This window comes from Burkholderia sp. JP2-270 (assembly GCF_003233675.1).
In the GTDB taxonomy this organism is placed as follows: Bacteria; Pseudomonadota; Gammaproteobacteria; order Burkholderiales; family Burkholderiaceae; genus Burkholderia; species Burkholderia pyrrocinia_C.
In genome coordinates, this window is record NZ_CP029825.1 from 2,977,752 (window position 1) to 3,034,118 (window position 56,367).

At 67.1% G+C, this 56,367-nt stretch carries 54 protein-coding genes and 1 pseudogene (1 of these 55 cut by a window edge); 22 read left to right on the forward strand and 33 right to left on the reverse strand.

The window, feature by feature from the left end; translation table 11 throughout:
* The first annotated feature begins 183 nt into the window (after nt 1–183).
* A complete protein-coding gene (locus DM992_RS31620; protein WP_111020045.1) occupies nt 184–1,338 on the forward strand; it encodes a porin in 1,155 nt (384 codons plus the stop codon).
* A 43-nt stretch (nt 1,339–1,381) separates the two neighbouring features.
* Here DM992_RS31620 and DM992_RS31625 read toward each other — a convergent pair whose 3' ends face one another.
* Nucleotides 1,382–2,293: a LysR family transcriptional regulator gene (locus DM992_RS31625; RefSeq protein ID WP_111020046.1), complete on the reverse strand. Its 912-nt coding sequence runs from the start codon at nt 2,291–2,293 to the stop codon at nt 1,382–1,384.
* A 133-nt stretch (nt 2,294–2,426) separates the two neighbouring features.
* Between DM992_RS31625 and DM992_RS31630 the strand changes: the two are divergent.
* Together DM992_RS31630 and DM992_RS31635 are read left to right on the forward strand one after the other, a co-directional pair.
* Nucleotides 2,427–2,662, forward strand: a pseudogene (locus DM992_RS31630) (aldo/keto reductase); the annotation flags it as partial.
* Nucleotides 2,663–2,800: 138 nt separating this feature from the next.
* Entirely contained in the window at nt 2,801–3,541 is a 741-nt protein-coding gene (locus DM992_RS31635; RefSeq protein ID WP_111020047.1) for a sulfite exporter TauE/SafE family protein, read from the forward strand.
* A 102-nt stretch (nt 3,542–3,643) separates the two neighbouring features.
* Here the strand turns inward: DM992_RS31635 and DM992_RS31640 are convergent, their stop codons facing one another.
* The 3 genes from DM992_RS31640 to DM992_RS31650 form a co-directional block, all read right to left on the reverse strand.
* A complete protein-coding gene (locus DM992_RS31640) occupies nt 3,644–5,806 on the reverse strand; it encodes a hypothetical protein (protein ID WP_111020048.1) in 2,163 nt (720 codons plus the stop codon).
* Nucleotides 5,807–6,303: 497 nt separating this feature from the next.
* Nucleotides 6,304–6,690 carry an ester cyclase gene (locus tag DM992_RS31645; RefSeq protein ID WP_111020049.1) on the reverse strand — a complete coding sequence of 129 codons (387 nt, stop codon included), beginning with the start codon at nt 6,688–6,690 and terminating at the stop codon, nt 6,304–6,306.
* A 43-nt stretch (nt 6,691–6,733) separates the two neighbouring features.
* Nucleotides 6,734–7,630 (reverse strand): LysR family transcriptional regulator, encoded by an 897-nt coding sequence (locus DM992_RS31650; RefSeq protein ID WP_111020050.1) that lies wholly within the window; start codon nt 7,628–7,630, stop codon nt 6,734–6,736.
* Nucleotides 7,631–8,134: 504 nt separating this feature from the next.
* Between DM992_RS31650 and DM992_RS31655 the strand changes: the two genes are divergently transcribed.
* The 3 genes from DM992_RS31655 (at nt 8,135) to DM992_RS31665 (ending at nt 11,073) form a co-directional block, all read left to right on the forward strand.
* Nucleotides 8,135–8,992 carry a peptidoglycan DD-metalloendopeptidase family protein gene (locus DM992_RS31655; protein ID WP_111020051.1) on the forward strand — a complete coding sequence of 286 codons (858 nt, stop codon included), beginning with the start codon at nt 8,135–8,137 and terminating at the stop codon, nt 8,990–8,992.
* A gap of 211 nt (nt 8,993–9,203) precedes the next feature.
* On the forward strand, nt 9,204–10,103 hold the full coding sequence (gene bla, locus DM992_RS31660) for a class A beta-lactamase (RefSeq protein ID WP_111020052.1): 900 nt from the start codon (nt 9,204–9,206) through the stop codon (nt 10,101–10,103).
* Between the two features lie 97 nt (nt 10,104–10,200).
* Nucleotides 10,201–11,073 (forward strand): LysR substrate-binding domain-containing protein, encoded by an 873-nt coding sequence (locus DM992_RS31665; RefSeq protein ID WP_111020053.1) that lies wholly within the window; start codon nt 10,201–10,203, stop codon nt 11,071–11,073.
* 45 nt (nt 11,074–11,118) lie between these two features.
* Here DM992_RS31665 and DM992_RS31670 read toward each other — a convergent pair whose 3' ends face one another.
* The 9 genes from DM992_RS31670 to DM992_RS31710 all read right to left on the reverse strand — a co-directional run bounded on the left by DM992_RS31670 (nt 11,119) and on the right by DM992_RS31710 (nt 19,096).
* Nucleotides 11,119–11,454, reverse strand: a complete 336-nt coding sequence (locus DM992_RS31670) for a type 1 fimbrial protein (RefSeq protein ID WP_111020054.1) — start codon at nt 11,452–11,454, stop codon at nt 11,119–11,121.
* 365 nt (nt 11,455–11,819) lie between these two features.
* The gene (locus DM992_RS31675; RefSeq protein WP_034180284.1) at nt 11,820–12,074 is read right to left on the reverse strand and encodes a GlsB/YeaQ/YmgE family stress response membrane protein; all 255 of its coding nucleotides are present in this window, start codon (nt 12,072–12,074) and stop codon (nt 11,820–11,822) included.
* Nucleotides 12,075–12,203: 129 nt separating this feature from the next.
* Nucleotides 12,204–12,980 carry an ABC transporter ATP-binding protein gene (locus tag DM992_RS31680; RefSeq protein ID WP_111020055.1) on the reverse strand — a complete coding sequence of 259 codons (777 nt, stop codon included), beginning with the start codon at nt 12,978–12,980 and terminating at the stop codon, nt 12,204–12,206.
* Nucleotides 12,977–13,891, reverse strand: a complete 915-nt coding sequence (locus DM992_RS31685; protein WP_111020056.1) for an ABC transporter ATP-binding protein — start codon at nt 13,889–13,891, stop codon at nt 12,977–12,979. Before DM992_RS31685 ends, DM992_RS31680 begins: the two co-directional genes overlap by 4 nt.
* Nucleotide 13,892: 1 nt before the next feature.
* On the reverse strand, nt 13,893–14,807 hold the full coding sequence (gene nikC / locus DM992_RS31690; RefSeq protein WP_111020057.1) for a nickel transporter permease: 915 nt from the start codon (nt 14,805–14,807) through the stop codon (nt 13,893–13,895).
* 66 nt (nt 14,808–14,873) lie between these two features.
* Complete coding sequence (locus DM992_RS31695) at nt 14,874–15,944, reverse strand: ABC transporter permease (protein WP_111020058.1); 1,071 nt, start codon at nt 15,942–15,944, stop codon at nt 14,874–14,876.
* A 10-nt stretch (nt 15,945–15,954) separates the two neighbouring features.
* Nucleotides 15,955–17,556 carry an ABC transporter substrate-binding protein gene (locus tag DM992_RS31700; RefSeq protein ID WP_111020059.1) on the reverse strand — a complete coding sequence of 534 codons (1,602 nt, stop codon included), beginning with the start codon at nt 17,554–17,556 and terminating at the stop codon, nt 15,955–15,957.
* A 61-nt stretch (nt 17,557–17,617) separates the two neighbouring features.
* A complete protein-coding gene (gene ddpX, locus DM992_RS31705; protein ID WP_111020060.1) occupies nt 17,618–18,181 on the reverse strand; it encodes a D-alanyl-D-alanine dipeptidase in 564 nt (187 codons plus the stop codon).
* Nucleotides 18,182–18,208: 27 nt separating this feature from the next.
* On the reverse strand, nt 18,209–19,096 hold the full coding sequence (locus DM992_RS31710) for a MurR/RpiR family transcriptional regulator (RefSeq protein WP_111020061.1): 888 nt from the start codon (nt 19,094–19,096) through the stop codon (nt 18,209–18,211).
* 255 nt (nt 19,097–19,351) lie between these two features.
* Between DM992_RS31710 and DM992_RS31715 the strand changes: the two genes are divergently transcribed.
* From DM992_RS31715 to DM992_RS31730, 5 genes are all read left to right on the forward strand, one after another.
* Nucleotides 19,352–19,600, forward strand: coding sequence for a helix-turn-helix transcriptional regulator (locus tag DM992_RS31715; protein ID WP_111020062.1), 249 nt, complete (start codon nt 19,352–19,354; stop codon nt 19,598–19,600).
* Between the two features lie 3 nt (nt 19,601–19,603).
* Nucleotides 19,604–20,938, forward strand: a complete 1,335-nt coding sequence (locus DM992_RS31720; protein ID WP_111020063.1) for a type II toxin-antitoxin system HipA family toxin — start codon at nt 19,604–19,606, stop codon at nt 20,936–20,938.
* A 29-nt stretch (nt 20,939–20,967) separates the two neighbouring features.
* A complete protein-coding gene (locus DM992_RS41940) occupies nt 20,968–21,222 on the forward strand; it encodes a hypothetical protein (RefSeq protein ID WP_162631774.1) in 255 nt (84 codons plus the stop codon).
* Between the two features lie 139 nt (nt 21,223–21,361).
* A complete protein-coding gene (locus DM992_RS31725; protein ID WP_111020064.1) occupies nt 21,362–22,618 on the forward strand; it encodes an oxalate decarboxylase family bicupin in 1,257 nt (418 codons plus the stop codon).
* Nucleotides 22,619–22,714: 96 nt separating this feature from the next.
* A complete protein-coding gene (locus DM992_RS31730; RefSeq protein ID WP_111020065.1) occupies nt 22,715–24,022 on the forward strand; it encodes an Nramp family divalent metal transporter in 1,308 nt (435 codons plus the stop codon).
* On the opposite strand, the gene DM992_RS31735 is transcribed toward DM992_RS31730, so the two are convergent.
* The 6 genes from DM992_RS31735 to DM992_RS31760 form a co-directional block, all read right to left on the reverse strand.
* Nucleotides 23,926–24,222: a hypothetical protein gene (locus tag DM992_RS31735; protein WP_111020066.1), complete on the reverse strand. Its 297-nt coding sequence runs from the start codon at nt 24,220–24,222 to the stop codon at nt 23,926–23,928. The two genes, DM992_RS31730 and DM992_RS31735, sit on opposite strands and share 97 nt — an antisense overlap.
* An 18-nt stretch (nt 24,223–24,240) precedes the next feature.
* Nucleotides 24,241–25,830 (reverse strand): ABC transporter substrate-binding protein, encoded by a 1,590-nt coding sequence (locus DM992_RS31740; RefSeq protein ID WP_111020067.1) that lies wholly within the window; start codon nt 25,828–25,830, stop codon nt 24,241–24,243.
* Nucleotides 25,831–25,960: 130 nt separating this feature from the next.
* Nucleotides 25,961–26,293, reverse strand: a complete 333-nt coding sequence (locus DM992_RS31745) for a sugar ABC transporter ATPase (RefSeq protein WP_111020068.1) — start codon at nt 26,291–26,293, stop codon at nt 25,961–25,963.
* 247 nt (nt 26,294–26,540) lie between these two features.
* Nucleotides 26,541–26,870: a hypothetical protein gene (locus tag DM992_RS31750; RefSeq protein WP_111020069.1), complete on the reverse strand. Its 330-nt coding sequence runs from the start codon at nt 26,868–26,870 to the stop codon at nt 26,541–26,543.
* A gap of 130 nt (nt 26,871–27,000) precedes the next feature.
* On the reverse strand, nt 27,001–27,921 hold the full coding sequence (locus DM992_RS31755; protein ID WP_111020070.1) for a bestrophin family ion channel: 921 nt from the start codon (nt 27,919–27,921) through the stop codon (nt 27,001–27,003).
* Between the two features lie 12 nt (nt 27,922–27,933).
* Nucleotides 27,934–30,258, reverse strand: a complete 2,325-nt coding sequence (locus DM992_RS31760) for an FdhF/YdeP family oxidoreductase (protein WP_111020071.1) — start codon at nt 30,256–30,258, stop codon at nt 27,934–27,936.
* 155 nt (nt 30,259–30,413) lie between these two features.
* Between DM992_RS31760 and DM992_RS31770 the strand changes: the two genes are divergently transcribed.
* Nucleotides 30,414–31,835: a PLP-dependent aminotransferase family protein gene (locus tag DM992_RS31770; RefSeq protein WP_111020511.1), complete on the forward strand. Its 1,422-nt coding sequence runs from the start codon at nt 30,414–30,416 to the stop codon at nt 31,833–31,835.
* Between the two features lie 55 nt (nt 31,836–31,890).
* Here DM992_RS31770 and DM992_RS31775 read toward each other — a convergent pair whose 3' ends face one another.
* Both DM992_RS31775 and DM992_RS31780 read right to left on the reverse strand, forming a co-directional pair.
* Complete coding sequence (locus DM992_RS31775; RefSeq protein WP_111020073.1) at nt 31,891–33,132, reverse strand: mechanosensitive ion channel family protein; 1,242 nt, start codon at nt 33,130–33,132, stop codon at nt 31,891–31,893.
* A gap of 208 nt (nt 33,133–33,340) precedes the next feature.
* The gene (locus DM992_RS31780) at nt 33,341–33,514 is read right to left on the reverse strand and encodes a hypothetical protein (RefSeq protein WP_162631775.1); all 174 of its coding nucleotides are present in this window, start codon (nt 33,512–33,514) and stop codon (nt 33,341–33,343) included.
* Between the two features lie 105 nt (nt 33,515–33,619).
* On the opposite strand from DM992_RS31780, the gene DM992_RS31785 reads away from it, so the two are divergent.
* Nucleotides 33,620–35,338, forward strand: a complete 1,719-nt coding sequence (locus tag DM992_RS31785) for a SulP family inorganic anion transporter (RefSeq protein ID WP_111020075.1) — start codon at nt 33,620–33,622, stop codon at nt 35,336–35,338.
* Between the two features lie 11 nt (nt 35,339–35,349).
* On the opposite strand, the gene DM992_RS31790 is transcribed toward DM992_RS31785, so the two are convergent.
* Nucleotides 35,350–36,225: a LysR substrate-binding domain-containing protein gene (locus DM992_RS31790; protein ID WP_111020076.1), complete on the reverse strand. Its 876-nt coding sequence runs from the start codon at nt 36,223–36,225 to the stop codon at nt 35,350–35,352.
* A gap of 42 nt (nt 36,226–36,267) precedes the next feature.
* Here DM992_RS31790 and DM992_RS31795 point away from each other — a divergent pair, with 42 nt between their 5' ends.
* Nucleotides 36,268–36,921, forward strand: a complete 654-nt coding sequence (locus DM992_RS31795) for a LysE family transporter (RefSeq protein WP_111020077.1) — start codon at nt 36,268–36,270, stop codon at nt 36,919–36,921.
* 36 nt (nt 36,922–36,957) lie between these two features.
* On the opposite strand, the gene DM992_RS31800 is transcribed toward DM992_RS31795, so the two are convergent.
* From DM992_RS31800 to DM992_RS31820, 5 genes are all read right to left on the reverse strand, one after another.
* The gene (locus tag DM992_RS31800; RefSeq protein ID WP_111020078.1) at nt 36,958–38,412 is read right to left on the reverse strand and encodes a DHA2 family efflux MFS transporter permease subunit; all 1,455 of its coding nucleotides are present in this window, start codon (nt 38,410–38,412) and stop codon (nt 36,958–36,960) included.
* Nucleotides 38,409–38,972, reverse strand: coding sequence for an isochorismatase family protein (locus DM992_RS31805; protein WP_111020079.1), 564 nt, complete (start codon nt 38,970–38,972; stop codon nt 38,409–38,411). The genes DM992_RS31800 and DM992_RS31805 overlap by 4 nt, the downstream gene beginning before the upstream one ends.
* Nucleotides 38,973–39,039: 67 nt before the next feature.
* Nucleotides 39,040–39,495 carry a MarR family transcriptional regulator gene (locus DM992_RS31810; RefSeq protein ID WP_111020080.1) on the reverse strand — a complete coding sequence of 152 codons (456 nt, stop codon included), beginning with the start codon at nt 39,493–39,495 and terminating at the stop codon, nt 39,040–39,042.
* Between the two features lie 73 nt (nt 39,496–39,568).
* Nucleotides 39,569–39,805: a hypothetical protein gene (locus DM992_RS31815; RefSeq protein ID WP_111020081.1), complete on the reverse strand. Its 237-nt coding sequence runs from the start codon at nt 39,803–39,805 to the stop codon at nt 39,569–39,571.
* A gap of 44 nt (nt 39,806–39,849) precedes the next feature.
* Entirely contained in the window at nt 39,850–40,932 is a 1,083-nt protein-coding gene (locus DM992_RS31820) for a serine hydrolase (protein ID WP_111020082.1), read from the reverse strand.
* 305 nt (nt 40,933–41,237) lie between these two features.
* Between DM992_RS31820 and DM992_RS31825 the strand changes: the two genes are divergently transcribed.
* A complete protein-coding gene (locus tag DM992_RS31825) occupies nt 41,238–42,152 on the forward strand; it encodes a hypothetical protein (protein ID WP_162631776.1) in 915 nt (304 codons plus the stop codon).
* Here DM992_RS31825 and DM992_RS31830 read toward each other — a convergent pair.
* Nucleotides 42,149–42,427, reverse strand: coding sequence for a hypothetical protein (locus DM992_RS31830; protein WP_111020084.1), 279 nt, complete (start codon nt 42,425–42,427; stop codon nt 42,149–42,151). The genes DM992_RS31825 and DM992_RS31830 overlap by 4 nt on opposite strands.
* A 51-nt stretch (nt 42,428–42,478) precedes the next feature.
* On the opposite strand from DM992_RS31830, the gene DM992_RS31835 reads away from it, so the two are divergent.
* Complete coding sequence (locus DM992_RS31835; RefSeq protein ID WP_111020085.1) at nt 42,479–43,354, forward strand: LysR substrate-binding domain-containing protein; 876 nt, start codon at nt 42,479–42,481, stop codon at nt 43,352–43,354.
* Between the two features lie 38 nt (nt 43,355–43,392).
* The gene (locus DM992_RS31840; RefSeq protein WP_343212457.1) at nt 43,393–43,716 is read left to right on the forward strand and encodes a DNA-binding protein; all 324 of its coding nucleotides are present in this window, start codon (nt 43,393–43,395) and stop codon (nt 43,714–43,716) included.
* 73 nt (nt 43,717–43,789) lie between these two features.
* Here DM992_RS31840 and DM992_RS31845 read toward each other — a convergent pair whose 3' ends face one another.
* The 4 genes from DM992_RS31845 to DM992_RS31865 form a co-directional block, all read right to left on the reverse strand.
* Complete coding sequence (locus tag DM992_RS31845) at nt 43,790–44,533, reverse strand: transporter (RefSeq protein ID WP_111020086.1); 744 nt, start codon at nt 44,531–44,533, stop codon at nt 43,790–43,792.
* Nucleotides 44,534–44,609: 76 nt separating this feature from the next.
* Complete coding sequence (gene mgtA / locus DM992_RS31850) at nt 44,610–47,372, reverse strand: magnesium-translocating P-type ATPase (protein WP_111020087.1); 2,763 nt, start codon at nt 47,370–47,372, stop codon at nt 44,610–44,612.
* Between the two features lie 47 nt (nt 47,373–47,419).
* Nucleotides 47,420–47,578 (reverse strand): hypothetical protein, encoded by a 159-nt coding sequence (locus tag DM992_RS42445; RefSeq protein ID WP_204356149.1) that lies wholly within the window; start codon nt 47,576–47,578, stop codon nt 47,420–47,422.
* A gap of 506 nt (nt 47,579–48,084) precedes the next feature.
* On the reverse strand, nt 48,085–49,737 hold the full coding sequence (locus DM992_RS31865; protein WP_111020090.1) for a S8 family peptidase: 1,653 nt from the start codon (nt 49,735–49,737) through the stop codon (nt 48,085–48,087).
* A 422-nt stretch (nt 49,738–50,159) separates the two neighbouring features.
* On the opposite strand from DM992_RS31865, the gene DM992_RS31870 reads away from it, so the two are divergent.
* From DM992_RS31870 to DM992_RS31890, 5 genes are all read left to right on the forward strand, one after another.
* The gene (locus DM992_RS31870) at nt 50,160–51,056 is read left to right on the forward strand and encodes a glutamate/aspartate ABC transporter substrate-binding protein (protein ID WP_111020091.1); all 897 of its coding nucleotides are present in this window, start codon (nt 50,160–50,162) and stop codon (nt 51,054–51,056) included.
* A gap of 428 nt (nt 51,057–51,484) precedes the next feature.
* The gene (locus DM992_RS31875; RefSeq protein WP_111020513.1) at nt 51,485–52,327 is read left to right on the forward strand and encodes an ABC transporter substrate-binding protein; all 843 of its coding nucleotides are present in this window, start codon (nt 51,485–51,487) and stop codon (nt 52,325–52,327) included.
* A gap of 102 nt (nt 52,328–52,429) precedes the next feature.
* Nucleotides 52,430–53,932 (forward strand): amino acid ABC transporter permease/ATP-binding protein, encoded by a 1,503-nt coding sequence (locus DM992_RS31880; protein WP_111020092.1) that lies wholly within the window; start codon nt 52,430–52,432, stop codon nt 53,930–53,932.
* Between the two features lie 30 nt (nt 53,933–53,962).
* On the forward strand, nt 53,963–55,303 hold the full coding sequence (locus tag DM992_RS31885; protein ID WP_111020093.1) for an amidase family protein: 1,341 nt from the start codon (nt 53,963–53,965) through the stop codon (nt 55,301–55,303).
* 61 nt (nt 55,304–55,364) lie between these two features.
* Nucleotides 55,365–55,763 (forward strand): ectoine synthase, encoded by a 399-nt coding sequence (locus DM992_RS31890; protein WP_111020094.1) that lies wholly within the window; start codon nt 55,365–55,367, stop codon nt 55,761–55,763.
* Nucleotides 55,764–55,830: 67 nt separating this feature from the next.
* Here the strand turns inward: DM992_RS31890 and DM992_RS31895 are convergent, their stop codons facing one another.
* A protein-coding gene (locus DM992_RS31895) for a GntR family transcriptional regulator (RefSeq protein ID WP_111020095.1) crosses the window boundary here: on the reverse strand, nt 55,831–56,367 show its 3' portion. 138 nt of this gene lie beyond the right edge of the window; 537 of the gene's 675 nt are visible here — the last part of the coding sequence; the start codon falls outside the window, past its right edge — the gene reads right to left on this strand; the stop codon is at nt 55,831–55,833.

Below are 56,367 nucleotides of genomic sequence, written 5' to 3' on the forward strand. Positions count from 1 at the left end.
GGGAGAGCGCAACGCTTTGCGCGCGGTTTCCTTGCCCCGATGGACGGCCGGTTTGCGACGTGACACCATTTTGTCCTCACGCGGCCGCACACCGCGTCGTCCGCCCTGCGGGCCACACACAAAACAGATCAAACAATTCGCCGGGCGCTCGGCCCGCCCGGCCCTCGGCTCCGGAGATCCGTCATGAAGAAGCACGTCATTTTTGCAGCCGCGCTCGCTGCCTTCGCCGCGCCGGCCTTTGCCCAGAACAGCGTGACGCTGTACGGCCTGATCGACGAGGGCATCAATTACACGAACAACGTGAACGTCAATGGGGTCGGAAAGACGAATTACCAGCTCGCGAGCGGTTTTGCGCAGGGCAGCCGCTGGGGCCTGAAGGGCAGCGAGGATCTCGGCGGCGGGCTCAAGGCGATCTTCACGCTGGAAAACGGTTTTGACGTGAACAACGGCCGGCTCAACCAGGGCGGCCGCATGTTCGGCCGCCAGGCGTTCGTCGGGCTGAGCGAGTCGCGTTTCGGCACGCTGACCTTCGGCCGCCAGTACGATTCCGTCGTCGACTATCTCGCGCCGCTGACCGCGAACGGCAACTGGGGCGGCACGCTGTTCTCGCACCCGTTCGACAATGACAACACGGACAACTCGTTCCGCGTCAACAACACGGTCAAGTACGCGAGCTCCGACTGGAACGGGTTGACGTTCGGCGGCACGTACAGCTTCAGCAACAGCACCGGCTTCTCGAACAACCGCCAGTACAGCATCGGCGCGCAGTATTCGCTGGCCGGGCTGCAGGTCGCGGCCGCGTACCTGCAGGCGAACAACCCGGGCGTCGGCAGCGCGGGCGCGATCGCGGCCGACGACGCGAACTTCGTCGCCGATCGCCTGCGCATCTTCGGCGGCGGCGTCAACTACACGTTCGGCCCGGCAACGGTCGGCTTCGTCTACACGAAGACGGACGTGAAGAACCCGGTGTCGACCGTCTACCTGCCGGCCTCGACGTTCGCCGGCCTCGGGCTGACCGCGACGAAGTTCCAGAACTTCGAAATCAACGGCAAGTACCAGCTCACACCCGATTTCTATCTCGGCGCGCAGTACGTGTACACGGACGGCAAGTTCGATGCCGCGGCCGGCTCGTTCAAGCCGAAGTACCATACGGTCGGCCTGATGGCCGACTACAGCCTGTCGAAGCGCACTGACGTCTATCTGCAGGGCGCGTGGCAGAAGGTCGGCGGCGACAAGACCGGCACGGCGGCCGACGGTGGCTACGTCGTCGGGACGGACGGCCCGTCCGCGTCGTCGAACCAGTTCGCGGTGCGCGCCGCGATCCGCCACAAGTTCTGACCGGGGCGGCGGCCGGGGGCGAATGCCCGGGCGCCGGCCCTTGTCAGCCCGCCCGGCGCGTGCCGCCGAGCGTTTCCGCGAGCCAGTCGACGAAGATCCGCACGCGCGGCGCGAGATGGCGCCCGTGCGGGAACACCACCGACACGGGCAGCGGCTCGGCGTGCCATTCCGGCAGCACTTCGACCAGAGAGCCGTCGGCGAACAGCGGCGCGAGCCCGTCGCGCGGCGCCTGGATCAGCCCGAGGCCCGCGAGACAGCACGCGAGATACGCCTGCGAGCTGTTCACCGACACGATGCTGCGCATCTTCACAGTGTGCAGCTCGCCCGTATCCATGTCCGCATATTCCCAGTCCAGCTCGCGGCCCGTGCGGCTCGAGAAATAGCCGACCGCGACGTGGTCGGGCAGTTCGTCCGGTGATCGCGGCGTGCCGTGGCGCGCGAGATACGCGGGCGACGCGCAGTTGACCTGCGCCATCTCGCCGATCCGCCGCGCGACGAGCGACGTGTCGGACAGCACGCCGACCCGCACCGCGCAGTCGATGCCGTCGGAGACGAGATCGACGAAGCGGTCGGTCGTGCTGATCATGACGCGCAGGTCGGGGTAGCGCGCATGAAAATCCGGCAGCGCCGGAATCACCTGGTTCAACGCGAAGCGCTCGGGCAGGTCGACGCGGATCACGCCGCGCGGCGATGCGCGGGCGTCCTCGAACAGCGATTCCGCATCGTCGAGATCGGCCAGCAATTGCACGCAGCGCTCGTAATAGGTCGCGCCTTCGGCGGTCAGCGCGACGCGCCGCGTCGTGCGCTGCAGCAGGCGGATATTCAGGTGCTTTTCCAGGTACTGGACGGCGTTGCTCACCGTCGGTCGCGGCAGTTGCAACTGCTCGGCCGCTTTCGTGAAGCTACCGAGATGGGCGACGCGCGCGAAGATGCGCATTGCTTGCAGGTGGTCCATGCGGGGCGGGGAGCGTTGGCGGGTTGGAGCAGGCTCCATTGTTAATCAGCGCGGAATGGTTTGGTGGAGCGTTTCGCGTTTATCGCGCACTGCGATGCGCCGACAATCCGGTCCACCCACGCACCACATGAAGGTCGATGCGCTGCGCGCGGTTGCCGACGAGAAGGGCAGCAATCCGGCCCAGGTCGCGATCGCGTGGGGGCTGTCGCGCGGCATCGGCGTCGTGCCGCTGATCGGTGCGTGCAATTGCAACTAACGGTCAATAATCTCTCTCGCATCGAAACGGCGGTTCCCGCCGGGGCGGCTGCCGGTGACCGCTATCCGGCTTTACCGACGGCTCACCTCGACAGCGAGCAGGCGCGGGGGTAATCCATGGGGCCTGAACGGAGGGCCTGACAGGCCCGCCCGACGGACCCTAGCCAGCCTCAGGCAAAACCAGATGGCGGGCGGGCTGACGGCGGTTCACCATCGACGCCGTATTCAACCCGACCGGACGGAACGACCCCCATGCAAATTCATACGCTGACGATCATCGTGCTGGTTTTCCTGCTGGCCGGCGCGGTGAAGGGAATGATCGGGCTCGGGCTGCCGACGATCGCAATGGGGCTGCTGACGCTCGCGATGCCGCCGTCGGCCGCGGCGAGCCTGCTGCTCGTGCCGTCGTTCATCACCAATGTGTGGCAGTTGTGGCTCGGCCCGTCGATCGGGCCGCTGCTGCGTCGCCTGTGGCCGCTGCTCGCCGGTCTCGCGATCGGCACGCTGACGGGCGGACTGCCCGCGCTCACGGCCGGCAGCACGTGGACGCATGCGGCGTTGGGCGTGGTGCTGATCGCCTATGGGCTGTGGGGGCTGGCCGCCGCGCGGCTGCCCGCGCCGGGGCGTCACGAAACCTGGCTGTCAGCCGTGGTCGGCTACCTGACGGGCGTCGTGACGGCCGCGACCGGCGTGTTCGTCGTGCCGGCCGTGCCGTACCTGCAGGCGCTGCGGCTGTCGAAGGACGACCTGATCCAGGCGCTCGGGATGTCGTTTACCGCATCGACGATCGCGCTCGGCCTGCAGTTGCGGGTGACGGGTGCGCTGCAGACGGTCGAGCTCGGCGTGTCGGCGCTCGCACTCGTGCCGGCGCTGGCCGGAATGGCAGGCGGGCAATACGCGCGGCGCGTGATGAGCGAGCAGGCGTTCAGGCGCTGCTTCTTCGTCGGGCTGATTGCGCTCGGTGCATACATGGCCGCCACGGGGTGGCTATAAGCGGGTATCGCAGCGGAGCGTGATGCCCGCCGTCCCGAAACATCCCGAGACCGGCTTCTGCTGCCGGCTTCGGGAACTGTCGCAGGACGGCGGTCGCACCGCTCAGGCCGGATCGGCGTATTTCAGCGTCCAACCGAGCGTGCGGGTCGCGCCCGCGCCGAGCGCAAACGGCTTCGTCGTGCACGCGAAGTTCGAATGCAACTGGCCGATCGGCGTCGTCGACAGCGGATTCGTCGCGCCGTTCGCCGTGTCGAAGGCGGACAGCGCGCAGTTGTCGAACCCGGATGCCGCGTAGCCGGTCGCAGCGCTGTTCGCGTATGCCACCGATACGCCGTCGCCGTTGGCGTGCGTGGACGCGAAATCCGCGAACGACGTGAAGTCCGTCTCGACCGACAGGTTGCCGGCGAGCGTGCCGGAACTCAGCGTGTCGCTGCGCGCGACCGTGCCGTGCGCGAACGTCAGCACCGTATGCACCTGCAGGTCGAGATCCGTCGTGTATGCGGCGTTCTTCGACGCGAGACGGAATTTCGTCGTATCGAACGACACGATCACCTGGCCGTTGGCCTGCTGCACGTTGAGGTGCTTGTAATACGTGACGGGAATGTAGGTCTTCCCGTTGTACGACACCTGCGGCACCAGCAGCGCATAGCCGAGATCGGTCGTGCCGTAGATCAGCTTGTCGGAGAACGGCACCGGGTAGTACGGCGTGAACGAGTTGTAGTCGGGCGCCTGGCTGAGGTTCAGGTTGATCACGCGCCGGCCGTCGCGCACGGTCACCAGCGCAGCGCTGTACGGATGCGCGGTGTCGCCGGGCTGGTTGTACCAGGTGAGCGTGTAGCGCGGCAGCGCGTCGAGCCACGCGTCGTAGTCCGCATCCGCCATCGGCGCCTTGCCGCCGAAGCCGAGCTTGTTCCACCACGCGTTCACGTACAGGTACTGGTGCAGCAGGCTGAAGTTTTCGCCCATCACGCGCGGCTTGCCGCGATACGTGTCGGTGCCGCGGCCCTTGACCCACATGTTCACCGAAGGCGTCGGCAGCGACGGGTCGTACCAGTAGGTGTCGAAGCGATGCGCGGCCCGGTAGATGAATGCATACGCGACCTGCTTCTCCTGGTCGGACAGCACGCCGGCATTGGCCGCGGCCGTCAGCACTTCCATGAACGCGGAATCGCCGTACGGGCCGATCGAGCGGCCGTAGTTGAAGCCCTGGCCGTCGGTGTTCAGCTGCGGCAGGATCAGGTCGACCGACTTGCGCAGATAGCCCTTCAGTTCCGGCGTGAGGTTCGCTTCGTTACCCATCTCGAACGTGCGCTCGACCACTTCGCCGATCAGCAGCGTGCTGTAGCGGTCGAAGCGCGCCTGGTCGTAATAGGTCGTGTGCGTGTTCGACGCTTCGTCCGAGAATCCGCCCGACGAATCCTTGCGGATGTGGTTCGCGAGCGTATACAGCAGCGCATCACGCGCGCCCATCGTCGCGACGGACGGATCGGTCGCCGACGCGAACGACGGGCTGCTCCAGCCGAGCTTCTGCCGCAGCCCGGCGATTCCGTAGGACACCGCATAGTAGTTCTGCGCGGTGTTGAGCGACGCGATGTCGATCGGCGTACCGGCCGCCGGGCACGTACTGGTCTTGCCGCTCGCGTCGGGTCCGAACATGTCGCAGAAGGTGAGCCGCTGCTGCAGCGTCGCGAGCATCGCGTCGCTGAAGACTTCGTTGAGCATCCCGTGCGCCTTCAGGTTGTTCAGCGCGACGAGGTAGTAGTACTCGCCCCACGACGTATTCGCATACGCGTAGTTGCCGCCCGACTGCGCCATCATCGCGGTCGTGATCGTCTGATACGTCGCGAGGTAGCTCGCGTATTGCGGGTCGCCCTTCGACTTCATGTCGATCAGGATGTACGACAGGCCGAGCGCGAGCTTGCCGGGCAGGAATTTGTCGCCGGTGTTCGTATCGAGCACGTGCACCGGCGTGCCGTCGCCGAGATCCATCACGACCTGCGTGAAGTCGGGCGATTTCCGGATCAGGTCGAACAGCGCGCGCATCTGGCCCATCATCGTGACGGGAATGGTCGTGCCGGCCGGTACGCTGGTGTCGGGCGCGCCGTAGACGAGCGCCTGCAGCGAGTTCGCCGCGAGCGCGGGTGTCGAAGACGGGGGCGACTGCGGCGGCGTGTCGGTCACGTCGCTGCCGCCGCATGCGCTGACGAACAGGACGGAAAGGGCGCTGAGCGCGGTGCCGAGCGCGAATCTGCTGCGCGGATGCATTGTGTCTCCAGTTTGAATAGTGATGAAGGACGGGCAGGTATGTCCGTTGCCGCGCTCGACGCCCGTACCTGACCTCCGCCTTGCAACCCTGATCCCTGACGACGGATGGCCTCAATCACAACTCGAGCGGGCAAGCGTTCCCCCTGCGCGGGCCGAGGGCGGCGTCGCGCTGATGCGTTGGAAAACGTTTTCCAAATTTAGGCATCGAACGGCATGATGTCAATGAACTTTGATGCCGGAGGCGCCGGTAGAAACCCGAATAGTGGGAAGGGAGAGGGGTGTCGGGTGAGATCGAAATTACACGGAAATTGCGGGGAATTTTCCGAAGTTGATTGGATGCAGCGCAGGAGACCGACGTGGAAGCGGCAGGAGGGCGCGCGTTCCTGCGATCCGCGTTTGATCACATTTGAGAGAAAACGTTATCCATAAGGATCGAAACGAATCAAGCCTGGCATCGGCTCATCGATCACGTCGGGTGCCCGGATGCGCCGGCGCTGCTAAAGCTGAGCCTCGATCGCCGCCTTGTCGATCACCGACCAGACCTGGCGGATCTTGCCGTCGTGGAATTCGTAGAACACGTTCTCGGCGAACGTGACCCTCCTGCCGTCGACGGCGAGCCCCATGAACGTCCCTTTCGGCGAACACGCGAAGCGAAGTCGGCTCGCGACGCGAGGCGGCTCGCACGCGAGCAGCCGGATGTCGAAACGGAGATCGGGAATGTCGCGAAAGTCCTGCTCCAGCATCGCGCGGTAACCGGCGAGGCCGAGCGGCCGGTCGTTGTGGATCACGTTGTCGTCGACATACCGGCCGAGTGACGGCCAGTCCTGCCGGTTCAGGCAGTCGATATACGCGCGGTAGCGGGTGGCGAGATCGGTGTCGGTCATGGCCGTGCCTCCGTGTGTCGATGGGGGGCGAATGCGGCGCGCGTCACCGCGGCGCTGATTCGCCGGACAAGAATGCAACGAACTCCCGCGTGTACTTCGGCAGCGCATCGAACGATCGCGCGCAGAGCGTCAGCTTCCGGTGGCTCCACGGATCGGCCAGCTCGACGAGCCGTACGTCCAGCGTCTGCATCGCACGCTCGGCCGCGTGCCGCGACACGATGCCGATGCCCACGCCGCTCGCGATCACGCGGCAGATCGCATCGAAGCTCTTCAGTTGAACGCGATAGCGGATCCGCTTGCCGAGCGCGCGCGCCTGGTCGGCCAGGTGCACCTGCAGCGCGCTGCCGTCGGTGAGGCCGATGAAGTCGGCGTCGGCGATCGTGTCGAACGCAACCTTGTCGAGCGACGCGAGCGGATGCGCGGCCGGCGCGACGACGATCAGCCAGTCTTCGCGGAACGGTTTCTGTTCGAGCCCGCCGAGCCCGACCGAATCGGCAACGATGCCGACCTCGGCCGTCTTGTTGCGGATCGCATGCACGATCTCCTGGCTCGATCGCTCCTCGACGCTGATCGACAGCTTCGGATGATGCGGCAGGTAATCGGCCAGCGCGTCGGGCAGGTACTCGCTCAGCGACGCCGTGTTGCACAGCAGCCGGATATGGCCGCGCAGCCCCTGTCCGTATTGCTGCAGTTCGCCGCGCATGTGGTCGATCTGCTGCAGCACCGTGCGCGCGTGGTGTTCGAGCGCGCGGCCGGCGTCGGTCGCCTGCGCGCCCGACTTGGTCCGGTGCAGCAGCGGCACGCCGAGCTCGTCCTCCATGCCGCGGATCCGCTCGCTTGCGGCCTGCAGCGTGATGTGCGTGCGTTCGGCGCCGCTCGTGATCGTGCCGGCCTCGCAGATGTTCAGGAAGAGCCGCAGGTCGGTCAGGTCGAAGCGCATGATGGGCGGGGAGCGATATCGTTGGAATGGCCGATAAGTTAGCAGGAACCGCAGCGCCGGTCTCAGGCGCAGCCTGAGACCCGATTCGCCGGTTCCGCATTTTCGGGGCACGATCGATGCCCGATCATGGCCCCATCTCAATACCGGGGAGCCAGTCATGCGGATCGATTCGTCGTGGGGCGTGTCGTTCAAGATCGCGTTGCATGTGTTGTTCCTGTGCATCGGCATCGCGTGGGCCTGTTCCGAACTCGTCGCTTGGTTACGTTGAGCGCGGCGGCACGCCCCTATCGAAATCAATCTGCCATAGTCTCCTGAGACGAAAATTCTTCCGTTTTCAAGCGAAAAGGCCATCAAGTTTTTCGGGATCGGACCGTATTACCGGTAGCGAATGCCGGCCGGCGCCCGGGTCGTGATCGTTTGTCATCATTGTTTGCATCCGGTTACACGTCGGCCGTTCCGTTTTTGAGATGCTTGAAAGATTGTCAAATCGGAGTTGAATCGTCCATGAAAACGCGCGAGATTTGCCGCAACGCGGCGTGGCTGTCGGGCCTGGCCGCCGTGCTCGTCATGGCCGGTTGTGCAAATACGCAGTCCGTTCCGCCGAGCGACACGCTGGCGGGACAGCCGTCGCCGTCGAGCCAGCCCGCCGCCGGGCCGTCGGCCGCCACGTCCACCACGCTGCCGCCGGCGCCGATTCTCGTCGCGCAAAAGTACGTCGTGAAACGAGGTGACACGCTGACGGGCATCGCGTCCGCGAACAACTGCAGCGTTGCCGACCTGCGCACCTGGAACAAGCTGGGCGCGAACGGCAAGCTGCGCAAGGGGCAGGTGCTGCGCATCGTCAGGCAGCAGCCGCTGCCGCCGTCGGGCGTGGCCGGCGCGCAGGCCGCCGCGAGCGATGCGGTGGCCGGTAATCGGGCAACGGCACAGGCCACGGCATCGACGGCGAGCGACCGTCAGGTCGTCAAGGAAACGAAGCGGCATGCGGGCGGTGTCGCGCTCAAGTGGCCCGCAAACGGCAAGATCGTCGACGGGTTCCGGCCGGGGCAGACCCGCGGCATCCAGATCGCCGGCCGGCCGGGCGACCCGGTTCGCGCGGCGGCCGACGGCCGCGTGATGTACGCGGGCACCGGCCTGAACGATTACGGTAGCCTGATCATCGTCCAGCACAACGCGGATTTCCTGACCGCCTACGCGCATAACCGCAAGCTGCTCGTGAAGACGGGCGACATCGTGCGCCAGGGCGACGAGATCGCCGAGATGGGCGACCTCGACAACTCGCGCGTCGCGCTGCTGTTCGAGGTGCGGCGCGACGGCAAGCCGGTGAATCCGATGCCGTACCTGCCTTCTTCGCAAGGATGAAGCCGGGCGGTTCCGCTGGAACGCGACGACTGTCGCTGCTAGGCTAGGGGCTGTTTGCGAATCCCGCGCTTCGCGCGGGGCCGACGGGCATGGTTCGGGGATGCGGCGACAAATGCCCGTCGCGGGCGGCCGTCGGCGTGAACGGGCGTGCATCGCCGATGCGCGCTCGCGTTGCTTCGTGCCATCGTTTCCGACAGAACACTACTCATCCATGGAACACTCTCCGACACGCCGGTCGCTGTTGCTTGCCGCCGTTGCCGCGCCGTTCGTCGCCGCGTGCACGTCCGCGCCGGTTGCCGACCAGGGGCGCGCCCACGCCGCGCAAGCCGAACTCGCCGCACTCGAGAAAGCGTCGAACGGCCGGCTCGGCGTCGCCGCGCTCGATACGTCGAACGGCGTGCGCATCGCCCACCACGCGCGCGAGCGCTTTCCTCTGTGCGGCACGTATGCGGTCGTCGCCGCCGGCGCGATACTCGCGCGCGGCGCGCTCGACGCGTCGCTGCTGCCGCGCCGCATCCTGTACCGCCGCTACGAAGTCGTGTCGGGTTCGCCGATCACGGAAAGCCATGTCGACACGGGCATGACGATCGCGCAGCTTTGCGAGGCGATGCTGCGCTCGGGCGACAAGGGGGCGGGCAACCTGCTGATGGGCGTGCTCGGCGGCCCGCAGGCCGTCACGTCGTTCGCACGCGAGAGCGGCGACACGACGTTCCGCCTCGATCACTGGGAACCCGAACTGAACAAGGTCGCGCCGAATGACGAACGCGACACGTCGACACCGGTCGCGATGGTCGACACGCTGCAGCGGCTGCTGCTCGGCGACACGCTGCACGAACCGCAGCGCGCGCAGCTGACGGAATGGATGGCCGGCGGCGCGCGCGGCGCGACCGGCATCGCGGCGGGCGTGCCACCCGGCTGGCGCGTCGCGGACAAGGCCGGTACGGGCGGTTACGGCACGACCACCGACGTTGCGGTGCTGTGGCCGCCGTCACGCGCGCCGCTCGTGATGGCCGTGTCGTTCACGCAGCCGCAGGCCGACGCCGCGGCCCGCGCGGACGTCGTCGCATCGGCGGCGCGCATCGCGGCGGGCGCACTCGCCGCGACGGCCTGAGCGTCGCGCGCCTCGCGCAAAGCCGGCGTTTGGCTTATCGTGTCGGTCAGCGCGCGCCGGCGTCGGCGCGCGGTCCTTCCGTTTCCTGTGCCTCTCCATGCGCCGACTTCCGCCCCTGCACGCGCTGCAGATCTTCTCGACGGTGGCTCGCCACCGCAGCTTCACGCGCGCGGCCGAGCAGCTATGCATCACGCAGGGCGCGGTGAGCCGGCAGATCCAGACGCTCGAGGCGCATTACGGCTTTCCGCTGTTCAAGCGCCATGCGAAGGGCCTCACGCTGACGGCGGAGGGCGAGCAGCTGCTGCCGGTGGTCAACGAGAGCTTCGCGCGGATCGAGGACATCTCGATGAAGCTCACGCGTCAGCGCACCGATCTCGCGCTGAAGGTGCCGACCTGCGTGATTCGATGGATGCTGCCGCGCATCATGCGCTTCCAGGGCGAGCATCCCGATCTCCATGTTCAGATCACGACCGCGTGGCAGCACGTCGTCGATTTCTCGATCGAGCCGTTCGATGCGGCAATCGTCTACGGTACGTCGCCGGGCGCGGGTGTATTCGCGCTGCCGCTGTTCGACGAACGGCTGACGCCGGTGTGCGCACCGGAGTTGCGGCAGGCGTCGCCGCTCGAAGCGGTGGGCGATCTCGCGCGCCATACGCTGCTGCATCCGACCCGCGACCATCGCGACTGGCGTGCATGGCTCGATCATGCGGGCGAGCGCGGCGTCGATCCCGCGCGCGGGCCGACCTTCGACACGCTCGATCTCGCGACGAACGCGGCGATGCAGGGCTTCGGCGTCGCGATCGGCGACGTGACGCTCGTCGACGACGACGTCAGCGCGCGCCGGCTCGAACGGCCGTTCGACATCGTGCTCGAGACCGGCGCACGCTACTTCTTCGTTTATCCCGAGAACATCGGCAACCAGCAGAAGATCCGCGCGTTCAGCGACTGGATCGCGCGCCATCGCGACTGACGCGCGGCGCGTCGGACCCGCCGCGCGCCGCACGGGCGGCCGGTGTTACTGGTAGGTCACGACGGCGATCATCGGCGCGAGATTGTTGCCCGGACGGTTCGGTAAAACGATTGCGCGCGAGGCCTGAGTAAAGGTCGTGGTCTTGACGGCCTGCATGCTCGCCGCGTCGACGAACGCGATCTGGCCGGTCGCCGGGCGCGGGCAGTCGGCGCGTACGCGAGCGGGCGCGGCGTTGGGCGTATCGAGCGCGAACGAGCAGGGCGGCTCGACGAGCATGCCGGAGAAGTGGATGATGCCGGACGCGCCGGCGGCAAAGGACGAGGACGTGGCCAGAAGCGAGGCAGCCAGGGCGAACGAGGCGGCGAACAGGTGATGCTTCATGACAGGCTCCAGAGAGGAAGCGCGTCGCAGCGGGGCCGCTCGGGTGGCAGTCCGTTAACGCCGCGATGCTGACTGCGTAAACGGCAAATCCATCGGACCTCTTGAGTGAAAAAAACGGAAATAACGGGAATAAGCAAACGGCGGCGTATTCCTTCAATCAATTTATCTCAAAATTGAGCGGCCGCAAGCTCGGGTAATGCCGGTGTAGTAAACCAGAGGGACGGTCGCCGGTGGACGCCGTTTTTCGCGGGTGAATCGTTGCGGAATCAACGAATCGGTAGTAGCGCGAATCGTTGTTCGCCAAAAGAAAACGGCCGCTCGTGATCCCGAGCGGCCGTTTTGCGTGGTGCGGTGTGGCGGCGCGATCAGGCCATGCGCTTGCGCACCGCGCCGACGATCACCAGCAGCACGATCGCGCCGATGATCGATGCGATCCAGCCCGCACCCTGGCCCGGCGCATACCAGCCAGCGGCGCGGCCGACGTAGCCGGCGACCAGCGCGCCGACGACGCCGAGTACGGCCGTCATCAGGATGCCCATCTTGTCGTCGCCGGGCTTGAGCGCGCGGGCGAGGAGGCCGACGATGAGCCCGACGACCAGGGTTTCGATGAATTGCAGCATGAACGCCTCCCTATTGCTGTTGAGCTGTTGACGAAAGGAAATTGACCCGTGCGTCGCACAAGCGTTCCATGCGGCGGCAAGCCGGCGCGTGGTGTGCGGAGTATCGCATGCCGTCGCGTCGCGCAGATGTCAGGCAGCCGGCGCGCCGGTGACCGGGGCGAGACGGCGGTAGCCTTCGGTCGCTTGCAGCAGCGTGCGCGTGTAGTCGCGCGCGACCTGCCCGGCGCGCACGTCCTCGACCCGAAGCTGCTCGACGATCTCGCCATGCTGCATCACGGCGACGCGCTGGCACAGGAAGCCGATCACCGCGAGGTTGTGGCTGACGAGGATCATCGTCAGGTTGCGTTCGCGGTGCAGGCGGCGCAGCAGGTTCAGGATCTCGGCCTGCACCGACACGTCGAGCGCGGACGTCGGTTCGTCGAGCAGCAGCACGCGCGGCTCGACGATCAGCGCGCGTGCGATCGCGACGCGCTGCCGCTGGCCGCCCGACAACTGGTGCGGATAGCGGAAGCGGAACGCGGGACCGAGGCCGACCTCGGCCAGCGCACGGGCAATGCGTGCATCGGCGTCGCCGATTGCTTGGATCGACAGCGGCTCGCGCAGCGTCTGGTCGACCGTGAAGCGCGGATGCAGCGATGCGTACGGATCCTGGAACACCATCTGCACGTGGCGGCGGAACGCACGGTCGGGCGTGCCGCCGACCGGCCGGCCGTCGATCGACAGGCTGCCGGCCGCGAGCGGCACGAGGCCCGTCAGCGCGCGCAGCAGCGTCGACTTGCCGGAGCCCGATTCGCCGACGAGCCCGAACACTTCGCCGTCGCGCACCGCAAAGCTTGCGTCGCGTACGGCGTCGACGTGACCCGTGCGGGTCGGGAAACGGATCGATGCGTGATCGACGTCGATCATCGTGCAGCCTCCTGTCGGTCGGCGGGCGGGATTGAAGGCGGCGCGGGATCGAGCCAGGCCGGATCGCGCCGCAGCACGGGCAGTTCGTCCGGCGGGTTCGCGAGCGGCGGGTTCGCCGCGAGCAGCCCGCGCGTATAGGGATGAGACGCGTCGAGCAGGTCGCGCGCGGCGCAGGTTTCGACCACACGGCCCGCGTACATCACCGCGACGCGATCGCAGAACGACATCACGAGCGGCAGGTCGTGGCTGATGAACATCAGGCCCGTACCGTGCTGCGCGATCATCGCGTCGAGCACCGCGAGCACCTGCATCGAGACCGCGACGTCGAGCGCGGACGTCGGTTCGTCGGCGATCAGCAGGCGCGGGCCGGTCGACACCATCATCGCGATCATCACGCGCTGGCCCATGCCGCCCGACAACTCGTGCGGATACGCATCGGCGACGCGCGCCGGGTCGCGGATCTGCACGGCCGCGAGCGCGTCGACGATCCGTTCGCGCAGCGCGCGGCCGCGCAACGCGGGCTCGTGCAGGCGGAACGCTTCGCCCATCTGCTTGGCGACCGTCATCACCGGGTTCAGCGAATACTTCGGGTCCTGCAGGATCATGCCCATCTGGCTGCCGCACAGCCGCCGGCGTTCGCGCGGCGACATCGCGAGCAGGTCGTGGCCCGCGAAGCGCATCGTACGCGCCGACCAGCGCGCGGCGTCGGGCAGCAGGCCGAGCAGCGCGCGGCCCGTCAGCGACTTGCCGGAACCCGATTCGCCGACGATGCCGAGCCGCTCGCCGGGTGCGAGCGTCAGCGACAGGTCGCGCACGGCATCGGACACGACGCCGTCGTGCCCGCGAAACCCGATCTTCAGCCCGTCGATCTCGCAGAGCGGCGCGGGCGCGGTGGCGGAATTCATCGGCATGTCACGCTCCATGACGGGGATCGAAGACGTCGCGCAGCCCGTCGCCGAGCAGGTTGAACGCGAGGCTCACGAGCAGGATCGCGATGCCGGGCAGCGTCGCGACCCACCATGCGTCGAGCAGTACGTTGCGGCCCGATGCGACCATGAAGCCCCATTCGGGGCTCGGCGGTTGCGCACCGAGGCCGAGGAAGCCTAGGCCGGCGACGGTCAGGATGATGCCGGCCATGTCGAGCGTCGCGCGCACGATCACCGACGACATGCACAGCGGCACGATGTAGCGCAGCAGGATCCGCGGGCCCGACGCGCCCTGCAGCCGCGCGGCGTGAATATAGTCGGCGTGCGCGATGCGGATGGTCTCCGCGCGCGCGAGCCGCGCATACGCGGGCCATGCGGTGATCGAGATCGCCACGACCGCGTTGATCACGCCGGGCCCGAGCGCGGCCGCGAACGCGAGCGCGAGCACGATCTTCGGGAACGCGAGTGCGACGTCGGTGATGCGCATCAGCACGCTGTCGACGAAGCCGCCGCAATAGCCGGCCGTCGTGCCGATCAGCAGGCCGATCGGCACGACGATCACGACGACGAGCAGCGCGATGCCGAGCGTGAGGCGCGAGCCGGCGATCAGCCGCGAGAGGATGTCGCGGCCGAGCTGGTCGGTGCCGAACCAGTGCGACGGCGAGCCGGGCGGCAGCAGGCGGTCGGACAGCACCTGGCGCAGCGGATCGTGCGGCATGATCAGCGGGCCGACGATCGCGACGACGATCAGCGTGACGAGGATCGCGAGCCCGAACAGGTTGAGCGGATTCGTGGCGAAACGGCGCCAGCGTCGGTACGCGAGGCCGAGCGCGGCCTGCGAGCGCGACGCGGGTGCATCGGAAAGCAGCCACGCGCGCAGTGTGAGGCGCTCGGCGTTCATGATTGGATGGCCTTCGGCATGGGCGATGAAAGAAGCAGGGTGGAAGCGGTCATGTCGAAACGGCCCTCAGCGCGCACGCGGATCGAACACGCGGTACAGCGCGTCGGTCAGCAGGTTGACGGTGATGAACATCGCGCCGATCACGAGCGTCGCGCCGAGCACCGCGTTCATGTCGGCGTTCAGCAGCGCGCCGGTCAGGTACGAGCCGAGCCCCGGCCACGCGAACACAATCTCGGTCAGCACCGAGCCTTCGAGCAGGTTGCTGTACGTGAGCGCGATCACGGTGAGCAGCGGCACAGCGATGTTGCCGAACGCATGCCGCCAGATCACGCGGCGCTCGGACAAGCCCTTCGCGCGTGCGGTGACGATGTATTCCTGGCTCAACTGGTCGAGCATGAACGAGCGCGTCATGCGGCTCAGGTACGCGACCGAGTAGCAGCCGAGGATCGCGGCCGGCAGCGCGATGTGCGACACCGCGTTGCGGAACACGTCCCACTCGCCCGCGAGCGCCGCGTCGAGCAGCAGGCTGCCCGTGCGTGGATCGACCATCCCGTCGTACACGGGATCGAGCCGGCCGGGCCCGCCGACCCAGTGCAGCCGCGCATAGAACAGCAGCAGCCCCATCAGCCCGAGCCAGAACACCGGCACGGAATTGCCGATCAGCCCGACGAAGCGCGCGATGTGATCGATCGGCCGGTTGTGCTTCACGGCAGCCGCGACGCCGAGCGGTACGCCGATCGCGATGCCGATCAGCGTCGCGATCGTCGCCAGTTCGAGCGTGGCCGGGAACACGCGCCTGATGTCGTCGAGCACGGGGTTCGCCGTCAGCAGCGACATGCCGAGATTGCCGTGCAGCACGTCGCGCGCGTAGATCAGGAATTGCGTGACGAGCGGCTTGTCGAGCCCGAGCGCGATGCGTTCGGCCGCATACGCGTCGGCTGACGCGCGGTCGCCGAGGATCGCAAGCACGGGGTCGATCGGCACCTTGCGGCCGATCACGAACGTCAGCGCGAGCAGCCCCGCGAACGTGACGGCGAGCGTGAGCGCCCAGCGCAGCGCGCGCAGTGCCCAGCGCACGGCCGGGCGCCGCGCGGGCAGCGTGCGCAGTGCTTCGAGGGAGGAGGCGGGAGTCGACATGCGGCGAATCTTATTGCTTCTTCAGGTTGCGGTACGACACGAGATCGTTGATCGGCCCGACTTCGAGCCCGCTCACGCCGGGCCGCGTCGCGACCTGCGCGACTTTCTCGAACATGATCACGAAAGGCGAGCGCGCGAGCACGTCCTTCTGCATCGCCTGATAGAGCTGCGCGCGTTTCGCGGCGGTCGGTTCGGCGAGCGCGGTGTCGGTCTGCTTCGTTAGCTGCGGGATGTCCCAGCTGTTGCGCCAGGCCAGCATTTTATAGCTCGACTTGTCGGAATTGTCCGGATTCCACGCGAAGCCCTGCGCGTTGCTGTGCGGATCGATGTAGTCGGCCGACCATTCGCCGATGTAGATGTCGTGCTGGCGTGCGCGGTATTTCGCGAGCGTCTGCTTGTTGTCGCCGGGGATCAGCTGCACCTTGATGCCGGCCTGCGCGAAGTTCGCCTGCACGGCCTGTGCGATCTCGGTGTACGGATAGTCGTTGCGCACGTCCATCGTCACCGTGAAGCCTCCTGGCACGCCGGCCTTCGCGAGCAGCGCCTTCGCCTTCGCGACGTCGAGCTTGTACGGGTTCGTGTTCAGCGTGCCGAGGAAGCCTTCGGGCAGGAAGGTCTGGTGCACCTTGTAGGTCGTCTTCACGACATTGCCCTGGATGCCGGCATAGTCGACGAGCCACTTCAGCGCTTCCTGCACGTCGGGTTTCGCGAGCGTCGGGTTCTTCGTGTTCAGGCCGAGATACAGCAGCGTCGCCTGCGGCGACGCCGAAACCTTCGCCTTGCCGGATTTCACGACGGAAGCGAGATCGTCGGGGCTCAGGTCGCGTGCCGCATCGACGTCGCCGTTTTCCAGCAGCAGGCGCTGGCTCGCGGCTTCGGGCACATGGCGCAGCACGATGCGCTTCATCGCGAGCGGCAGCCGGTACCCGTCGAAGCGCTGCAGCACGATGCTGTCGCCGGCCGTCCACTTGACCAGCCTGTATGCGCCGGAGCCGGCCTCGTTGGTCTTCAGCCACGCATTGCCGAAGTCGCTGCCCTGCTGGTGCGACAGCAGCAGCTTCTTGTCCAGCACCGACGCGGGCCACGAGCCGAGCACGTTCAGCACGAAGGTCGGCGCGTATTTGCGGTCGGTCGTGATCGATATCGTCTGGTCGTCGAGCTTCTTCACGTTCGCCGCGACGTTCTCCTTCGTGAGGCCGATGCCGGTCAGCACGGCGGCGGGGCCCTTGTCGAGCAGCACCGCGCGCTGGATCGACCATGCGACATCGTCGGCCGTCAGCGGGTTGCCAGAATGGAACTTGAGGCCGGCGCGCAGCTTGAACGTATAGGTCAGCCCGTCGGTGCCCACCGTCCACGATTGCGCGACATCGCCGTTGAATTTCGACGGATCGCGCAGGTCGACGCGCACGAGCCGGTCGTACGTGTTCGCGACGTATTCCTCCGGCACCAGCTCGTAGATCTCGCCCGGGTCGAGCGTCGTGAATTCGTCGAGCAGCGTGGCCATCACGAACAGGTCCTTCGGCGTTTCCGCGTGCGCGGCGGACAGCGGAACGGCGGCGAGAACGGATGCGGCGGCCAGCGCCGCGACGAGCCGGGATGTCAGGGGTTTCATGTGCGCTCCATCGTGAGGTGAACTTGCAATGGGTGAACGTAAAATGGCAACGGGACGTGCATCACATCAGGCGCCACGGGCCGCTCGCCGCGTTGTCGATCTGCGGCAACGCGTGCGAGCCGGGCAGTTCGTAGTGCCACCATTCGCTGTCGATGTGCGCGAAGCCGGCCGCGTGCATCACGCCGAGCAGCAGCAGGCGGTTGCGTTGCACGGCTTCGGGCAGCCCCGCGTGGAAGTGGCCGGACGCGGCGACCATCTCGTCGAAGCCCGTGCCCATGTCGAGCGGCTCGCCGTTCGCGCCGACCAGCGTCAGGTCGAGCGCGGTGCCGCGGCTGTGATTCGAGCCGCGGCCGAGATCGGCGATGAAGTCCGGATCGGGCAGGAAATCCCACAGCACCTGCTGCGCTTGCGGCGGCCGGTACGCGTCGTAGATGCGCAGCGTGAAGCCGGCCTGCGCGGCGACGTCCACCGCGCGGCGCAATGCGGCTTCGGCCGGCTCGAGCAGCAGGCAGTGCGCGCGACGGTAGATCGGCTTGCCGGTCAGGTTGCGGTCGGTCGCGTAGACGAGATCGATGTCGACGCGATGCGTGGCGGGCGTGATTTCGACGAGGCGGTGGTCGTTCATCGGCGGTTCGGGTTGGTTCAGGCTCGCTCAGGATTCGAATTGGTCGAACGTGTGCTGCAGTTCGCGGTTGCGCGCGACGCGCCGGTCGATCGCGGGGCCGAGGCGGTCGACGACGGCCGTGATCAGCAGGTTGAACAGGCAGGTGAGCGGCGCGAGCGAATCCCAGAACTGGCCGACGTCGGTCTTCACCTGCAGCAGGTCGGCCGGCCATTCGCGCGCCCACGGGCAAGAGAGATCGGTGACCAGCGCGAACGGCTGCCCGCGCTCGGCGGCTGCCTGGCAATAGCGGCGCGCGCTGCGCGAATACGCGCGCGTGTCGGTGACGATGCAGTACGGCCGCTCGAATTCGGAGTTCAGCGAATCGACATACGAGCCCGACTGGCCGTCGGAATAGAACACGCGCGGGCGCAGGTATTCGAGGTAGCTGCTGAACGCATTGCTGATCCCGCGTGTCGACTGGATGCCGAGGATGAATACGGCGTCCGCATGTGCGATGCGATCGGCGACCTGCGCGAACACGGGGCCTTCGGCGAGCCGGTACACGTGGCGGATCGCATCGAGCTCGCGTTCGAGCGACGACGCGAGCGTGCCGTCGCTGCCGTTGCCGTTGCCGTTGCCTTCGGCCGGTTGCGTGCCGGCGACGCGGCGGTATTCGTCGAGCCGGTCGGTGATCATCCACGGGCGATCGCCGCCGCCGCGCAACTCGCGCTTCAGGTCGTCGAGATTGCGGTAGCCGACGCTGCGCAGGAAGCGCCCGACCGAGATGCCGCTCGTGCCGGCCTGCTGCGCGATCTGGTCGGCCGTCTCGAGCCCGAGCCGGTCGAGGTTCGCGAGCATGTAGCTCGCGATGCGCTTGGCGGTCGGCGTCAGCTCGGCAAAGCGGGATTCGACGGTACGGGCGAACGCGCAGGTCATCGGATGTTAGATCGTTGTCGTCTGTTGATCGAATGTCATCCATCTAACAAAGCCAAAATCATTCGCGCCAGCGGATAAAAACTATGGTGTGAGGATCGGTGATAGGGTCGAAAGAGCGTTCGGCGGCCGTGTGGTGGTGTGCAAAGGTGCTTTTTATGTCTAATAGGCATATTTGACGTTTATGCCTGTTAGGAATAATTTACGTTTATGCATGTCAGGAATATACTGCGTTTATTGCCTACAGGAATCCGAGCCGTGAATTTCATCGTCAATACGCCCGCGCAACTGGGCGAAATCCTGTCTTCCGCGCGTCAGGCCAAGGGCCTGACGCAAGCCGAAGCGGCAGTGCGAATCGGCGTGGGCCAATCGCGACTGTCGCTGCTCGAAACCACGCGTACCGAAAGCCTGTCGCTCAGCCAGCTGCTCGAACTGACCGCCCTGTACGGTCTCGAACTCAGCATCCGCACGAAGGACGGGCGCGACTCAGCCGCCGCCGAGTGGTAAGCGATGGGACGCAAATCGCACACTCGCGCGCTGTCGATCTGGACGAATGGCCAGCGGGTCGGCACATGGCGGATTCCCGCTCGCGGCGACATGGAGCTGCTGTACGACGCCGGCTGGAAGCAGTCGGCCGTCGGCCGCCCGTTGTCGTTGTCGCTGCCGTTTGGTGTCGGCGATGCCCCGTTGCGCGGTGAACGCGTCAATCATTACTTCGACAACCTGCTTCCGGACAGCGACGCCATTCGGCGCCGATTGGCCGCCCGGTTCGGCACGGCGACGACCGAGCCGTTCGATCTGCTTGCCGCGCTCGGTCGTGACTGCGTCGGGGCGGTGCAATTGCTCGGCGAAGACGATGCGCCAACCGGCCTGGATCGCATCGACGGTACGCCGCTGTCGGACGAGGACGTCGCACGCGTGCTCGATCAGGCGAGCGGTGTGGCGACGGGGGCCGACGACGACGACGATTTCCGGCTGTCGCTGGCCGGTGCACAGGAAAAGACCGCGCTGCTGTTTCACGACGGGCGCTGGATGCGCCCGCATGGCGCCACGCCGACGACGCATATTCTCAAGTTGCCGCTCGGGCTGGTCGGCAACAAGCGGGCCGATCTCACGGCCTCCGTCGAGAACGAGTGGCTGTGTCTCGCGATCCTGCGAGCGTTCGGCCTGCCGGCGGCGGGTGCGGAAATCGTGCGTTTCGGCGCGCACAAGGTACTGTCGGTCGAGCGGTTCGATCGTGTGCTGCATCGTGACGGCGGGTGGCTGCTGCGCTTGCCGCAGGAAGATTTCTGCCAGGCGCTCGGCGTGCCGCCTCACCTGAAGTACGAGTCGCTGGGCGGCCCCGGCGTGCCCGACCTGGCAGGCCTCCTGCGCCGTTCGGAGACGGCGCGGGAGGATCTCGACACACTGTTCGCGGCCCTGATCGTGTTCTGGATGCTCGCGGCACCGGACGGGCATGCGAAGAACTTCAGCCTGCGCCTGCTGCCGGGCGGCCGTTTCCGCCTCACGCCGCTCTACGACGTGATGTCGATCTGGCCGGTCGAAGGCGATGGCGCGAACCAGTGGTCGTGGCACAAGGCGAAGCTCGCGATGGCCGTGCACGGCAAGCGCAAGCACTATGCGATGCGCGACATCACGCGACGGCACTTCACCGCGATGGCCGAATATTGCCTGCTCGGCGATATCGCGACGCCGATCGTCGAACGGCTCATTGCGATGACGCCGCACGTGATCGAGTCGGTCGGCGCTGCACTGCCTCCCGGGTTTCCGGCGAGGGTCGCGGAGCGCATTCTGGGCGGACTGCGGTTCGCCGCGCAACGGCTCGCCGACATGCCGCGGGAGTAAGCCGCGGCCCGACGCGGCCCGGTTAGCCGGTGTTCGACGCATCGGCGTTCGCCTGTTTTCCGTTTTTCACGATCAGTTATCCGGATCGACTGCATCGCATCGCATCGGTGATCGCGCGTTGCGCGCATCAATCGTCTCTCGTCGCCATGCGTGACATCGCGACCTGCCGCGGTCGTATTTCCGCATTCACCGGACCTGACCGATTCGCCGACATCCGGCGCCGCCCGGCGGCCCTCCGCACCGCAATAATTACAAAATTAAAGTCGATCAGATTAAATCATTAATTCAGGTTAATAATTCATTTAAGTTTTGCGGCGATTTGTATTTAACTTGCGTCACGGGATGTTTGATTTTCGATAATCCGAAAAACGGCAAGTATTCCGTAACGGGAATTCGCTTAATCGCAAGAATGAAGAGGAAACCATGACGAATCTTTCTCGACGCAAGATGTTGGCGGGTACGGCGGGCGCCATTGCCGCCGCTGGCATTGCGGTATCGGCCAAGGCCGCCTCGTTCGGCAATCCGGACAGCCCGCCGGAAGGTGCGGTGAATGCACGCAACCGCCAGAGCCTGACCGACCCGGGCCCGAAAAATCCGGCAATCGCCAACCAGTTTCCGTCTTTTCAGGATCCGCCGGCCACCGATATCAACGGGATGCCATTATTCTGGGCGTCTTTCAATAATGCCCATAAACGAATTCAAAATGGCGGGTGGGCGCGCGAAGTCACGCAGGACGATTTTGCGATTTCGGAAACCATTTCCGGCGTCAACATGCGCCTGACGCGCGGCGGCATTCGCGAGATGCACTGGCACCAGCAGGCCGAGTGGGCGATCATGCTCGACGGCCGTTGCCGGATCACGGTGCTCGACGAACTGGGGCGGCCGTCGGTGCAGGACGTGAAAACCGGCGATCTCTGGTATTTCCCGCCCGGCCTGCCGCATTCGCTGCAGGGCCTCGGCACCGACGGCGCCGAATTCCTGCTCGCGTTCGATAACGGCCGTGCGTCGGAATTCAATACGCTGCTGCTGACCGACTGGGTCGCGCATACGCCGCCCGACGTGCTCGCGCTGAACTTCGGCGTGCCGGCCGATGCGTTCAGGAACGTTCCGCTCGACAACCTGTGGATCTTCCAGGGCGACGAGCCCGGTCCGCTCGCGGAAGCGCAGCGCGCGTCGGCTTCGCCGGCCGGGGCGCCGCCGCATCCGTTCATCTTCTCGCTCGGCGACATGAAGCCGGTCAGGAAGACGCGCGGCGGCGAAGTGCGGATCGCGGACAGCACCAACTTCAACGTGTCGACGACCGTCGCGGCGGCGCTCGTCACCGTGCATCCGGGCGGCATGCGCGAGCTGCACTGGCATCCGAACGCGGACGAATGGCAGTACTACCTGCAGGGCGAGGCCCGGATGACCGTGTTCGACACGGGGCCGAAGGCGCAGACGGCCGACTTCCGCGCGGGCGACGTCGGCTACGTGAAGAAGAGCCTCGGACACTACGTGCAGAACACCGGCAACACCGACCTGGTGTTCCTCGAGATCTTCAAGACCGACCGCTACGCCGAGGTGTCGCTGTCCGACTGGCTTGCGCATACGCCGCCGAAGCTCGTCGAGGCACACCTGAACGTCGCGCCGGACGTGATCGCGCGGTTTCCGCGCAACCGTCCGGACGTCGTGCCGCTGTAACGCTGTCGTCGTGCCGCCATGGCCGGCAGGCGGCAGGCCGGCCGCGGCGCCCGCTTCCGGGCCAGCCTTCCTTATCCGAAAGGAACACCACACACCATGATTCCCGTCACGAGCAAACCCGCCGGCGGCTTCGCGCTGCCGGCCCTGTCTCCCGAGCGCGCCGACGGCGCGGCGCGCGCCGCGCTGGAAGGGCGCCGCACCGGCGTCGCCGCGCTGCTGCCGTTCGTCGGCCCGGCCGTGATCGCGTCGATCGGCTATATGGATCCCGGCAACTTCGCGACCAACATCCAGGCCGGCGCCGCGTACGGCTACCGGCTGCTGTGGGTCGTGCTGGCCGCGAACGCGATCGCGATGTTGTTCCAGGCGATGTCGGCGAAGCTCGGCATCGTGACCGGCCGGAATCTCGCGGAGCTGTGCCGCGACCGTTTCCCCGCGCCGGTCGTGTGGGGCATGTGGGCCGCGTCCGAGATCGCCGCGATGGCGACCGATCTCGCCGAATTCCTCGGCGGCGCGCTCGCATTCGGGCTGTTGTGCCACCTGTCGCTGTTCGCGGGAATGATCGCGACGGCATGCGCGACCTGCGCGATCCTCGCGCTCGAAAAGCGCGGCTTCCGGCCGCTGGAAGCCGCGATCGCGGCGCTGGTCGGCGTGATCGGCGCGTGCTATCTCGGCGAATTGCTGATCGCGCCGCAGGACTGGCACGCGGCCGCGTTCCACCTGGTCGTCCCGCAGATTCCGGATCATGCGGCGCTGACGATCGCGGTCGGGATCATCGGCGCGACGATCATGCCGCACACGCTGTATCTGCATTCGGGCCTGACGCAGGATCGCACCGCGCCGCGCGACGACACGGAACGGCGGCGGCTCGTGCGTTTCTCGAACCGCGAGGTCGTCGTCGCGCTCGGGCTGGCCGGGTTCGTGAATCTCGCGATGGTGATGATGGCGTCGTCGGCGTTCCACCTGAGCGCGCCGGGCATGACCGATATCGGCGACGCGTATCACACGCTGATCCCGGTGCTCGGGCCGGCGGCCGGTGCGCTGTTTCTCGTTGCGCTGCTGACGTCGGGCGTGTCGAGTTCGGTGGTCGGCACGATGGCCGGGCAGGTCGTGATGCAGGGTTTCATCCGCCGCCGCATGTCGGTCTGGATGCGGCGCGCGGTGACGATCGCGCCCGCGTTCGCGGTGGTCGCGCTCGGCTGTGACGTCACGCGCGCGATGGTGGCGAGCCAGGTCGTGCTGAGTTTCGTGCTGCCGATGCCGATGATCGCGCTGCTGATGCTGTCGGCGCGGGAGGACGTGATGGGTGCCTACGCGATGCGGATGCCGCTGCGGATCGTCGCCGGCGCGGCGACGATCGTGATCGTCGGGCTGAATGCGTATCTGGTGTTGGCGGCATTCAATTGACCGGCAGCGGTGCGCGGCGACCGCCGGGTCGCCGCCTGCTGCTGCAGGTCCGACGCTTCGCGCAGCCGCCGGATCGCGTTGCGCTGCTGGCCGCCGAGGCTCGTCGAGCGCGGCGTGATGACAGCGCCGGCCGCGACCCGATACCGGAAATGCACCATCAGTTCGGTGCCCTTGCGCTGCGCCTGCCCGTCGACCAGCACGTCGCGCCGCAGCCGCGACTATTTCGCGAGCGTCCGGTATGACACGAGGTCGTTGATCGGCCCGATTTCCGGCCCGGTCGCGCCGGGGCGCGTCGCGACCTGCACGACCTTCTCGAACATGATGATGAACGGTGAGTTCGCGAGCACGGCCTTCTGCAACGCTTCGTAACGCTGCGCGCGCTTCGCGGGCGACGGCTCGACGAGCGCGGCCTCGGTGTCCTTCGTCAGTTGCGGAATGTCCCAGCTATTGCGCCACGCGAGCATTTTGGTCGGCGACTGGTCCGAGTTGTCCGGGTTCCACGCGAAGCCGCGCGCGTTGCTGTTCGGGTCCATGTAGTCGGGCGACCATTCGCCGATGAAGATGTCGTGCTGGCGCGCGCGGTACTTTCCGATCGCCTGCTTCGCATCGCCGGGGATCAGCTTCACGCGGATGCCGCCCTGCGCGAAGTTCGCCTGCAGCGCCTGCGCGATCTCGAGGTACGGATAGTCGTTCGGCATGTCCATCGTCACGTCGAAGCCGTTCGGCAAGCCGGCCTTCGCGAGCAGCGCCTTCGCCTTCGCGACGTCCTGCTTGTACGGCCGCGCGTTCAGTGTGCCGAGGAAGCCCTCGGGCAGGAAGGTTTCATGCACCTTGTAGGTCGTGCTGACGATGTTGCGCTGGATGCCGTCGTAATCGACGAGCCATTTCATCGCCTGCTGCACGTCCGGTTTCGCGAGGTTCGGGTTCTTCGTGTTCAGGCTCAGGTACAGCAGCGCGGACACCGGCCACGACGCGACCTTGATCTTGCCGGCCTTCGTCAGTGCGGCGAGGCTGTCGGGGCTCAGGTTGCGCGCGGCGTCGGCGTCGCCGTTCTCCAGCAGCAGCCGCTGCGCGGACGCTTCGGGCACGTGGCGCAGCACGACGCGCTTCATCGGGTACGGCGTGCGGTATTTGTCGAAACGCTGCAGCACGATGCTTTCGTTAGGCGTCCACTTGACGAGCTGGTACGGGCCCGAGCCCGCGTCGTTGGTCCTGAGCCAGCCGCTGCCGAAATCGTTGCCCTGCTGGTGCGACAGCAGCAGCTTCTTGTCGAATACCGATGCCGGGCACGCGCTCAGCACGTTGAGCACGAAGCTCGGCGCATACTTGCGGTCGGTTTCGAGCACGACGGTTTGCGGGTCGATCGCACGCACCTTCTGCATCACGTTCGCCTTCGTGAGGCCGAGATCGGCGAGCACGCCGGCCGGCCCCTTGTCGAGCAGGATGGTGCGCTGCAGCGACCACGCGACGTCGTCGGCGGTCACCGGGTTGCCGGAATGGAACGTGAGGCCGGGGCGCAGCTTGAACGTGTAGGTCACGCCGTCGGCGCCGACCGTCCACGATTGCGCGATCTGCCCGTCGAAGCGCGTCGGGTCCTTCAGGTCGACGCGCACCAGGCGCTCGTAGGTGTTCGCGACGTACTCGGACGGCACCAGCTCGTAGATCCCGCTCGGGTCGAGGGTCGTGAATTCGCCGAGCTGCGTGGCGACGACGAAGATGCCAGGCGGCGTGGCGGCCTGCGCCGGCAGCGCCGGAACAAGCGCGACGAGCGCGGCGCTGACGAACAGCCGGGACAGCAGGTGCTTCATGCGGGCTCCGTTGAAAGGGAATCGTGGTGCGATTCTCTCATCGACGGCCACCTGGATGAAAATATTAGGCGTGCGCGCGGTGGCGCGCGGGAGCGGGCCGGGCGGGCGCCCGGCGCCGGCCGGTGGTGGATCAGATCACGCAGCGCGCGATCGCGAAGCGCATCGCTTCCTCGGGCGGCTCGCTGCCCGAGCCGCGTACGACCTTGACGACCGAACCGTGGCCCGACGGCGTGAGCGTGACGAAGTACGCGTTCGATCCGACGGCAATGTCGGTCACGCCGTTGTGTTGCGACTGCTCGGTACCCGACAGGCGGCTGTCGAGGCAGTTGGCGATCGCGTAGGCCGGACGTTGCGACGACACGTAGATCATCGGCGCTGCGCCGGATGCGGCCGAGTTGGACGAGGGGGCGGAGCCGCAGGCGGCGAGCAGGGCGGCGGGAAGGAGCAGCAGGAATCGTTTCATGGTCGAGTCGTCGTGTGTCTCGTGTCGAGGCTGGAGCGCGGGGGAGGCGAAACGCGAAGCTTCGCGACGAAACCGCCCGGAATCGGGCCGTTTTTGACGGTCGATACGGCAAGCGGCTGACGACGGAGTATACCCGCGGCATTTGACGCGGATGACACGTTGAAACGATTCGATACAACAAGCACCCGCTGTCGCACGGCGGCAGCGGGCGTTCAGGCGATGGCGATTGGGCGCTTGTTGTGGTCGCTTACTGGCCGATCTTGTTGCTGACCGCATTTTCCTGCCGGTTCAGCACGCGCTGTTCGCTCTTCGTGATGTGGCCGCGATCCTGCGCGGCCATGTCCCGCTCTTCCCGGCGGATCTTGCGGTCGTCGCGGTGCAGGCGCGCGGCCTGTGCGTGCGACATCTCGCCTTCCTTCACCTCGTGATGGATGCGGCGATTCTGGTTTGCGAGACGCCGGTTGACCTCTTCGCGGCGCGGATGCGCGTGCTGCCACGGCGTGTCGGCGAACGCGGTGCCGGTCAGCACCGACATCAGCGTGGCGGCGATCGCGAGATGGCGGGCAAGTGCTCGCATGGTGTTTTCTCCTGTCGTTGCGCGTCCGAATCGTGGGCGCTTAACGAAAAAACGCGCGGCCGGCGCCGGCTGTTGACGTTCCAACCTGTATCGATTGCAAGCGTTCGTTACGTCTACCGTTTGCAGTGTGTCAACTGAGGCGATAGGCCTTGCCGGGCGTCACTTCCGCCGGCAGCGGCTCGCGGTTCAGCTCGAGCAGCGTGCGTTCGATCTGCCGCGTGATCGCATCGAGTGCGAGATGGTTCGGCCCGTCGCCGAATGGCTCGGCGATCGCATGCGCGATCGCATCGAGCGCGATCAGCGTATACGCGACGAACACGGTGACGAATGGCGTCGCCGCGCCGATCGAGTCGACCAGGCCGAACGGCAGCAGCACGCAGTACGCATAGATGGTCCGGTGCAGCAGCACGTCATACGAGAACGGGATCGGCGTCGACGCGATGCGCTCGCAGCCGCTCACCATCGCGACGAGATCGTCGAGGCGCGCATCGAGCATCCACAGGCGCGTGTCGGCGAGGCGGCCCGCATCGGCGCGCGCGGCGAACGCTTCGCGCAGCCCGTGCACGATCGCGACCGGGCGGAACCGCGCGGCGGCGACGTGCGCATAGGTGCCGCTGTCGAGCAGCGCGCGCAGGTCCGCGGCCGGATCGGTGCCCCGCAGTTGATGCTTGAGCGCATAGACGAACGCGACGACCGTCCGCACCAACGCGCGCCGCGCGTCGTCGTCGCGATCGACCGCGCCGTAGCAGAGCGCCTGCGACACCAGCGTGCGCGCGGCGGTCAGCACGCCGCCCCACAGTTGCCGCGCCTCGCGGTAGCGGTCGTAGCTCGCGTTGTTGCGAAACCCCGCGAAGATCGCGAGCGTAAGGCCGATCAGCGTGAACGGCGTCGGGTTCAGCGGCACCTTTTCGCCGAGCACGCGGCCGCCGCCCCACACCGCGACGAGGCTGATCGCGAGCGTCAGCACGAGCTGCGGCAGGATGGTCGGCAGCACCGAGCCGTTCCAGACGAGCAGCATCCGCAGCCAGTGCTCGCGCGGACGAACGATCATCGTCGGGCTCCGTCAGGCGGCGATCGATGCCGGCGCGGCCGCGCGATGCAGCAGCACGGGCACCGACTTCGACGTCGGCGTGTTGCACACGTCGCCGACGCTGTCGAGCGGCACGAGCGGGTTGGTTTCCGGGTAGTACGCGCCGATGCAGCCGCGCGGGATGTCGTACTCGACGAGCAGGAAGCCGTTCGCTCGCCGCTCGATGCCGTCGTGCCACACGGTTTCCATGTCGACCCATTCGCCGGCCTTCATGCCGAGCATCACGAGATCGTCGCGGTTGACGAATACCACGCGGCGCTGGCCGAACACGCCGCGATAGCGGTCGTCGAGCCCGTAGACGGTCGTGTTGTACTGGTCGTGCGAGCGCGTCGTCATCAGCGTCATCAGGCGTTCGCCGTGCAGCGCGCGGGCGCGCTGGATCGGCGTGTCGGTCGGCAGCGCGTGCGCGATGAAGTTCGCCTTGGCCGTCGGCGTGAGCCATTCGCGGTCGCGCGATGCGACGCGCAGGTGGAAACCGCCCGGCCGCGCGATGCGCGTGTTGTAGTCGTAGAAGTCGTCGAGCGTCGCCTCGATCGCGTCGCGGATCTTCGCGTAATCGTCCTTGTACGCGAGCCAGTCGATCTTGCCGCTGCCGAACAGCGCGTGGCCCATATGCGCGACGATCGCGGGTTCCGACATCAGGTTCGGCGACGCCGGCTTGTTCATCCCGTACGACACGTGAACCATGCTCATCGAATCCTCGACCGTCACGCCTTGCGCGACGTTGTCCTGCAGGTCGATCTCGGTGCGGCCGAGCGTCGGCAGGATCAGCGCGTCGCGGCCGTGGATCAGGTGGCTGCGGTTCAGTTTCGTCGTGATGTGCACCGACAGGTCGCAGCGGCGCATGCCTTCCCATGTGCGCGGCGTGTCGGGCGTCGCCATCGCGAAGTTGCCGCCGAGGCCGATCAGCACCTTCACGCGGCCTTCGAGCATCCCCTCGATCGTCTCGACGACGTCGTAGCCGTGGTGGCGCGGCGGTTCGAAATCGAACACGTGGCCGAGCCGATCAAGGAACGCCTGTGACGGCTTTTCCTCGATGCCGACCGTGCGGTTGCCCTGCACGTTCGAGTGGCCGCGCACCGGGCACAGGCCCGCGCCGGGGCGGCCGATGTTGCCGCGCATCAGCATCAGGTTCGTCAGCATCTGCACGGTGGCGACCGAATGCTTGTGCTGCGTGATGCCCATGCCCCACGTCGCGATCACGCGCTCGCTGCGCGCATAGAGCCGCGCGAGGCCGTCGATCTGCTCGTACGGCACGCCGCTTTCGGCCGTCAGCGCGGACCAGCTTTCGTTGCGCAGGTCGTCGGCGAACGCGTCGAAGCCGGCCGTGTGCTCGCCGATGAACGCGGTGTCGAGCACGCGCGGCGCACCGGTGGCGCGCGCGGCGTCGTCGAGTTCGAGCACGCGTTTCGCCATCCCCTTGATCAGCGCGAAATCGCCGCCGATCGTCGGCTGGATGAACGTCGATGCGATCTTTGTGCCCGACATCGTCAGCATCTCGAGCGGGCTTTGCGGATCGGCGAAACGTTCGAGGCCGCGTTCCTTCAACGGATTGATCGACACGATCGTCGCGCCGCGCTTCGCGCACTCGCGCAGTTCGCCCATCATCCGCGGATGGTTGGTCGCGGGGTTCTGACCGAAGATCAGCAGCGTGTCCGCGTGCTCGAAATCGTCGAGCGTGACGGTGCCCTTGCCGACGCCGACCGACGCGGGCAGCCCGCGGCTCGTCGCCTCGTGGCACATGTTCGAGCAATCGGGGAAGTTGTTCGTGCCGTACCGCCTCACGAGCAGCTGGTACAGGAATGCCGCTTCGTTGCTTGCGCGGCCGGACGTGTAGAACGCGGCCTGGTTCGGGTCGGGCAGTGCGCGCAGGTGCCGCGCGATCAGTTCGAACGCGTCGTCCCACGCGATCGGCACGTAGCGGTCGGTCTGCGCGTCGTACACCATCGGGTCGGTGAGCCGGCCGTGCTGTTCGAGTTCGAAATCCGACTGTCCGAGCAGTTCGGTGACCGTGTGCGCGGCGAAGAATTCGGGCGTCACGCGCTTGCTCGTCGCTTCGGCAGCCACCGCCTTCACGCCGTTCTCGCAGAATTCGAACGTCGATGCGTGCTGGCGGTCGGGCCACGCGCAGCCGGGGCAATCGAAGCCGTCCGGCTGATTCTGGCGCAGCAGCGTGCGGTAGTTGCCGCCGGCGACCTTTTCCTTGATCAGGTTGATCGTGACGGCTTTCAGCGCACCCCAGCCGGCGGCCGGGTGGGTGTACGGTTCGATGCGCGCGGTGGCGGATTTCTTTTTCATGGTGCAGCAGGTGTCGGGGTCGATGGATGCAGAGTACGCGCGGCACCCGGCTGGCTGTGTGTACACCTGTTCACTTCAAAAAAGAGTACAGTTGCGGCCATTCATATGGTGCGGATCGCAACTGTGTTGTTGAAGGGAAGTTGAAAGGGAGGCGCGTGAAGCGTTACGAACAACTGGCCGACGATCTCCAGGCTCAGATCGAGCGCGGCGTATACCGGCCCGGCGAGCGGATTCCTTCGGTGCGGCAGGCGAGCCGGCAGCAGCAGCTCAGCGTCACGACCGTGCTGCGCGCGTACCTCGTGCTGGAAAGCCGCGGCCTGATCGAGAGCCGGCCGCAGTCGGGCTATTTCGTGCGGGCGCGCGCGGCGGCGCCGGCCGAAGCCGAACTGCACATGTCGGCGCCGGCGGCCGAGCCATCGGCGGTGGACGTGAGCCGGCTCGTGCTGTCGACGCTGCGCTCGATCGCGCGCGACGACGCGGTGCCGCTCGGTTCGCCGTATCCCGATGCATCGCAGTTCCCGGTGCAGCGCCTCGCGCGCTATGCGCAGGCAATCGGACGCCGCCGCACGCGCTGGGGCGTGATCGACGATCTGCCGCCCGGCAACCAGGAACTGATCCGCCAGATCGCGCGGCGTTATGCGGAGCGCGGAATCGCGGTCGAGCCGGGCGAGATCGTGATGACGATCGGCGCGACCGAGGCGATCAACCTGTGCCTGCAGGCCGTCGCGAAGCCGGGCGACACGATCGCCGTCGAGTCGCCGACGTTCTACGCGATGCTGCACGCGATCGAGCGGATGGGCATGCGCGCGCTCGAAGTCGCGACGCATCCGGTCGACGGCATCGATCTCGACGCGCTCGAACGGATTCTCGAGCGCGAACGCATCGCCGCGTGCATGGTGATGCCGAATTTCCAGAATCCGCTCGGCTTCCAGATGCCCGACGCGCGCAAGCGCGCGCTCGTCGAGCTGCTGGCGAAGCACGGCGTGCCGGCGATCGAGAGCGACGTCTATCACGAGCTGCATTTCGGCGACACGACGCCGAGCGCGCTGAAGTCGTTCGACCGCGACGGGCTCGTGCTGCATTGCGCGTCGTTCACGAAGAGCCTGTCGCCGCGCTATCGGATCGGCTGGGCGATGCCGGGCCGCTACCGCGACCAGGTCGAGAAGCTGAAATTCCTGAACACGCTTGCGACGCCCGCGATCGAGCAACTGGCGATCGCCGAGTACCTGAAACATGACGGCTACGATTTCCACCTGCGGCGCATGCGCAAGCAGTACGCGCAGCAGGCGAGCCTGATGAGCGCGATGGTGCGGCGGTTCTTTCCGGAAGGCACACGGCTGTCGCAGCCGCAGGGCGGGTATGTGCTGTGGGTCGAGCTGCCGCCGCAGGTCGACGCGATGAGGCTCTACACGCTCGCGCTCGCGCAGCGGATCACGATCGGGCCCGGGCACATGTTCTCGGCGGGCACCGATTACCGGCATTTCATCCGGCTCAACTACAGCTATCCGTGGTCGCGGCAGATCGAGGAGGCGCTGAAGGTGCTGGGGCGGCTCGCGTCGGAGTGCGCGGCGCGGTGAGTGCCGCTGTGCCCGGTGGCAGGCGGCGGCCGGTGGCCGGCCGCCTTGGCATGGTTCAACCCGCGTGCGGCGCTTGCAGCCCGGCTTGCACGGCGCCGGTCATCTGCCGCATGTCGAAGCCCGACGGGTGCTGGTACACGCGCAGCCCGAACTCCGGCAGCACCGCGATCAGGTGGTCGAACAGGTCGGCCTGGATGGTCTCGTAGTCGACCCACGTCGTCGTATCGGTGAAGCAGTACAGTTCGAGCGGAATGCCTTCGGCCGTGAGCGGCAACTGCCGCGCCATGCACGTCATGTCGCGGCGGATCCGCGGATGGCCCTTCAGGTAGTTCGCGACATATGCGCGGAATGTGCCGAGATTCGTCAACTGACGGCGGTTCGCCGGGAAGTCGCCGGCCGCGCCGAGCGTGCCGTTCCATTGCTCGATCGCGTCGACCTTGTCCTCGAGATAGTCCTTCAGCAGCGTCAGGCGTTCGAGCCGTTCGATCTCGTCGCTGGAGAGAAAGCGCACGCTCGTCGCGTCGACGAACAGCGCGCGCTTGATGCGGCGCCCGCCCGCTTCGGTCATCCCGCGCCAGTTCTGGTAGCTCTCGGTGATCAGTTTCCACGTGGGCACCGTGATGATCGTGTGATCGAAGTTCGCGACCTTGACGGTATTCAGCGTGATGTCGATGACCGTGCCGTCCGCGCCGGCCGACGGCATCGTGATCCAGTCGCCGATCCGCAGCATGTCGTTCGACGACAGCTGCACGCCCGCGACGAGGCCGAGCAGCGTGTCCTTGAAGATCAGCATCAGCACCGCGGACATCGCGCCGATGCCGGACAGCAGCAGGCCGATCTGCTTGCCGGTCGCATCGCCGATCACGACCAGCGCGGCCGTGATGAACATCACGAGCTTGACGAGCTGCATCGCGCCTTTCAGCGACAGGCGCGGCTGGTCGCGATGGTGCGTGCGGTGCGTGTGTTCGAGCGCGGACAGCGTCGCGCTGATGGTCATCGTCACGAGGAACACGATCAGCGCGAACAGCACCTTGTCGGCGACCTGCACGGCCGTGTCGGGAATGCCGGGCACCGCGCCGAGGCCGAGCTTGATCACGACGAACGGGACGATGCGGTTCAGCCACCTGAACGCGCCGAACTCAAACAGCGCGTCGTCCACGCGCGTGGCCGACAGCCGCGCGAGCCGCACAACCACGCGAAACAGCAGGAAATGGACGGCCGCGGTGATTGCGCCGGCGGCGGCGAGCAGGACGAGGAGGCCGACGAGCGGCGCAAACCAGGATTCGTTCAGGGTCATAGGGGCAGACAGGGGCCTTCTTGTGCGTTGAATCGGCGCCGCGAGGCGGCGCGTGCCCGGTGAAGGGCACATGAAAGGGACCGTGATTGTGCCATCGTGTTCCGGCGGCATGCGTCTGACGGACGTCGGGCGTCGCGCGGCTCCTGAACCTTCTCACCATTGCGCAGGTATCCTCTGCAATCAGGTGACGGCGAATGGCGAATCCGCATCACCGCAAGCCGATGCGCGCACCGGTTACCGGATGCGTCGCATGCATGCGCGCGATCGGCTCGAAGCCTTTGCGGCGGGCCCTCGCGGGTGACAGCGCGGGACCGGCGATCCATGCAGTCATGCGGGCGCAGCATGCGTTGCCGGTGCGTCGCCCGCCGACGGTGAGCGACACGCGGCAGCTTCGCGCACTTGCCATGCGATGCCTGCCCGGGGCACGATGCGCGAACGACTTCGCGAACCGCGTCATCCCGTCACTTCGGCCTCACGTATTTCACGCATGCAAGATTCGAACGAAAGCCGTCCGCCAGGCGTGCGGCCGCTGAAAGGCATCCTCCCGATCCGCCGCGCGGCGGCCATTCGCGACGTATTCGCGGGCATATCGCTCGCGTCGATGGACATCCCGCAGGTGCTCGGTTACGCGCGCATCGCCGGCATGCCGGCCGTCACGGGCCTTTACACGGTGTTCCTGCCGCTTATCGCGTTCGCATGTTTCGGCGCATCGCGCCATCTCGTGGTCGCCGCCGATTCCGCGACCGCGACGATCTTCGCGAGCCGGCTTGCGTCGATGGCGCCGGCCGGCAGCGCCGACTATGCGGCGCTGGCCGGCATGGTCGCGCTGCTGACCGCCGCGATGCTGCTGCTCGCGCGCATCTTCAAGCTCGGCTTCCTCGCCGATTTTCTGTCGCGCACGGTGCTGGTCGGCTTTCTCGCCGGCGTCGGCGTGCAGGTATCGATCGCGATGCTCGGCGACATGCTTGGCTTAGCCGTGCCATACCCGGCATCGCGCAGCCTCGCGCAACTCGCCTATGTCGTCACGCATCTCGTCCACGCGAACCGGCCGACATTCGCGCTCGCGGCACTCGTCGTCGTCGCGATTCTCGCGTGCAAGCGGTTCCTGCCGCGTGTGCCGATGCCGATGATCGCGGTCGCGGGCAGCATTGCCGCGAGCCATGCGTTCGGTTTCGCCGCGCACGGCATCGCGGTGCTCGGGCCCGTCGCGGGCGGGTTGCCGCCGCTGCGCTGGCCGTCCGTTACGTGGCAGCAGTTCCTCGATCTCGTGCCGGTTGCCGCGTCGTGCTTCGTGATGATCATCGCGCAGAGCGCGGCCGCCGCGCGCGTGTTCGCGCAGCAGTACGGCGAGGACGTCGACACCAACGCCGACATCCTCGGGCTCGCGGCCGCGAATGCGGCTGCGGCGGTCGGCGGCGCGTTCGTCGTCAACGGCAGCCCGACGCAGACGGCGATGGCCGATGGCGCGGGCGTGCGCAGCCAGATCGGGCATCTCGCGTTCGCCGCCGTCGTGGCCGTCGTGCTGCTGTTCTTCAGCACGACCCTGCAGTATCTGCCGCATGCGGTGCTGGCCGGCATCGTGTTTACGATCGCGCTCGGGCTGATCAACATGCGCAGCCTCGCGGCGATCCGCAACGAAAGCCCCGGCGAATTCACGCTCGCGCTGGTGACGGCCGTGGCCGTCGTGACGGTCGGCGTCGAGCAGGGCATCCTGCTGGCCGTCGTGTTGTCGCTGATGCGGCACGTGCACCACAGCTACCAGCCGCACACGATGGTGCTCGAGCCCGTCGCGGGCGACGGGCGCTGGCAGCCGGTGCCTGCGCGGCGCGGCGCCATGACGGCGCCGGGGCTGATCGTCTACCGGTTCGGCTCCGACCTGTTCTTTGCGAACGACCATCTGTTCGCCGCCGAGGTGACCGAGCTCGTCGATGCGGCGCCGGTGCCGCCGCGCTGGTTCATCGTCGATGCGGGCGCGATCACCGATCTCGACTATTCGGCCGCGCGGACCGTGACCGATCTCGTCAAGACGCTGCACGCGCGCGGGATCGGCGTGCTGTTCGGGCGCGTCAACCGCTATCTGCGCGCGGACATGGATCGTCACCGGATCACCGGGGTCGTCGGCGAGTCGCGCATCTTCGAGACGCTGCATCAGGCGCTGGAGGCGGCGGGCACGACGCCGGCGCCGCAGGAGCCTGGCACCGTGTAGTGTGAACCGCCCTAGGCGGCCGTGCGCAAGCGCGCGAAGCCGTTGCGCAGGTGGCGGGCCAGTTCCGTCGCGGCCGGCGTGCGCTGGCCGCGCGGCAGATGAAGGTTGATCGCGAAGTTCGGCAGCGCGGGCAGGCCGCTGCCGGCCGGCAGGATGTCGAGGTCGGCCGGCACGGTGGACGCGAGCCAGACGGTCACCGCGAGATCGGAGCGCACGGTCGCGGCCGTCGCGTCGAAGCTGCCGTTCTCGAACACGGTGCGCCATGCACGATCGCTGCCGCGCAGCGCGTCGAGCACGATCGGGCGGAACGCGCAGGTCTGCGCGACCATCGACACCGGCAGCGGCGTGTTCCGGTGCGCGGTGCCGCCTTTCGCGCCGACCCAGACCAGCCGATCGACCGCGATGCATTCGCCGCGAGACGACCCGACCGGCGCCTCGATCAGCGCGACGTCGAGATCGCCCTGCGTGAGCCCCCGGCGCAGTTCCGGCGATGCCGCGCACACGAGCGAGAGCGCGACCTGCGGATGCGCCTGCGCATAGCCTTTCAGGATCGGCGCGAGACAGGCGCCGACGAGATCCTGCGGTGCGCCGAGGCGAACGGCGCCTTCGACCGCGCCGGCCGTCAGGTCGGTCAGCAGCGTATCGTGCACGGCGAGCAGCCGGCGCGTCTGTTCGAGCAGCCGCTCGCCGGCCGCAGTGAGCAGCAGGTTGCGATGCTCGCGGACGAACAGCGGGCCGGACAGCGTTTCGAGCCGCGCGACCTGCTGACTGATCGCGCCTTGCGTCAGGTGCAGCGCGCGGCTGGCCGCCGTCATGCTGCGATGATCGGCGACCGTGACGAAGGCGCGCAGCAGCGCGATGTCGAGATTGCGTGTCATGCGTCGCATTATGAACGCTAATGGCAGGCATAAAAATCTTTCGCTGTCGTAATGGGAGGATCGCGGGTAAAACGGGGGCTTCGACGACGACAACCGGGAGCCTCCGTGCTGCTTCGCGACTACCTGCCGCTGATGCTGTTCGTGATCGTGTCCACCGTGACGCCGGGCGGCGCGACGACGCTCGCAACCGCATCGGGCGCCCATTTCGGCTATCGGCGGTCGCTGCCGCTGATGGCCGGCATCGCGGCCGGCCTGGCGTCGATGGCGGCGGTTGCCGCGGCCGGGCTTGGCAGCGTGTTGCTTGCGCTACCCGCGTTGCAGCTCGCGATGAAGGTGGCCGGCTCGTTGTATCTCGTGTGGCTGGCCGTGCGCATCGGGCGCGGCGGCAAGCCGCGGCTCGATGCCGCGGTGCACCGGCCGCAAGGGTTCGTCAGCGGTGTCTGGATGCTCTGGCACAACCCGAAAGGCTGGGCGATGACGCTCGGCGCGGCCGCGTCGTTCGCCGCGCTCGCGTCCGGGCCGGCGCGGCTGGGCGTATTGCTCGGGCTGGCGTTCGGCCTGGCCGCGATGGCGTCGTTGTCGCTGTGGTGTTTCGCCGGGCTGTTGTTCGCGCGCGTGTTGCGCACGGAGCGGCAGTGGCGCTGCCTGAATGCGGGGCTGGGCGTGCTGCTCGTGGTGTCGATCATGCCGATGTGGCTGCCGTAGCGACGCTGCGCGCACATCGCGGCGCAGCGTCCGCGTTCAGCGCGAACCGGCGCGCGCGGCGCCGGCAGTTCGCCCGCCCGTACCGGCCGACCACAACGGCAGCCGCAGCGTCGTGACGAAGCTCGCCGCATGCAGCACGCAAAGCAGGCCGAACGCCCACGCGTACGCGGCCGCTTGCGTGCCGCCGCCCGATATCGCTTCGGCCTGCAGCCGCCATGCGAGGAACAGCGTGCATATCGTCGTGAACGTCGGGCCGCCGAGGCGCTGCACGATATTGAGCGACGTCGTCGCCATCGGCAGGTTGCGGCGCTCGACCGACGCATACGCGGCGGAGATCGACGGCGCGCCGATCGCGCTCTGACCCATGCCGCGCAGAAACAGCGCCGGCACGAGCACGTACGGATCGTAGCCGGTCAGCGCGAGGAACACGAACGGCAGCGTCGCGACGACGGCGAGCAACGCACCGGCGGCGGCCAGCCGGCGCACGCCGAACCGGCTCGTCAACGCGCCCATCGACGGATAGGTGACGAGCATGCCGAGCCCGAGCGGCGCGAGCAGCCAGCCCATCTCGCCCGGCGAGCGCCCGCACGCCTGGATCAGGAACACGGGAATCAGCATCTGGCCCGCGTACATCGCGCCGTTCGACAGGAACTGCGTGCCGGCCGCCGCACCGAACACGCGGGAGCGAAACAGTGCGAGATCGATCAGTGCGTGCTCGCCCTTGCGTTGCTCGAAGCGCAGGAACGCGGCGAGCAGCAGCGCCGAGCAAGCGATCGCGGCGATGCCGAACGCCGTGCCGATCCGCTCGGCGCCGTAGAGGAACAGCACGAGGCCCGGCGACAGCAACGCGAGGCCGACCCAGTCGAGTTCGCGTCGTTGCGCTTCGTCACGATCACCGGGCAGGAACCGCACGGCCAGCGCGAGCGCCAGCACGCCGACGGGCAGGTTCACGAGAAACAGCCAGCGCCACGATGCGTACTGCAGGATCGCACCAGCGACCACGGGGCCGAGGATCGGCGCGAGCAGCACGGGCACCGCCGCGTAGCCGATCACGCGCGCCATCTGCTGGCCGGCGACGCGCGCGATCATCATCTGCGCCATCGGTGCGAGCAGCCCGCCGCTGACGCCTTGCAGCACGCGGAACGCGATCAATGACGGCGCGGACCACGCGAGCCCGCACAGCGCCGACGTGAGCGTGAACGCGGAGAAGCACCACAGGTACAGCGCCTTCGCGCCGATGCGGTCGACGAGCCAGCCGTTCAGCGGCAGCACCAGCGTCAGCGCGAGCAGGTAGCCGCTCGTCACCCACTGGATCGTCGACAGGCTCGCATGCAGGTCGGTCGCGAGGCTCGACAGCGATACGTTGACGATCGTCGCGTCGAGCTGCGACAGCAGCGAGCCGAGCGTCGCGACCGCGCTGACCTTCCAGATCGACGGATCGAGCCGGCCGGCCGCGTGGCCCGGCGCCGGCTGCGCGCGTCGGTCGTTCACGCGCCGCGCCGGTCGAGCAGCGCGACGATGTCCTGCGTCGTGCCCGTTTCGCCGAGGCGCGGGAACACGCGCTCGGTGCTGTTTGCGTGCGCGTCCGCGTTGAGGTCGGTCATCGCGTCGACGGCGAGCGTCACGTTGTAGCCGAGTTCGTGGGCCTGTCGCGCGGTCGATTCGACGCCGATGCTCGTCGCGACGCCGGTCAGCACGATCTGCGTGACGCCGGCCGCCTTCAGGTGCGCGTCGAGATCCGTACCGGTAAATGCGCCCCAGGTTTTTTTCGTCACGGCATGGTCGGCCGGCTGCCGGTTCAGTTCGGGCACGAGTTCGGTCCAGTCGGCGGGCAGGGCGTCCAGGCGTACCTGCTGCTGCGTGCGGCCCGGTGCGCCCCCGGCGACGTTGACGAGCACGACCGGCAGGCCGCGGCTGCGGAATGCGTCGAGCAGTTCGCGGGTGTGCGCGATCACCGGTGCGACCGGGTGTGCGGTCGGGAGGGCGACGATGCCTTTCTGCAGGTCGATGACGACGAGTGCCGTGTTCGTGTCGAGACGGGTTGCGCTCATGATGGGGCTCCGTGGAATGGACGAAGGAAGGCGGGCGCGCGGATGCCGCGTGGCGCGCAGGCCGGGGTCATTGCTCGCCGATGCGGCGGATCAGCGGGATCGCGGCGGCGAGCGTGTCGATGTCTTCTGGATCGAGCCTTTCGATCGCCGCGCCAAGCCACTTGTGCTTCGCGGCATTGCGCTTGCGGCGTGCGTGGAGGCCGGCGGCGGTCAGCATGAACAGGATCTGGCGGCCGTCGGTCGGATGCGGTTCGCGTTCGACGAGACCGTCTTCCTCGAGGCTCGCGAGGATCGCCTTCATCGACTGCGGTTTCATCGCCTCGGCGCGCGCGAGATCGGCGGTCGTCATCGGCCCGTGCCGTTCGAGCCGCGCGAGCGCACTCGTCTGGGACATGCCGAGCCCTTCGGATTCGATTTCGGAGCGGAGCCGGCGGATCAACTGGCCGACCGCGAGGGTCAGGTCGGCGGCGACGAGGTCGGCGGAAACGCCGGGTTTGCGTGGCGGGTTCATGCGGCGGATCATAGAGCACGACAGTTAAACTTGCAAGTTTAACTGTCAAATTGGCCGGCAGGCCGCGGCGCCGCCCGGCACGCGGTTACGTGCGGTGCGGCAGGGCGACCGGCACGACTTCGCTGTATTTCGGCGTGGCGTTTTCGTGCAGCAGGTCGCCGAGGTATTGAGCGAGTTCGTCCGCGGCGAGCGCGGACGGAATCTGCAGGTCGGCCGGGCGCCGCTTGCCTTCGGCGCCGAGATCGAACACGGCCCAGCGGCCGTTCGTACGCACGACGGCGAGCAGCCGTCCGAATGCACTGAAGCGGTATTCGTCCTGCATGGCATCGCTCCCGTAGGGTGAACGCGCCGGCCGCCTGCGCGCGCTTACTGGATCGAGCAGGTCAACCAGCGATGGATTTTGAGTGCGTCGCTCGATACGCCGGCGCGCGTCGGCGCGCCGAGCAGCACGACCGTTTCGCGGCGGCCCTTCACGCGCATGCGCATCACGACGCCGTGCCCCGATTCGTTGATGAAGCCCGTCTTCTGCAGCCGGATCGGCAGACGGCGGTAGCGGACGAGCGGGTCGGAATTCACGTACAGCAGCTCGCCGTCGCCGGGGCGCACGGTGGTCGACGTATCCGTCGAGAAATAGCGGATCAGCGGATCCTGCGCCGCCGCGCCGACGAGCTTCGCGAGATCCTCTGCCGTCGACACGTTGTGCGGCGACAGGCCGGTCGGCTCCCTGAAGTGCGTGTGGCGCATGCCGAGCCGGCGCGCTTCGCGGTTCATCGCCTTGACGAACGCAGCGCGCCCGCCCGGATAGTCGCGGCTCAGCGCGGCCGCCGCGCGGTTTTCCGACGACATCAGCGCGATATGGAACATGTCGCGGCGCGACAGCTCCGAGCCGACCTGCAATCGCGAACCGGTGAACTTGATCGTGTCGCGATCGTGCGCGGTGACGCGCAGCACGCCGTTCAGCGGACGATCCGCGTCGCGTGCGACGACGGCCGTCATCAGCTTCGAGATCGATGCGATCGGCCGCACGGTGCGCGCGTTGCGGGCCAGCAGCGGCGTGCCGGAGTCGACGTCGAGCACGTAGGCCGCGCGTGAATGCAACGACCTGACTGCGCGCGGGCTATAGCCGCAGCTTGCCATCAGGCGCGGTTTGGCGGCCGCCGGGCGCGGGCGTGCGGCGGTCGTGCGCTTCGCGCGGCGATGCTGCGGGGCCGGCGTCGCATGACGCTTGACTGCACGATGCTTCGCATGCGGGCGGCGATGCTTGACGGCCTTGATCTTGCGGTGAGCAGGCTTCTTCTTGACGGTTTTCGCATGCGCGTGGGCGTGCGCGGTGCGATGCGGCTGCGCGCGCTGCGCGGACGCGTTCGCGGCGAACGCGAGCAGCAGGAACGAGAGGGCGAGGATCAGGGTGGTCCGGGCGCGAGGCAGGCGCGCGATGAGGCCGGTCAAGCGAAAGTCTCCTTTTCACGCGCGATGCGGCTGCGCGGAATGCATGGGCGGTCAGCGGGTGCGGGAAATTATACGGTCGATCGCGTGGCGACGACGATGGCATCCCGTTTCAGCGGCGCTGTTTTGCAGGCTGCCGCCTCCTTGCATTGCGATTCGCGTCCATATGTCGCGCCTGCGTGACAAACGACGGCACGGTCGGCAAGATGTCGAGGTCATTTTCAGGAGAACCCATGTCCCGCCGCCCGCACGCGTTGCCCGTGCAACCGCTCGCATCGATCGACAGCCTGTCCGCGACGGGCGAACTCGTGGCCTTCAACGTGGGGCCGGACGATGCGTTATACATGGCGTTTGCACTGGAGCCGCTCGATTACCGGACTCGATCCGATGGTGTGTCGGTTGCGAAAACGACACCGTCTGCTTCGCAGCGGTACCGCATGATTGCGTGGAAGGGCGGGGAAGCGCTGCTTGATCTCGTCGTCGACAACGAACCGTTCAACATTCACGAGATCCAGCCGGTGGGAGACGATCTTCTGCTCGTTTGCGTTCGATCCTGTTATCGCGGGCCGGACGACTTCGATCTGAACGGCCGGTTCTATCGCCGTGACGGCATGCCTTGCGGCGAAATATTGCTCGGCGACGGTATCGAGTCGGTGCAGGTCACGGGCACCGGAGAAATCTGGACGTCCTATTTCGACGAAGGTGTCTACGGCAATTTCGGCTGGGAGCTCCCGGTCGGAGCATCGGGATTGGTCGCGTGGAACAGGCAAGGCGAACAGCTCCATGCGTTCTCGCCGCCCGCGGGACTGGGTCCGATCGACGACTGTTATGCGCTCAACGTTCCAGGCGACCACGACGTCTGGTTGTATTACTACAATGAATTTGCGCTCGTCCACATGCGCGACCGGCAAACGGTCGCGTCATGGCGCATTCCGGTGAAGGGTAGCCGCGCGTTCGCTGTGACGGAAGATCCGGTGCGGCACGGCGCGTACACGGCGCTGTTCTGTGGTGCCTACGACGATCGCGACGCGCTGCAACTCGTGCATCTGGGTGCCGATGGCGAGGTCCGGCTGGTGCGCGCATATCGTTTGCAGAGTGCCGGTTCGGAGCCTGTCGGAGCTGCGCGGATGGTCGGCCGCGGCCGTGTGCTGTACGTCGTTGGTATGGACGGCAACGTGTATCGGATCGATATGGCGGGGATCCTCGCGCCCGGCGCCGCTTAGCGCGGCCAGCTCCGCCGCGACACGACCGCAAAACTGATCGCGATCGAACCTGTCACGGCGCGTGGCGACGCGTCTTCGATCGCATCGCCGAAGCGAAAACGGCGGCTGCGTCCGTCGCTGCGTTCGGCACGACGCTTCGGTGCGCACGTATCGACGGCGACGGTGCGTTCGTTTGCAACCGCGCCATCGCAAGATGGGGCCGCCACGCATTCGGACACGTGATCTAGTGACATGACAGTAAATTCCGGGAAGGGCATGCCCGTATTGAACGTCATCGCATTCGATCAGTAAAATGAATATTTCGATCGATAAGATTCCCTTAAAGAATGGAACTGAAACTGCTGCGAACGTTCCTGACGGTCACCGAGCTGTGCCATTTCAGCCGCGCGGCCGATGCGCTGCACATGAGCCAGCCGGCACTGAGCAAGCAGATCGGCGCGCTCGAGGCGAGCCTCGGCGGCAAGCTGTTCGAGCGCGGGCGGCACGGCGCGGAGCTGACGCCGTTCGGCGAACGCTTCCTGCCCGACGCGCAGGCGCTCGTGCGCGATGCCGACGAGATCCTCGCGCGTGCGCGGGAGGCGAGCAGCGGGCAGCGCGGGCATTTGCGGCTCGGCATCTGCCTGTCCGTGCTGACGCTCGTGCCGAAGCTGGTCGCTGAATTTCGTCGCCGCAATCCGGGCATTGCCGTCACGCTGAGCGATCTATCGTCGTCCGAGCAGACGCGCCGGCTGCGTGCCGGCAAGCTCGACGCCGGGTTCCTGCGCCTGCCGTCCGACGACGGGCTGTCGTCGTTCAAGGTGATCGACGAAGGGCTCGCGCTTGCGGTGCCGCCGCACCTGGGCTTCAAGCGCGTGCCGGCCGACCTCGACGTGCTCAACGAGATCGGCTTCATCGCACTGCAGCGTGCGCGCGGCCCGGGGCTCGCTGCGCAGATCGACCGATGGTGCGTCGAGCGCCGTTTCGTGCCGCACGTGACGCAGCAGGCGGAAGATGTGCAGTCGGTGCTGACCTCGGTCGCGGCCGGCGTCGGCGTCGCGTTCATCCCGTCGCGCGCGCAGTACCTGCTGCGCGACGCGACGGTGCTGCCGCTCGACGGCAGGGACGCGAAGTGGCGCGTGGGGCTCGCGTGGCTGTCGGGGCGCGACGATCCCGTCACGGCGCATTTCGTGTCGTTCATGCGCGCCGCGATCAAGGCTGGGTGACGGGGCGTATAGTGCTCGCGATTGCATCCTCATCCTGAATGAATGCCGGTCCGGCACCGGCTCATGAACCCGAACCGATGACTTCAGAATCCGACGAATCCCCGCTCGATCCCGCACTCGTTGCGACGCTCGCGACGCTTAACGAGGCCGCGAACGATCCGGCGGGCAAGACATGGTCGCTGCCGAAGATCGCGAAGCGCGCGCAACTGCCGATGAGCACGCTGCGCCGCGTGCTGACGCAGCTCGATGCCGCGGGCCTGAGCGCGACGACGCTGAACGAGGACGGCACCGGCCGCGCCGCGCTGACCGACGAGGGGCGCACCGTGTGTGCGCAACTGTTCGGCACGAACGACGCGGGATAAAGGAACGGGCCGCTGCTGTGCACTGCGGCCCGTCGTGTTGCGGCTCGACGCATACGTCGCGCCAGCCTGTGTATCACCACCGCGCCGTCACACCGCCCATCACCGAGTGACGGTAGGTCTGGTCGTTCAACCCGCGCCGGTAGCCGACGTCGAGATCGAGCCAGCGCGTCGGCGAATAGATCGCGCCCGCGAGCACGAATGCCGGATTCACGCCGGCGGTGCTTTCGGTGTTGCGCGACATGCCGACGTCGACCACGAGCTGCAGCCGGTCGGTCGCCTTGTAGAGCGCCGCGCCCGACACGGCCCAGACGGACGTCAGGTCGCCCTGATGATTCGGCTGGTACGCGAGGCCCGCATTCGCGAGCAGCGAGAAGCGCGCGATGTCGGCCTGCGCGAGCAGCGTCGCGCCGGTGCCGACGCGGCCCGTGCCGAGCCCGCGGCCGTCGTTGCCGGTCGGCATCGTCACCTTCGGTTTTAGGGCGAGCGACAGCGGCCCGCGTTCGACGAAGCGCCATTTCATGCCGATCTCGACATCGCCGATGCCCGCGCCGTTTTCGTCGGTGCGCGTTTGCAGATGCGTATAAGGCGCGTTGACGTAGAGGTCGACGTGTTCGCCGAACCCGCGCGTGAGCGTCGCATTCCATAGCTGGTGGCGCCCGCTGTCTTCCTGTTTCGAGGTTTCCTCGGCGTTGAACTCGAACTGCCAGTTCGCATTGCCCTGCGTGCCCGTATCGTCGCTGACGAGCGGATGGGCCGGAAAGGCGTCGAGCGGTGCGAGGAGTGCGCTCGCGGCTGCGAGCGGAAGGATTCTTTTCATCGCATTACCCTTGAAGCGTCGTGAAAGGCCGGCCCGAGTGCGTTGCGCGGGCCGGCACGTCGTTATCCGAACGGAATCAGAACCACTGCTTGTAGCGGCGCACGTAGATCGTCTTGACGATCTGCGCGAGCAGGATGTAGCCGACCATCGTCGCGGCGAGCCACAGCCAGAAGGTGCCCGGCAGGTGCATGAAGCCGAGTGCCTCCGCGAACGGCGAGAACGGCAGCCAGCAGCCGATCGCGATCGCGGTGAACGTCGACAGCAGCACCGGCAGCGCGGCCGTGCTTTGCAGGAACGGAATCTTCTGCGTGCGCAGCAGGTGCACCACGAGCGTCTGCGACACGAGGCTCTCGATGAACCAGCCCGAGTTCATCACGATCTGGCCGCCCGTGCCGCCGTGCAGGTGATACATCGCGCCCGCGCCGAACACGGTCCACATCAGCACGTAGGTCGTGATGTCGAACACCGACGACGTCGGCCCGACCCACAGCATGAAGCGGCTGATGTTGCCGGCTTCCCACTTGCGCGGCTTCTTCAGGAACTCGGGATCCATCTTGTCCCACGGCAGCAGCATCTGCGACGTGTCGTAGACCAGGTTCAGCACGAGCAGCTGCGTCGCGAGCATCGGCTCCCACGGCAGGAACGCGCTGGCGACGAGCACCGAGAACACGTTGCCGAAGTTCGAGCTCGCAGTCATGTTCAGGTACTTCAGGATGTTGCCGAACGTCTCGCGGCCCTTGATCACGCCTTCCTCGAGCACCATCAGGCTCTTTTCGAGCAGGATGATGTCCGCGGTTTCCTTCGCGATGTCGGCGCCGCTGTCGACCGAGATGCCGACGTCGGCGTCGCGCAGCGCGGGCGCATCGTTGATGCCGTCGCCGAGGAAGCCGACCGTGTGCCCGTTCGCCTGCAGCGCCTTGACGATGCGCGCCTTCTGCAGCGGCGTCAGCTTCGCGAACACGGTCGTGCGTTCGACGACCTGCGCGAGCGTTGCGTCGTCGAGCGCCTCGATTTCAGCGCCGAGGATCGGCTTGCCGGGTTCGAGGCCGACCTGGCGGCACACCTTCATCGTGACGATCGGGTTGTCGCCCGTCAGCACCTTCACCGCGACACCGTTCTCGCGCAGCGCGGCGAGTGCCGGCGCGGCCGACTCCTTCGGCGGATCGAGGAAGGTCAGGAAGCCGCGCACGACGAGGTCACGTTCGTCGGCGGTGCGGTACTGCTCGCGTTCGTCGCCGCGCGGGATCGTGCGCGTTGCGAGCACGAGCACGCGGAAGCCGTCCTCGTTGTACGCGTTGGCCTGTTCGAGCAGCCGCTTGCGCGCGACGAAATCGAGCGGGCGCACGCCGTCTTCATCCTGTACATGCGTGGAGACGGCCAGCATTTCCTCGACCGCGCCCTTGCAGACCAGCAGGTGTGTGCCGCACGTATCCTCGACGACGACCGACAGGCGGCGGCGCACGAAGTCGAACGGCAGCTCGTCGATCTTCTTGTAGCCCTGCGGCTTCGCGCGTTCGCCGATCTCGTCGGCGCGCGCGACGACCGCGATATCGATCAGGTTCTTCTGGCCGCTCTGGTGGAAGCTGTTCAGCCAGCCGAGCCGCAGGATTTCCTCGTTTTTATGACCGGACAGGTCGAGGTGGTGTTCGAGGATGATCTTGTCCTGCGTGAGCGTGCCGGTCTTGTCGGTGCACAGCACGTCCATCGCGCCGAAGTTCTGCACCGAGTTCAGCCGCTTGACGACGACCTTGCGGCGCGCCATCGCGATCGCGCCGCGCGCGAGGTTCGCGCTGACGATCATCGGCAGCATCTCGGGCGTGAGACCCACGGCCACCGCGAGCGCGAACGTGAGTGCGCTCAGCCAGTCGCCCTTGGTCAGGCCGTTGATCATGAACACGATCGGCACCATCACGAACATGAACTTGATCAGCAGCCAGCTCACGCTCGCGACGCCGCGGTCGAAGCTCGTCTCGATGCGCTTGTGGCTCACGACGTTGCGCGCGAGCGAACCGAAGTACGTGTCCTCGCCGGTCGCGACGACGACGGCCGTCGCCGTGCCGCTGACGACGTTGGTGCCCATGAAGCAGACGTTCTCGAGATCGAGCAGCGGCGTCGACGCATCGTTCGCCGCGCCGGCCGTGCCGGTGCTCGCCGATTTGCCGGCGACCGCGCCGAGCGTGTCGTATTTCTCGACGGGCAGCGCTTCGCCGGTGAGCACGGCCTGGCTGATGAACAGGTCGCGCGACGCGAGCAGGCGCACGTCGGCGGGGATCATGTCGCCGGCCGACAGGTGCACGATGTCGCCCGGCACGACCTCGCGCATCGGCACCTCGCGGCGCGCCGGCTCGACGGTATCGGTGATCGCGCGCTGCACGGTGGCCGTCGTGCGGACCATCGCCTTGAGCTTCTCGGCCGCGCGCAGCGAACGGAATTCCTGCACGAAGCGCAGCAGCGCGCTGATCGTGACCATCGTCAGCAGGATCGTCATGCCGACGTAGTCGCGATCGCCGGGCGCCGCGAAGTAGACGTCGGTGAAGAAGCTGATGGCCGCCAGCACCAGCAGCACGTAGACGAACGGATTGTGGAATGACATCAGCAACTGGCGGGACCAGTGCGGCGGCTTGTCGTGCGCGATTTCGTTCGGGCCGTGGTGCTGCAGGCGGTCGGCGGCCTGGCCGTAGGTGAGGCCGCGCGTGCTGGTGCGCAGCGACTTCAGCGTGTCTTCGAGCGGGCGGGCCGCTTCCTGCGCGGCGCGCATGATGCGCGGTTCGTTCTGCTGACCGGGGCCGGTCTTGATGAAGCCGCGCTGTTTCTTTTGCGATGTGTTGCGTTGTGTCATGAGTCGCTCCTGGCGCGCGAGGCGGCGGGCGGGGAGCGGCCGTGACGTTATCGACGCACGAGCGCTCCCCGCCGCGTCGCGTCAAACGCGATCGGCTGTGGATCGGTGAAAGCGGGAACGCTCGCCGGCGCGCGGAGTGCGGTCGGACGATCGATGCGCAGCGTCGCACCGGCGAGCGGTAATCGACTACTGTCGTCTGAGTTCATCTGCACTCCTGTCGGTTGCGAGTCATCGGCACGGGCGATCGGCAGCCGCGCACGCACGAAGGCGCGCGGCCGGGCGGCACGCGAACGGAAAACGCACGCGGCTGGCACCGCGCGCAACACGAACGCACACGCGCGACGGCGCGTCGCGTGCATTCGACAACATCGAAAAATTCGGCGGGGAATCTGGCCGGTCAGGCCGGAAGGACGCCGCATCCTGCTTCCCGGGATGCGGCAGAAGACGAGGCTCTGCGCGTTTTCCTCAGGCAGCAGTCAAGTTGGTCGAGCACCAACTACAACTCGCATCGGTGTTCACAGAACACTCCATGTAATTAGACGGGGGCGATGGTAAAGGCTCGTCGTGCGAAGCGTCAACCCTTTTGTCAGGTGTTATTTCGAGAAACCGAATCGGGTCTATAAGCGATCGCCGGATCGCCGTCCGCCGGAAAAAACAAACCGCGCGCACGCCATGTCGGCATGCGCGCGGCTGCGTCGAGGCAGGGTGCCGGTTACAGGCCGGCTGCCGCGACGGCGGTCCCTGCATCGAGAATGCCCGAGCCCGCCGGCATCGCGGTGCACGACGTGCCGGCCGCCAGCTTCGCCGCGCGCGTGCCGCCTTGCAGCTTCTGCTGGATCTGCGCGGGCGTGAGGTTGCCGTTCACCGCGAGCATCAGCGCGGCGACACCCGTCACCTGCGGCGTCGCGAGGCTGGTGCCGCTCGCCGGGCCGTAGGTGTCGCCGCCCGGCGTCGTCGTGCCGCTGTTGGCCGTCGACAGGATGTTGACGCCCGGTGCGCTCAGCGTGATGTTGGCGCCGAAGTTGCTGAACGATGCGCGGCGGCCGGTCGCGTCGGTGGCGCCGACGCTGATCACGCCGCGGCAGTTCGCGGGCTGGTCGAGCCCGGTCGACAGGCCGTCGTTGCCGGCGGCGACGACGACGGTCACGCCCTTCGCGTTCACGTCGTCGATCGCCTGCTGGAACGTCGTGCTGCATGCGCCGACGCCGCCGAGGCTCAGGTTGATGATTTTCGCGGGCGTCGGGTTCGTCGGTACGCCGGTGACGGGAATGCCAGCCGCCCAGCGCATCGCGTCGGCGATGTCGCTCGTCACGCCGCCGCACTTGCCGAGCACGCGCACCGGCAGGATCCGGCCGAGCCACGACACGCCGGCGATGCCGATGCCGTTGTTGGCGGTCGCGCCGATCACGCCCATCACGCGCGTGCCGTGCCAGCTGCTGGCGCTCGGTTCGCTCGTGCAGTGATAGTACGGGCCGCTCGTGTTGTCGAGTTCCTGCTGCGTGACCCAGTCGCCCGGGTCGGTCGCGTCGGGGCCGCGCGACAGGCCGTTGTTGCTGGTGTTGACGTTGGTGATGAAGCTGTAGCCGGGCAGCAGGTTGCCGACGAGGTCGGGGTGCGGCCGATAGCCGGTGTCGAGCACGGCCGTGACGACGGTCGGCGAACCCTTGGTCGTGTTCCATGCGGGCGGCAGGTCGACGCCGGCGGTCGGGTCGGACAGATACCACTGCTGGCTGTAGCTGGGGTCGCTCGGCGTGTCGCGGACCTTCATCGGGTGATCCGGTTCCGCGTAGTCGACGTCGGCGTCGGCGGCGAATGTCTGCGCGAGCGCCGTTGCGTCGGCGGCCGCGACACGCTGGCCGAGCGACAGCACGGCCGCGCCGTTCGAGATCGTCCGCTCGACCTGCACGTTCAGCTGCGTCTGCGTCGTCGAGGCCGCATACGCGCGTGCGGCGCCGGTCGCCGTCGGCGCCGTCCAGCGCGTCATCGAACGCTGGATCACCGCGTCGAGCCGCGTGCCGTCGTCGATGGCCGCCATCGCACGCGTGGCCGTCAGCGTCTTCAGCTTGACGATCAGGTGGTCGACCGGCGGCTCGTCGGGCGTGGTCTGGGCGGCCATCTGCACGGCGGCCTGCTGGGACGTGCAGGCGTTGCTGCCGGACGTGGTGGGCGGGGTCGTCGGGGCGGGCGTCGGGGTGGGCGCGGGGGCCGGCGTCGGTGCCGCGTTGGTCGGCGACGGGTTGCTGCCGTCACCGCCTCCGCCGCCGCAGCCGGCGAGGGGCAGGAGGGCGGCGGCAGACAGCATGCCGGCGAGCATGCGCGCATGGGCGGAACGGGCCAGCGCGAAATTGAAACGTTTGGCTTTCATGATGAAAGTCGATCCTCGTATAGAACCGTCGTGCCGGCGGTGTGCTCGGTCCGGCAAAACCGGACCTTGTCGTTTTTGTCTGGTGGTCGCGGCGGGCTTGCTGCGACGCGCCATGCACTGGGTAACGGCCGCTGTGGCGGCTTCTTGAATATGTTTTGTGTGAAAAAAGAGCAAGACGCAAACGATTACGTTGCGGCATTGCAGCATGAACGAGCGTTTGGAACGGGCGGCACAGAAGGTGGGGTCGAGCCTGCAAGCGGCCGGTCGGGCAAAACGCGCGGTGCGGCCGTTTTTGCGCGCCACGGAAAACGGCTGCCCGCGGCGTAGCCGCAGCGGAGTGCGCCTGACGCTTTCCCTGATACGGTGCGAATTTTGTCGGGCGTACGATCGCGATTCGATCAACGATTCGTCAGGAGAAAAGCATGGATCGCCGCTTCCGTTTGCTGGCTGTCGCGCTGTCCTGTGCGCTGGCGGGCGCCGCGCATGCGCAGGCTCTCACCGGTACGCTGAAGAAGATCAAGGACACGGGCGTCGTGTCGCTGGGTATTCGCGAATCGTCGGTGCCGTTCTCGTATTCGGACAACCAGCAGAAGAACATCGGCTACTCGCGGGACATCGCGTCGCGCATCATCGACCAGTTGAAGACGGACCTGAACCTGCCGAACCTCACGGTGAAGGAGATTCCGATCACGTCGCAGAACCGGATTCCGCTGCTGCAGAACGGGACGATCGATTTCGAATGCGGGTCGACGACGAACACGCTCGAGCGGCAGAAGCAGGCCGCGTTCTCGAACAGCATCTTTCTGTACGGCATCCGCTTCAGCACGCGCAAGGATTCGGGCGTGAAGGATTTCCCGGACCTGGCCGGCAAGACGGTCGCGACGACGGCCGGCACGTCGGACGAGCGCCTGCTGCGCAAGCTCAACGAAGAGAAGGCGATGAACATGACGATCATCAGCGCGAAGGATCACGCCGAAGCGTTCATGAACGTCACGACCGGGCGCGCGGTGGCGTTCGTGATGGACGAGCCGCTGCTGTACGGCGAGATCGCGAAGGACCGCAACCCGGGCGCGTACGCGGTGACGGGCACGCCGCTCGTCCACGAAAACTACGCATGCATGTTGCGCAGGGACGATCCGCCTTTCAAGCATGTGGTCGACGGCGTGATCGCGAAGATGCAGACGTCGGGCGCGGCCGAGAAGCTCTACAACCAGTGGTTTACGCAGCCGATTCCGCCGAAGGGCGTGAGCCTCAACTATCCGCTGTCGGCGGAGATGAAACAGTTGTTCAGGAATCCGACTGACCAGGCGCAGTATTGATCGTGATCTAGCAGTGTGGCAGGCGCCGGTGCGTCGTTCTGCCGGTCCATGCAGTCGATGCGCGCCGCGTACGCCGGCTGATGAGTCGGCTTTCATCTCGGCTGCGTTGCAGAAATCGTTGCGCCCGCAATGGGCGCACGCACCTCGGTGGTGATCCCAGCGGATCGCCGCCTTCTCCCGTTCATTTCTCCCCGTCCTGAAACTCGCGTCCGGCACCGGACGACGGCGCACGCGTGCGCTGACGATTCGCGCACGGCGACGCCGTTTCTCGCGTAAACCCGGATTCAGTTATCAATTTTTACTGGTCAGAATCGGCCGAAATTGTTCAACAATTTTCGGTGAAAAATCTCGAAAAGCCGCATGTGGCGGTGCACGGGAGGCGTTGCGACGTCTATACGCAGGAGCCGAAAAACCTCAGGAGCCACGCAATGCCCGGTCAGTTCTCGTTTCGACGTTTTCTCGGCGGCGCGCTTGTGCCGCTGGCTTTCGCGTGCTCGCTCGCGTCGGCGGCATCGCTGCAGACGGTGCGGCCCGGCACGCTCCTGGTCGGCTCCGACTTGACGTATCCGCCTTACGCGTACCTGGACGGCGGCAAGCCGGCCGGCTTCGACGCCGAGTTTTCGCGGCTGCTCGCGCGCCACCTGAAGCTCGAGCCTGTCTTCCTCGACACGCGCTTTCCCGACCTGATCCTCGGGATGAAGGCGCGCCGCTTCGACGTCGTCGCGTCGGCGCTCTACGTGACGCCCGATCGCCTGAAGCAGGTCGATTTCGTGCCGTACCTGAAGACAGGCGCGTCGCTGCTCGTCGCGAAGGGCGGCGCATACCTGCCGAAAACGCCGAAGGACCTGTGCGGCAAGCGCGTCGGCACGATCAAGGGCGCGTCGTGGACGCCGAAGCTGCGCGAGGTCTCGCAGGACACCTGCAAGGCGGCCGGTCGCGGCGAGATTGCGATGCTCGAGTTTCCGACCTCGCCGGAAGCGACTTCCGCGCTGATGTCGAGGGCCGTCGACGTGCAGATCGAGGATGCAGCCGTCGCGCAGGGCATTCCGAAGCAGACGAACGGGCGTGTCGAGCTCAGCTCGACGACGCTGCTGTATCCGATCGTCATCGGCCTCGGCGTGGCGAAGGGTGACGCGGGTCTGCTGCGCGCGCTGGAGGGGGCGCTGGACGAGGCGAAGCACAGCGGCGAGTACGACGGCCTCGTGAAGAAGTACGGGTTGCAGGTGCCGACCACTGCCGACGTCGCGAACGCGCTCGGCACGGCGAAGTAGTCGCGAAGCGGCAATCGCGCGCCATGCCGGCGCGCTTGCCCGCCCGGACGCGCGACCCGCACCGGGCGCTTGCATCACCTATCCGCGGTTGAGGAGTCTTCGATGCAGTTCGATTGGCACTACGCGTTGCAACTCTTGTGGGACAGGGATTTCTGGCGCGCCTGCGTCGTCGTCGTGAAGCTCAGCGTATCCGCCTGGTTGCTCGGCGTCTTGCTCGGCTTCCCGGTGGCGCTCGCGAGACAGTCGCATCATGCGCTGCTGAAGCGCGCGGCAAGCATGTACATCTGGTTCTTCCGGAGCCTGCCGCTGCTCGTGCTGCTGGTGTTCATCTACAACCTGCCGCAGGTGTTTCCCGCCACCAGCGCGGTGCTGTCCGATCCATTCACGGCCGGCCTGATCGCGATGGTGTTGAGCGAGACCGCCTATTTCGCGGAGATCCATCGCGGCGGGATCCTGTCCGTGCCGCGCGGGCAGCTCGAAGCCGGCCGCGCGCTCGGCATCCGCTTCACGGGTATCCAGCGGATGATCGTGATGCCGCAGGCGATTCGCGTCGCGCTGCCCGCGCTCGCGAACGAATTCATCACGATCGTGAAGCTGACGTCGCTCGTGTCGGTGATCTCGCTCGCCGAGATACTGCTCGTCGGGCAGCGGCTGTACACGCAGAACTTCCTCGTGTTCGAAACGATGCTGGCAGTCGCGTTCTATTACGTGCTCATCGTCACGGTGTTCAGCCGGCTGCTCGGTTATCTCGAACGGCACCTCGACGTCAGCCTCCGCACGCCGGCCCAGGCCGGCCCCGCGACCATCGCGCTGCCGCTGGCGACGCCGGCCGTCGCGCCGCGGCCGCGCGCGAGCGCCGAATTCGCGTTGCGGCTGAAAGGCGTTCAGCAGCGCTACGGTCGCCACGAAGTGCTGAAGGATATCCATCTCGATGTCGCGCCGGGGCAGGTCGTATCGATCATCGGCCCGTCGGGTTCGGGCAAGACGTCGCTGATCCGTACCGTCAACGGACTCGCGCCGGTGAACGCGGGCGAGATCGATCTGTACGGCGAGCCGTTCATTCGTGCGTCGGGCGCGCATCCGCCGCGCGTGCCGCACGACCGGGTCCTCGACATCGGCATGGTGTTCCAGAGCTTCAACCTGTTCCCGCATCGCACGGCGTTGCAGAACGTGATGATGGCGCCGTGCTATCACCGGCAGGCAGATGCGGAGGCGATCCGGCTGCAGGCACTGTCGCTGCTGTCGAAAGTCGGGATGCTCGACCACGCGAACAAGTACCCGCATCAGCTGTCGGGCGGCCAGCAGCAGCGTGTGGCGATCGCGCGGGCGCTCGCCACGCGGCCGTCGATCATGCTGTTCGACGAGCCGACGTCGGCGCTCGATCCGGAGCTTGTCGGCGAAGTGCTGAAAGTGGTCGAGACGCTCGCGAAGGAAGGGATGACGATGATCATCGTGACGCACGAGATGAACTTTGCGTTCAAGGTGTCCGACCGGATCGTCTTCATGGAGAACGGCCGGATCCTGTACGACGTGCCGCCCGAGCGGATTCGCGCCAGCACCGATACGCGCGTGAAGGACTTTCTGCAGCACGTCCATTTCGCATGAACCGCAATGAACGGTCGGTGCGGAACGACAATGGACGCCTCTGATTTCCGGCATCCCGATGCGAACGGGCCTGCGTGCGTCGAGCGGCTGCGCGCAAGCCTCGCGCGTGCCGATGCGCATCCCGACGACATCGGGACGGCATGGCTCGCGCGGCGCGACGAAGCAGCGCTGGGCGACGCGCGTGCAGCGGATGCATCGGCACGCCGCGATGCGTCTGCCGTGCCGCTGGCCGGCGCGGTGCTGACGGTCAAGGCGTGTTTCGATTGCGAGGGCTGGGTCACGCACGCCGGCTCACGCGTCCTGGCCGGCGACCCGCCTGCGCGAACCGATGCCGCGCTCGTGGCGGCACTGCGTCGCGCCGGCGCGGTGCGAATTGCGCAAACCGCGATGACCGAGTTCGCGTACGGCGCGCTCGGCGTGAACCGCGCATACGGCACGCCCGCGACGCCGCTCGATGCGCGACGCGAGCGCGTGGCGGGCGGATCGAGTTCGGGCGCGGCGGTGTCGGTGGCGCTCGGCGCGGCCGATCTGTCGATCGGCTCGGACACGAGCGGCTCGGCGCGCATTCCGGCGGCGTTCTGCGGCGTGGCCGGCTTCAAGCCGTCGCGCGGTCGTTATCCCGATGCGGGCATGCGTTTCCTGTCGACGACGTTCGACGTGCCGGGGATCCTCGCGGCAACGGCTCGCATGTGCCGGCGGGTCGATGCTGTGCTGCATGACCGCGCCGCCGGCCGGCCCGTGCCGGCGAGCACGAAGGACCTGCATTTCATCGTCCCCGAGCGCTTCGCGACGGACGACGTCGACCCGGCCGTCGGACAGGCATTCGACACGTGGCTGTCGCGGCTGTCCGCACAGGGCGCGCGCATCGAGCGCAAGCGGCTCGATTGTGCGGTCGAGGCCGGCGGCGCCGCGCGGGCGGGAGGCGTCATCGCGGCTGAAGCGTTCATGCTGCATCGCGCACTGCTGGAAACGGCAGCGGATCGCTACGATCCGCTCGTCGGCCCGCGCATCGCGGCCGGCGAGCACGTGCGCGCGCACGACTACGCGGCCGCGCTGTTGCGCCTGGCGGCGCTGGCCGATGCGTACCACGCGGAACTCGGCGATGCGCATGCGGTACTGACGCCGACGGTGCCGATGCTGCCGCCGCGCATTGCCGATCTGGCCGACGAGACAACGTATCTCGCGGCGAACGCACGCGCATTCCGTCTGACCGAATTTGCGAACCGGCTGGACCTGCCGAGCATCAGTGTGCCGGGCGACTGTCGACAGAAGCAGCCGATCGGCCTGTTGCTGACGGGCCGCCGCGGCGACGACGCGCGGCTGCTCGAAGCGGCGGTGCTGGTCGAACGTGCGCTGGCCGGGTCCGAATGAAGCGATTTCAGGCGGCAAGCATCGCCTTGCCATTTCTTGTTGTGATTATCCAGAGGTGCTCATGATTGTCGTAAGATCGGCCGATATCGCCCATACCGAGCGCCACGCGCACGGCCCGGGCTGGGACAGCAAGCGCATGATCGTCAAGCAGGACGGCGTCGGCTATTCCGTTCACGAGACGCGGGTGCATGAAGGCGCGGAACTGCATCTGCACTACAAGCATCACTTCGAAACCAACTACTGCGTGGCGGGCGAAGGGGAAGTCGTCGAAACGGCGACCGGCAAGATGCACCGGATCACGCCCGGCACGATCTATGCGCTGAACCTGAACGACGCGCACATCCTGCGGGCGACGCGCGGCGATCTGCATCTCGTGTGCGTGTTCAATCCGCCGCTGACGGGGCGCGAGACGCATCGCGACGACGGCAGCTACGCGCTGCCGGCGGGCGAGGAAGCGTGACGGCGTTCGATGCCGGATTCGTGCGTGCCGCGTTGCGCGGCACGCATGCGGGAGGCCGGACGCCGGCTCAGGCCGCGTCGCGCTGGCTACGCCTGATCGCGTCGAGCAGCATTCGCTCGGAATCGTCGAGATAGCGTGCGAGGGTGGTGACGGCTTCGCTGCGACGGTTCTGCGTGAGCAGTTCGTAGATCCGGTATTCGCGCTGGATCCAGTCGGCCGTCTGCACGCGCTTCTCGTCGGGATCGGCCGCGAATACGAGGCGCAGCTGCGCCGAGATGGTCCGGAAGAACTCGTCGAGCAGCGCCGACTTCTGCAGTGCGACGATATGTTGGTGAAACCTCAGGCTGTGCGTGCCGACGGCCTGCCAGTTCTCTTTGCCGAGTTCGCGCTCGGCGGCGCCGATGGCCGTCTGCATTTTCTCGAGCAGCGCTGGCTGCGCGAGTTCGGCCGTGTTCAGCGCATGCAGTTCGAGCGTGCGGCGCGCGACATAGAGATCGCGCACGTCCTGGCGATTGAGCGTGCGTACGACGACACCCTTGTGCCGCACGAACGTGACGAGCCCTTCGCGGCCGAGCTGGTGCAGGACTTCGCGAAGCGAGTTGCG

Coding starts and splice junctions, on each gene's coding strand:
- DM992_RS31620 (WP_111020045.1), top strand. CDS start 184: ATGAAGAAGCACGTCATTTTTGCAGCCGCGCTCGCTGCCTTCGCCGCG.
- DM992_RS31775 (WP_111020073.1), bottom strand. CDS start 33,132: ATGACCCTGAACGAATCCTGGTTTGCGCCGCTCGTCGGCCTCCTCGTC.
- DM992_RS31745 (WP_111020068.1), bottom strand. CDS start 26,293: ATGAAACGATTCCTGCTGCTCCTTCCCGCCGCCCTGCTCGCCGCCTGC.
- DM992_RS31665 (WP_111020053.1), top strand. CDS start 10,201: ATGCGCCGACTTCCGCCCCTGCACGCGCTGCAGATCTTCTCGACGGTG.
- DM992_RS31790 (WP_111020076.1), bottom strand. CDS start 36,225: ATGCGACGCATGACACGCAATCTCGACATCGCGCTGCTGCGCGCCTTC.
- DM992_RS31845 (WP_111020086.1), bottom strand. CDS start 44,533: ATGAAAAGAATCCTTCCGCTCGCAGCCGCGAGCGCACTCCTCGCACCG.
- DM992_RS31815 (WP_111020081.1), bottom strand. CDS start 39,805: ATGCAGGACGAATACCGCTTCAGTGCATTCGGACGGCTGCTCGCCGTC.
- DM992_RS31710 (WP_111020061.1), bottom strand. CDS start 19,096: ATGACCTGCGCGTTCGCCCGTACCGTCGAATCCCGCTTTGCCGAGCTG.
- DM992_RS31810 (WP_111020080.1), bottom strand. CDS start 39,495: ATGATCCGCCGCATGAACCCGCCACGCAAACCCGGCGTTTCCGCCGAC.
- DM992_RS31865 (WP_111020090.1), bottom strand. CDS start 49,737: ATGAAAGCCAAACGTTTCAATTTCGCGCTGGCCCGTTCCGCCCATGCG.
- DM992_RS31700 (WP_111020059.1), bottom strand. CDS start 17,556: ATGAAACCCCTGACATCCCGGCTCGTCGCGGCGCTGGCCGCCGCATCC.
- nikC (WP_111020057.1), bottom strand. CDS start 14,807: ATGAACGCCGAGCGCCTCACACTGCGCGCGTGGCTGCTTTCCGATGCA.
- DM992_RS31830 (WP_111020084.1), bottom strand. CDS start 42,427: ATGACGTTCAATACGGGCATGCCCTTCCCGGAATTTACTGTCATGTCA.
- DM992_RS31645 (WP_111020049.1), bottom strand. CDS start 6,690: ATGACCGACACCGATCTCGCCACCCGCTACCGCGCGTATATCGACTGC.
- DM992_RS31680 (WP_111020055.1), bottom strand. CDS start 12,980: ATGATCGACGTCGATCACGCATCGATCCGTTTCCCGACCCGCACGGGT.
- bla (WP_111020052.1), top strand. CDS start 9,204: ATGGAACACTCTCCGACACGCCGGTCGCTGTTGCTTGCCGCCGTTGCC.
- DM992_RS31625 (WP_111020046.1), bottom strand. CDS start 2,293: ATGGACCACCTGCAAGCAATGCGCATCTTCGCGCGCGTCGCCCATCTC.
- DM992_RS31785 (WP_111020075.1), top strand. CDS start 33,620: ATGCAAGATTCGAACGAAAGCCGTCCGCCAGGCGTGCGGCCGCTGAAA.
- DM992_RS31640 (WP_111020048.1), bottom strand. CDS start 5,806: ATGCATCCGCGCAGCAGATTCGCGCTCGGCACCGCGCTCAGCGCCCTT.
- DM992_RS31730 (WP_111020065.1), top strand. CDS start 22,715: ATGATTCCCGTCACGAGCAAACCCGCCGGCGGCTTCGCGCTGCCGGCC.
- DM992_RS31890 (WP_111020094.1), top strand. CDS start 55,365: ATGATTGTCGTAAGATCGGCCGATATCGCCCATACCGAGCGCCACGCG.
- DM992_RS31880 (WP_111020092.1), top strand. CDS start 52,430: ATGCAGTTCGATTGGCACTACGCGTTGCAACTCTTGTGGGACAGGGAT.
- DM992_RS31835 (WP_111020085.1), top strand. CDS start 42,479: ATGGAACTGAAACTGCTGCGAACGTTCCTGACGGTCACCGAGCTGTGC.
- DM992_RS31655 (WP_111020051.1), top strand. CDS start 8,135: ATGAAAACGCGCGAGATTTGCCGCAACGCGGCGTGGCTGTCGGGCCTG.
- DM992_RS31885 (WP_111020093.1), top strand. CDS start 53,963: ATGGACGCCTCTGATTTCCGGCATCCCGATGCGAACGGGCCTGCGTGC.
- DM992_RS42445 (WP_204356149.1), bottom strand. CDS start 47,578: ATGAACTCAGACGACAGTAGTCGATTACCGCTCGCCGGTGCGACGCTG.
- mgtA (WP_111020087.1), bottom strand. CDS start 47,372: ATGACACAACGCAACACATCGCAAAAGAAACAGCGCGGCTTCATCAAG.
- DM992_RS31740 (WP_111020067.1), bottom strand. CDS start 25,830: ATGAAGCACCTGCTGTCCCGGCTGTTCGTCAGCGCCGCGCTCGTCGCG.
- DM992_RS31685 (WP_111020056.1), bottom strand. CDS start 13,891: ATGCCGATGAATTCCGCCACCGCGCCCGCGCCGCTCTGCGAGATCGAC.
- DM992_RS31635 (WP_111020047.1), top strand. CDS start 2,801: ATGCAAATTCATACGCTGACGATCATCGTGCTGGTTTTCCTGCTGGCC.
- DM992_RS31750 (WP_111020069.1), bottom strand. CDS start 26,870: ATGCGAGCACTTGCCCGCCATCTCGCGATCGCCGCCACGCTGATGTCG.
- DM992_RS31795 (WP_111020077.1), top strand. CDS start 36,268: ATGGGAGGATCGCGGGTAAAACGGGGGCTTCGACGACGACAACCGGGA.
- DM992_RS31805 (WP_111020079.1), bottom strand. CDS start 38,972: ATGAGCGCAACCCGTCTCGACACGAACACGGCACTCGTCGTCATCGAC.
- DM992_RS31725 (WP_111020064.1), top strand. CDS start 21,362: ATGACGAATCTTTCTCGACGCAAGATGTTGGCGGGTACGGCGGGCGCC.
- DM992_RS31720 (WP_111020063.1), top strand. CDS start 19,604: ATGGGACGCAAATCGCACACTCGCGCGCTGTCGATCTGGACGAATGGC.
- DM992_RS31670 (WP_111020054.1), bottom strand. CDS start 11,454: ATGAAGCATCACCTGTTCGCCGCCTCGTTCGCCCTGGCTGCCTCGCTT.
- DM992_RS31870 (WP_111020091.1), top strand. CDS start 50,160: ATGGATCGCCGCTTCCGTTTGCTGGCTGTCGCGCTGTCCTGTGCGCTG.
- DM992_RS31840 (WP_343212457.1), top strand. CDS start 43,393: ATGAATGCCGGTCCGGCACCGGCTCATGAACCCGAACCGATGACTTCA.
- DM992_RS31675 (WP_034180284.1), bottom strand. CDS start 12,074: ATGCTGCAATTCATCGAAACCCTGGTCGTCGGGCTCATCGTCGGCCTC.
- DM992_RS31755 (WP_111020070.1), bottom strand. CDS start 27,921: ATGATCGTTCGTCCGCGCGAGCACTGGCTGCGGATGCTGCTCGTCTGG.
- ddpX (WP_111020060.1), bottom strand. CDS start 18,181: ATGAACGACCACCGCCTCGTCGAAATCACGCCCGCCACGCATCGCGTC.
- DM992_RS31695 (WP_111020058.1), bottom strand. CDS start 15,944: ATGTCGACTCCCGCCTCCTCCCTCGAAGCACTGCGCACGCTGCCCGCG.
- DM992_RS31760 (WP_111020071.1), bottom strand. CDS start 30,258: ATGAAAAAGAAATCCGCCACCGCGCGCATCGAACCGTACACCCACCCG.
- DM992_RS31650 (WP_111020050.1), bottom strand. CDS start 7,630: ATGCGCTTCGACCTGACCGACCTGCGGCTCTTCCTGAACATCTGCGAG.
- DM992_RS31875 (WP_111020513.1), top strand. CDS start 51,485: ATGCCCGGTCAGTTCTCGTTTCGACGTTTTCTCGGCGGCGCGCTTGTG.